Origin of the sequence: Micromonospora sp. PLK6-60 (genome assembly GCF_019890675.1) — a bacterium.
Lineage (GTDB): Bacteria > Actinomycetota > Actinomycetes > Mycobacteriales > Micromonosporaceae > Micromonospora.
This window is the reverse complement of sequence record NZ_JAIOAA010000006.1, coordinates 227,455-283,508: the sequence shown is the minus strand read 5'-3', so window position 1 is coordinate 283,508 and position 56,054 is coordinate 227,455. Positions and strand designations below refer to the sequence as shown.

52 protein-coding genes and 1 riboswitch (2 of these 53 only partly in view) are annotated in these 56,054 nt (G+C 73.9%); of the genes, 28 read left to right on the top strand and 24 right to left on the bottom strand.

Annotated elements, in window-relative coordinates:
• Positions 1-1,675, bottom strand: partial view of a nitrate- and nitrite sensing domain-containing protein gene (locus tag K7640_RS30600; RefSeq protein ID WP_222955363.1) — the 5' portion only. The gene continues 1,199 nt to the left of window position 1, outside the view; only the first 1,675 of its 2,874 coding nucleotides appear in the window; its start codon is at positions 1,673-1,675; the stop codon falls past the left edge of the window.
• Positions 1,662-2,828, bottom strand: a complete 1,167-nt coding sequence (locus K7640_RS14700; protein ID WP_222955362.1) for a hypothetical protein — start codon at positions 2,826-2,828, stop codon at positions 1,662-1,664. Before K7640_RS14700 ends, K7640_RS30600 begins: the two co-directional genes overlap by 14 nt.
• A gap of 372 nt (positions 2,829-3,200) precedes the next feature.
• Between K7640_RS14700 and K7640_RS14695 the strand changes: the two genes are divergently transcribed.
• From K7640_RS14695 to K7640_RS14685, 3 genes are all read left to right on the top strand, one after another.
• The gene (locus K7640_RS14695; RefSeq protein ID WP_222955361.1) at positions 3,201-6,068 is read left to right on the top strand and encodes an alpha/beta fold hydrolase; all 2,868 of its coding nucleotides are present in this window, start codon (positions 3,201-3,203) and stop codon (positions 6,066-6,068) included.
• A complete protein-coding gene (locus K7640_RS14690; protein ID WP_222955360.1) occupies positions 6,068-6,985 on the top strand; it encodes an ABC transporter permease in 918 nt (305 codons plus the stop codon). Before K7640_RS14695 ends, K7640_RS14690 begins: the two co-directional genes overlap by 1 nt.
• A 180-nt stretch (positions 6,986-7,165) precedes the next feature.
• The gene (locus tag K7640_RS14685; protein ID WP_222955359.1) at positions 7,166-7,615 is read left to right on the top strand and encodes a DoxX family protein; all 450 of its coding nucleotides are present in this window, start codon (positions 7,166-7,168) and stop codon (positions 7,613-7,615) included.
• Between the two features lie 90 nt (positions 7,616-7,705).
• Here K7640_RS14685 and K7640_RS14680 read toward each other — a convergent pair whose 3' ends face one another.
• On the bottom strand, positions 7,706-8,011 hold the full coding sequence (locus K7640_RS14680) for a helix-turn-helix transcriptional regulator (protein ID WP_222955358.1): 306 nt from the start codon (positions 8,009-8,011) through the stop codon (positions 7,706-7,708).
• A gap of 90 nt (positions 8,012-8,101) precedes the next feature.
• Here K7640_RS14680 and K7640_RS14675 point away from each other — a divergent pair, with 90 nt between their 5' ends.
• The 4 genes from K7640_RS14675 to paaN all read left to right on the top strand — a co-directional run bounded on the left by K7640_RS14675 (position 8,102) and on the right by paaN (position 13,614).
• Positions 8,102-9,082 carry a DMT family transporter gene (locus K7640_RS14675; RefSeq protein ID WP_222955357.1) on the top strand — a complete coding sequence of 327 codons (981 nt, stop codon included), beginning with the start codon at positions 8,102-8,104 and terminating at the stop codon, positions 9,080-9,082.
• A gap of 102 nt (positions 9,083-9,184) precedes the next feature.
• A riboswitch (SAM riboswitch) is annotated at positions 9,185-9,317 on the top strand.
• Positions 9,318-9,328: 11 nt separating this feature from the next.
• Positions 9,329-10,618, top strand: a complete 1,290-nt coding sequence (gene thrC / locus K7640_RS14670; RefSeq protein WP_222955356.1) for a threonine synthase — start codon at positions 9,329-9,331, stop codon at positions 10,616-10,618.
• A gap of 250 nt (positions 10,619-10,868) precedes the next feature.
• The gene (locus K7640_RS14665; protein WP_222955355.1) at positions 10,869-11,888 is read left to right on the top strand and encodes a GNAT family N-acetyltransferase; all 1,020 of its coding nucleotides are present in this window, start codon (positions 10,869-10,871) and stop codon (positions 11,886-11,888) included.
• A 52-nt stretch (positions 11,889-11,940) separates the two neighbouring features.
• Positions 11,941-13,614 (top strand): phenylacetic acid degradation protein PaaN, encoded by a 1,674-nt coding sequence (gene paaN, locus K7640_RS14660; RefSeq protein WP_222955354.1) that lies wholly within the window; start codon positions 11,941-11,943, stop codon positions 13,612-13,614.
• A 172-nt stretch (positions 13,615-13,786) separates the two neighbouring features.
• On the opposite strand, the gene K7640_RS14655 is transcribed toward paaN, so the two are convergent.
• The gene (locus tag K7640_RS14655) at positions 13,787-14,305 is read right to left on the bottom strand and encodes a GNAT family N-acetyltransferase (protein ID WP_255608997.1); all 519 of its coding nucleotides are present in this window, start codon (positions 14,303-14,305) and stop codon (positions 13,787-13,789) included.
• Positions 14,306-14,529: 224 nt separating this feature from the next.
• On the opposite strand from K7640_RS14655, the gene K7640_RS14650 reads away from it, so the two are divergent.
• The 3 genes from K7640_RS14650 to groL all read left to right on the top strand — a co-directional run bounded on the left by K7640_RS14650 (position 14,530) and on the right by groL (position 18,172).
• A complete protein-coding gene (locus K7640_RS14650) occupies positions 14,530-14,733 on the top strand; it encodes a cold-shock protein (RefSeq protein WP_067305333.1) in 204 nt (67 codons plus the stop codon).
• Positions 14,734-14,919: 186 nt separating this feature from the next.
• The gene (locus K7640_RS14645) at positions 14,920-16,275 is read left to right on the top strand and encodes a hypothetical protein (protein ID WP_222955353.1); all 1,356 of its coding nucleotides are present in this window, start codon (positions 14,920-14,922) and stop codon (positions 16,273-16,275) included.
• A gap of 274 nt (positions 16,276-16,549) precedes the next feature.
• Positions 16,550-18,172: a chaperonin GroEL gene (groL, locus tag K7640_RS14640; RefSeq protein ID WP_222955352.1), complete on the top strand. Its 1,623-nt coding sequence runs from the start codon at positions 16,550-16,552 to the stop codon at positions 18,170-18,172.
• A gap of 67 nt (positions 18,173-18,239) precedes the next feature.
• Here the strand turns inward: groL and K7640_RS14635 are convergent, their stop codons facing one another.
• Positions 18,240-19,163: a GNAT family N-acetyltransferase gene (locus K7640_RS14635; protein ID WP_222955351.1), complete on the bottom strand. Its 924-nt coding sequence runs from the start codon at positions 19,161-19,163 to the stop codon at positions 18,240-18,242.
• Between the two features lie 48 nt (positions 19,164-19,211).
• Entirely contained in the window at positions 19,212-21,626 is a 2,415-nt protein-coding gene (locus K7640_RS14630; protein WP_222955350.1) for a S8 family serine peptidase, read from the bottom strand.
• Between the two features lie 65 nt (positions 21,627-21,691).
• Between K7640_RS14630 and K7640_RS14625 the strand changes: the two genes are divergently transcribed.
• The gene (locus K7640_RS14625) at positions 21,692-23,524 is read left to right on the top strand and encodes a glycerol-3-phosphate dehydrogenase/oxidase (RefSeq protein ID WP_222955349.1); all 1,833 of its coding nucleotides are present in this window, start codon (positions 21,692-21,694) and stop codon (positions 23,522-23,524) included.
• Positions 23,525-23,583: 59 nt separating this feature from the next.
• Positions 23,584-24,108: a hypothetical protein gene (locus K7640_RS14620; RefSeq protein WP_308042558.1), complete on the top strand. Its 525-nt coding sequence runs from the start codon at positions 23,584-23,586 to the stop codon at positions 24,106-24,108.
• Positions 24,109-24,218: 110 nt separating this feature from the next.
• Here K7640_RS14620 and K7640_RS14615 read toward each other — a convergent pair whose 3' ends face one another.
• A complete protein-coding gene (locus tag K7640_RS14615; protein ID WP_222955348.1) occupies positions 24,219-25,619 on the bottom strand; it encodes an FAD-binding oxidoreductase in 1,401 nt (466 codons plus the stop codon).
• A gap of 52 nt (positions 25,620-25,671) precedes the next feature.
• On the opposite strand from K7640_RS14615, the gene K7640_RS14610 reads away from it, so the two are divergent.
• On the top strand, positions 25,672-25,944 hold the full coding sequence (locus tag K7640_RS14610; RefSeq protein ID WP_222955347.1) for a DUF4031 domain-containing protein: 273 nt from the start codon (positions 25,672-25,674) through the stop codon (positions 25,942-25,944).
• Positions 25,945-26,058: 114 nt separating this feature from the next.
• On the opposite strand, the gene K7640_RS14605 is transcribed toward K7640_RS14610, so the two are convergent.
• A complete protein-coding gene (locus K7640_RS14605; RefSeq protein WP_222955346.1) occupies positions 26,059-26,733 on the bottom strand; it encodes a metal-dependent phosphohydrolase in 675 nt (224 codons plus the stop codon).
• Positions 26,734-26,834: 101 nt separating this feature from the next.
• Here K7640_RS14605 and K7640_RS14600 point away from each other — a divergent pair, with 101 nt between their 5' ends.
• Positions 26,835-28,097, top strand: coding sequence for an aromatic acid exporter family protein (locus K7640_RS14600; RefSeq protein WP_222955345.1), 1,263 nt, complete (start codon positions 26,835-26,837; stop codon positions 28,095-28,097).
• Positions 28,098-28,114: 17 nt separating this feature from the next.
• On the top strand, positions 28,115-29,608 hold the full coding sequence (locus K7640_RS14595) for a PrsW family intramembrane metalloprotease (protein ID WP_222955344.1): 1,494 nt from the start codon (positions 28,115-28,117) through the stop codon (positions 29,606-29,608).
• A gap of 16 nt (positions 29,609-29,624) precedes the next feature.
• On the opposite strand, the gene K7640_RS14590 is transcribed toward K7640_RS14595, so the two are convergent.
• Both K7640_RS14590 and K7640_RS14585 read right to left on the bottom strand, forming a co-directional pair.
• On the bottom strand, positions 29,625-29,792 hold the full coding sequence (locus K7640_RS14590) for a hypothetical protein (RefSeq protein WP_222955343.1): 168 nt from the start codon (positions 29,790-29,792) through the stop codon (positions 29,625-29,627).
• Between the two features lie 155 nt (positions 29,793-29,947).
• Positions 29,948-30,286 (bottom strand): co-chaperone GroES, encoded by a 339-nt coding sequence (locus K7640_RS14585; protein ID WP_222955342.1) that lies wholly within the window; start codon positions 30,284-30,286, stop codon positions 29,948-29,950.
• 52 nt (positions 30,287-30,338) lie between these two features.
• Between K7640_RS14585 and K7640_RS14580 the strand changes: the two genes are divergently transcribed.
• Positions 30,339-31,742, top strand: coding sequence for an AI-2E family transporter (locus K7640_RS14580; RefSeq protein ID WP_222955341.1), 1,404 nt, complete (start codon positions 30,339-30,341; stop codon positions 31,740-31,742).
• Positions 31,743-31,874: 132 nt separating this feature from the next.
• Here K7640_RS14580 and K7640_RS14575 read toward each other — a convergent pair whose 3' ends face one another.
• Entirely contained in the window at positions 31,875-34,019 is a 2,145-nt protein-coding gene (locus tag K7640_RS14575) for an ATP-dependent DNA helicase (RefSeq protein WP_222955340.1), read from the bottom strand.
• A 138-nt stretch (positions 34,020-34,157) separates the two neighbouring features.
• Here K7640_RS14575 and K7640_RS14570 point away from each other — a divergent pair, with 138 nt between their 5' ends.
• Positions 34,158-34,661 (top strand): DUF402 domain-containing protein, encoded by a 504-nt coding sequence (locus K7640_RS14570; RefSeq protein ID WP_222955339.1) that lies wholly within the window; start codon positions 34,158-34,160, stop codon positions 34,659-34,661.
• 13 nt (positions 34,662-34,674) lie between these two features.
• On the opposite strand, the gene sigJ is transcribed toward K7640_RS14570, so the two are convergent.
• Positions 34,675-35,637: an RNA polymerase sigma factor SigJ gene (gene sigJ / locus K7640_RS14565; RefSeq protein WP_222955495.1), complete on the bottom strand. Its 963-nt coding sequence runs from the start codon at positions 35,635-35,637 to the stop codon at positions 34,675-34,677.
• Between the two features lie 147 nt (positions 35,638-35,784).
• Between sigJ and K7640_RS14560 the strand changes: the two genes are divergently transcribed.
• The 3 genes from K7640_RS14560 to K7640_RS14550 all read left to right on the top strand — a co-directional run bounded on the left by K7640_RS14560 (position 35,785) and on the right by K7640_RS14550 (position 38,536).
• Positions 35,785-36,780: a PPK2 family polyphosphate kinase gene (locus tag K7640_RS14560; protein ID WP_255608992.1), complete on the top strand. Its 996-nt coding sequence runs from the start codon at positions 35,785-35,787 to the stop codon at positions 36,778-36,780.
• A 120-nt stretch (positions 36,781-36,900) separates the two neighbouring features.
• Positions 36,901-37,527, top strand: coding sequence for a DUF47 domain-containing protein (locus tag K7640_RS14555; protein ID WP_222955338.1), 627 nt, complete (start codon positions 36,901-36,903; stop codon positions 37,525-37,527).
• Positions 37,528-37,531: 4 nt separating this feature from the next.
• Positions 37,532-38,536 (top strand): inorganic phosphate transporter, encoded by a 1,005-nt coding sequence (locus K7640_RS14550; protein WP_222955337.1) that lies wholly within the window; start codon positions 37,532-37,534, stop codon positions 38,534-38,536.
• Positions 38,537-38,591: 55 nt separating this feature from the next.
• On the opposite strand, the gene K7640_RS14545 is transcribed toward K7640_RS14550, so the two are convergent.
• Positions 38,592-39,560 carry a Gfo/Idh/MocA family protein gene (locus tag K7640_RS14545; protein ID WP_222955336.1) on the bottom strand — a complete coding sequence of 323 codons (969 nt, stop codon included), beginning with the start codon at positions 39,558-39,560 and terminating at the stop codon, positions 38,592-38,594.
• A gap of 92 nt (positions 39,561-39,652) precedes the next feature.
• Here K7640_RS14545 and K7640_RS14540 point away from each other — a divergent pair, with 92 nt between their 5' ends.
• A complete protein-coding gene (locus tag K7640_RS14540; RefSeq protein WP_222955335.1) occupies positions 39,653-40,486 on the top strand; it encodes an NUDIX domain-containing protein in 834 nt (277 codons plus the stop codon).
• A gap of 72 nt (positions 40,487-40,558) precedes the next feature.
• Here the strand turns inward: K7640_RS14540 and pstB are convergent, their stop codons facing one another.
• The 7 genes from pstB to K7640_RS14505 form a co-directional block, all read right to left on the bottom strand.
• Positions 40,559-41,335: a phosphate ABC transporter ATP-binding protein PstB gene (gene pstB, locus K7640_RS14535; protein WP_222955334.1), complete on the bottom strand. Its 777-nt coding sequence runs from the start codon at positions 41,333-41,335 to the stop codon at positions 40,559-40,561.
• 17 nt (positions 41,336-41,352) lie between these two features.
• Positions 41,353-42,441 carry a phosphate ABC transporter permease PstA gene (gene pstA / locus K7640_RS14530; RefSeq protein ID WP_222955333.1) on the bottom strand — a complete coding sequence of 363 codons (1,089 nt, stop codon included), beginning with the start codon at positions 42,439-42,441 and terminating at the stop codon, positions 41,353-41,355.
• Positions 42,438-43,529, bottom strand: a complete 1,092-nt coding sequence (gene pstC / locus K7640_RS14525; RefSeq protein WP_222955332.1) for a phosphate ABC transporter permease subunit PstC — start codon at positions 43,527-43,529, stop codon at positions 42,438-42,440. The genes pstA and pstC overlap by 4 nt, the downstream gene beginning before the upstream one ends.
• 39 nt (positions 43,530-43,568) lie before the next feature.
• On the bottom strand, positions 43,569-44,672 hold the full coding sequence (gene pstS, locus K7640_RS14520; protein ID WP_222955331.1) for a phosphate ABC transporter substrate-binding protein PstS: 1,104 nt from the start codon (positions 44,670-44,672) through the stop codon (positions 43,569-43,571).
• A 281-nt stretch (positions 44,673-44,953) separates the two neighbouring features.
• Entirely contained in the window at positions 44,954-45,877 is a 924-nt protein-coding gene (mshD, locus tag K7640_RS14515; protein ID WP_222955330.1) for a mycothiol synthase, read from the bottom strand.
• A gap of 93 nt (positions 45,878-45,970) precedes the next feature.
• On the bottom strand, positions 45,971-46,843 hold the full coding sequence (locus K7640_RS14510) for a polysaccharide deacetylase family protein (RefSeq protein ID WP_222955493.1): 873 nt from the start codon (positions 46,841-46,843) through the stop codon (positions 45,971-45,973).
• A gap of 174 nt (positions 46,844-47,017) precedes the next feature.
• Positions 47,018-47,731 carry a response regulator transcription factor gene (locus tag K7640_RS14505; RefSeq protein ID WP_222955329.1) on the bottom strand — a complete coding sequence of 238 codons (714 nt, stop codon included), beginning with the start codon at positions 47,729-47,731 and terminating at the stop codon, positions 47,018-47,020.
• A 252-nt stretch (positions 47,732-47,983) separates the two neighbouring features.
• Between K7640_RS14505 and K7640_RS14500 the strand changes: the two genes are divergently transcribed.
• The 5 genes from K7640_RS14500 to K7640_RS14485 all read left to right on the top strand — a co-directional run bounded on the left by K7640_RS14500 (position 47,984) and on the right by K7640_RS14485 (position 51,500).
• A complete protein-coding gene (locus tag K7640_RS14500) occupies positions 47,984-49,042 on the top strand; it encodes a hypothetical protein (protein WP_222955328.1) in 1,059 nt (352 codons plus the stop codon).
• A gap of 133 nt (positions 49,043-49,175) precedes the next feature.
• A complete protein-coding gene (locus tag K7640_RS14495) occupies positions 49,176-49,964 on the top strand; it encodes a DUF2993 domain-containing protein (protein WP_222955327.1) in 789 nt (262 codons plus the stop codon).
• Between the two features lie 82 nt (positions 49,965-50,046).
• Positions 50,047-50,124 carry an Ms5788A family Cys-rich leader peptide gene (locus tag K7640_RS30980; RefSeq protein WP_331214547.1) on the top strand — a complete coding sequence of 26 codons (78 nt, stop codon included), beginning with the start codon at positions 50,047-50,049 and terminating at the stop codon, positions 50,122-50,124.
• Positions 50,125-50,325: 201 nt separating this feature from the next.
• Positions 50,326-51,174 (top strand): sulfurtransferase, encoded by an 849-nt coding sequence (locus K7640_RS14490; protein ID WP_222955326.1) that lies wholly within the window; start codon positions 50,326-50,328, stop codon positions 51,172-51,174.
• A gap of 2 nt (positions 51,175-51,176) precedes the next feature.
• Positions 51,177-51,500 (top strand): DUF1416 domain-containing protein, encoded by a 324-nt coding sequence (locus K7640_RS14485; RefSeq protein ID WP_222955325.1) that lies wholly within the window; start codon positions 51,177-51,179, stop codon positions 51,498-51,500.
• A gap of 45 nt (positions 51,501-51,545) precedes the next feature.
• Here the strand turns inward: K7640_RS14485 and K7640_RS14480 are convergent, their stop codons facing one another.
• A complete protein-coding gene (locus K7640_RS14480) occupies positions 51,546-51,803 on the bottom strand; it encodes a hypothetical protein (protein WP_222955324.1) in 258 nt (85 codons plus the stop codon).
• Positions 51,800-52,168 (bottom strand): DivIVA domain-containing protein, encoded by a 369-nt coding sequence (locus K7640_RS30820; RefSeq protein WP_222955492.1) that lies wholly within the window; start codon positions 52,166-52,168, stop codon positions 51,800-51,802. The genes K7640_RS14480 and K7640_RS30820 overlap by 4 nt, the downstream gene beginning before the upstream one ends.
• Before the next feature lie 419 nt (positions 52,169-52,587).
• On the opposite strand from K7640_RS30820, the gene K7640_RS14470 reads away from it, so the two are divergent.
• On the top strand, positions 52,588-52,827 hold the full coding sequence (locus K7640_RS14470) for a winged helix-turn-helix domain-containing protein (protein WP_222955323.1): 240 nt from the start codon (positions 52,588-52,590) through the stop codon (positions 52,825-52,827).
• A 67-nt stretch (positions 52,828-52,894) separates the two neighbouring features.
• A complete protein-coding gene (locus K7640_RS14465; RefSeq protein ID WP_222955322.1) occupies positions 52,895-53,755 on the top strand; it encodes a hypothetical protein in 861 nt (286 codons plus the stop codon).
• Between the two features lie 149 nt (positions 53,756-53,904).
• Here the strand turns inward: K7640_RS14465 and K7640_RS14460 are convergent, their stop codons facing one another.
• Both K7640_RS14460 and K7640_RS14455 read right to left on the bottom strand, forming a co-directional pair.
• Complete coding sequence (locus tag K7640_RS14460) at positions 53,905-55,959, bottom strand: glycogen debranching N-terminal domain-containing protein (protein WP_222955321.1); 2,055 nt, start codon at positions 55,957-55,959, stop codon at positions 53,905-53,907.
• A protein-coding gene (locus tag K7640_RS14455) for an SCP2 sterol-binding domain-containing protein (RefSeq protein ID WP_222955320.1) crosses the window boundary here: on the bottom strand, positions 55,956-56,054 show its final stretch. 282 nt of this gene lie beyond the right edge of the window; the window shows 99 of its 381 coding nt (coding positions 283-381); its start codon lies off the right edge, out of view; it ends in the stop codon at positions 55,956-55,958. Before K7640_RS14455 ends, K7640_RS14460 begins: the two co-directional genes overlap by 4 nt.

Sequence of the window (56,054 nt, the reverse complement as noted above, 5' to 3'; positions counted from 1 at the left end):
GGGCGTTCTCCTCGGCCAGCCGGTCCTCGGTCATGCCGAGGCCGCGGTCCACCACGTAGAGCCGGGCCCCGGCGTCGGTCAGCTCCCCGGCGACCAGCACCCGGGCGTGCGGCGGGGAGAAGACCGTGGCGTTCTCCATCAGCTCGGCCAGGACCAGCACCAGGTCACCGGCGACCGCCGGCGCCGCCGACACGCTCGGTGGCACCTGCACGTCCACCCGGGTGTAGTCCTCGATCTCGCCCAGCGCCAGCCGGACCACGTCGGCGAGCGCCACCGGGGCGACCGGCCCGTCCGACCCGGCCGACCCGGAGAGCACCACCAGGCTGCCGGCGTTGCGGCGCAGCCGGCTGGAGACGTGGTCCAGCCGGTAGAGCTGCTCCAGCCGCCGTGGGTCGGTCTCCTGCCGCTCCAGCTGGTCGATCAGCGCGATCTGCCGGCCCACCAGGTTCTGCGTACGCCGGCCCACGTGCCCGAACATCTGCGCCACGTTCCGCCGGCCGGCGACCTGCCGCTCCACCAGCCGGGCGGCGGTGTGCTGCACCCGCTCGAAGGCCCGGGCCAGGTCACCGATCTCGTCCCGGGCCCGGACGTCCACCGGGTCGAGGCGCACCGGCGGCACCGCCTCGGTCTCGTCGTCGGCCACCCGGGTCAGCTCCGCCTCGGCGACCCGGGCGACCCGCTCGGCGGAGCGGGTGAGCCGGCTCAGCGGCCGGGACACGGTACGGGCCACCGTCATGCTGAGCAGCACCACGAGCAGCAGGATCACCGCCGCCGCCACGGCGACCGCCCAGGCGGTGATCAGCGCGTCCCGCTCCTCGGTACGGGTCTCCGCGATGACGTCGGCGACGACCTTCTTCTCCACGAACTGGCCCAGCGTGATCATCGAGCGGACCGAGGGGAAGAGGGCGTCCAGCGGCACCGGGGCGATCGCCGCGACCGGATCCCGGATGCTGTCGACCAGGAAGGTCGGGCTGGTCCGGGCGGCCACCGCCGCGTCGTCCAGCAGCGCCAGCTTGAGCTGCTCCGGCGTGATCAGCTTGCGGAACCGGTCGTTGTCCACGTCGAGCGCCGCCATGCAGGCGATGTACGAGCCGGACACCCGCGGGTCACCGGTCGCCTTGACCAGCACGATCTGGGTGGCGCACGAGCTCAACTTCTCGTCGGTGCGCAGCAGCGCGTCCAGCGCGAGCACCTGCCGCCCGGCCGAGGTGTCGGTGTCCACCTGGAACGGCAGCCGCAGCGCGTCGATCAGGGCGGTGTCGACCGCGGCGAAGATGGTCAGGATCTGTTCCGGCGTGGCCCGGCCGGCGAGCACCGCGGTGCGGACGTCGGCCAGTTTGCGTACCCCGTCGAGGGCCTCGCCGACCGGCGCCGGCATCGACTCGGCGCGCAGGTCGGCGACCCGGTCGTTGACGGTCGCGGACTTCTGCACCAGTTCCGTGCGGGTGACCCGCCCGAGCAGCAACCCGATCGAGAGCAGGCGTTCCTGCTGGAGATCCTGGACCAGGCTGCCGATCCGGCTCGCCACGCGGACCGTCTCGGCGGTGTCCGCGGCCCGCTGGGCGGCGGCCACCCGGTCGATGACCACCGGCACGGCCAGCCCGACCATGCTGAGCAGCGGGATGATCACCAGCAGGGCGAGCTTGCCCCGGATCCGCAATCTAGCGAGCAGCATCGAACGGCCTCCACCGCTCGGCATCGGCGCGCCCGCCCACCGCGACGGGTGGGCGGTCGACGTCCCGGGCGACGACCGGCGGGTCCGGGCGCAGCGTCGTGGGCGGCCCGGCCCGGTCCGGTGTCCGGGGCACCTCGGCGGCCCGGGGCCGGCCCCGGCGCAGCGCCACGGCCAGCCCGACGAGCAGCGCGATCGCCACCCCGGCCGCGAACCGGGCCAGCGTCCGGTCCCGGTCGAGCGCGTCCAGCCGCTCCTTCAGCAGCGCGTCGAGCTGGTCGAGGATGACCGTGCGGAGCTGCTTGGCGGCGGCCTGGGCGGCGAGCCCGGCGCGGGTGAGGTCGTCGCTGCTCGGCGCGGCCCGGCCGGCGCCCGGGGCGGAGAACGCGGTGAACGCCTCGAGCGAGCGCTGGTAGGTGTCCAGCGGGGTGAGCACGTTGGCGCCCAGGTCGGTGCTCTCCGAGCTGTCCACCGCCGCGCGCAGGTCGGCGACCAGGTCGTTGGCCGGGCCGAACGCGGCCACCCGCAGCTCGGCCAGCTCGAGGCCGGTCTTCGCCTGCTCGGCGGCGGGGCGCCGGGGCGCCAGCCGGACCAGGTCGGCGAGTCGGCCGGCCAGCACCGTCGCGGTGGGCAGGTCCCCGCCGATGCCGTCCTGGAGGAAGAACGAGTCGACCCGGGGGTCGCGGATCAGGCCGGAGGATTCCCGTACCTTCCGGTAGAGCGCCAGCAGCAGGTCGTTGGCCTCCCCGTACGCCTGGTAGGCCGCCTCGGGGTCGCCGAGCCCGCGGTCCGGCAGCCCCTCGATCTTGGCCCGCAGCCCGGCCCAGCGCTCGTGGCTGCGCAGCTCGTCGCCGACGGCGTTGTCCACCTCCGCCACCTGTTCGATCGCGGCGTTGAGCGCCGCGCGGGAGACCGGCGCCCGGGCGACCGCGGTGGACTGGGCCTCCACCAGGGCGTCGGTGACCGGCCCGAGGGCGCGCAGGTAGCGGACGCCGAGCCGTTCCCGGGCGGCCAGGTCGCGGTCGTCGGTGGTGTTCCCGTCGTTCTGCGCGAAGAGCAGGCCGAGCGGGGCGACCAGCGCCAGCGCCAGCAACAGGGGCAGGGCGCGGCCCGGTACGGAGGGCCGCCGACGGACCCGCGGCGCGGGGACTGTCATGGTCTGTCTCCTCCGGCGACACCGGGACGATCGGTACACCGGCGGTCGCCGTACGCAGTCCCGTGCACCGGACCGCAAATTAGTCGAACCGGACGCGGCGGGGATCCCGCTAGTCGAGTCGGCTTCACGTCAGTTGAGCGGGCGTCACCAGCTGTGAAAGTGACTGACACGTAGCGTCCGATCGCACCACCGAGACGTGACATCGACGGTGGTTTGCGGCTGTAGATGTGAATTCACGTGATCCGAATACATCCCGCTGGGATTCTCTGGACGTTCCGCAGTCGGGGGATGGCCCGCGCCGAACGGCGCAACCGGACGAACGTACGGCGGATCTCAGGGAACGCTCAGGTTCCGGGCCGTACCGTTTCCGGAATGAGGTCACCGTTGTCGGGCGCCCGGGTCCGACGTGTGCTGTCCACCCGGCGGCGGATCGTGGCCGCCGCGGTGGTCGTCGTGCTGCTGGCCGCGGCGCTGGTCTGGCTGGCCCGGCCGGGCGGGGACGGGTTCCGCACCGAGTTCGCGCCGCTCACCGTCCGGTCCGGACCGGCCGGGGACGAGCCGGTCGACCTGGACACCACGCTCTATCTGCCCGGTGACGCCTCGGCGGCCAACCGGGTGCCGGCGGTGCTGCTGGCGCACGGCTTCGGCGGCACCAAGGACTCGGTCCGCGCCGACGCCGAGGACCTGGTCGCCCGGGGCTACGCGGTGCTGACCTGGACCGCCCGGGGCTTCGGCCGCAGCGGCGGCCAGATCCACCTGGACAACCCGGACTACGAGATCCGGGACGCGCAGCGGCTGCTCGACTGGCTGGCCGACCGCCCGGAGATCCGCACCGACTCGGCCGGTGACCCCCGGGTCGGCGTGGTCGGCGGCTCGTACGGCGGCGGGCTGGCACTGCTGCTCGCCGCGCAGGACCAGCGGGTGGACGCCATCGTCCCGATGATCACCTGGAACGACCTGTCCCGCGCCTTCCTGCCGGAGAGCACCGGCCGGCCGGCCACCGACGGCGTGTTCAAGAAGGGCTGGGCCGGCATCTTCTTCGGCGGTGGCGGCAACGCCGGTTCCGGGCCGGCCGGCATCGGCGGCACCTCGGCCGCCCTGCCGGAGGGCGCGCCCGCCTCCGCCGGCCCGCCCAGCCCCGGGCCGGGTGCTGGTCCGGGGTCCGGCCCCGGCCGCGGGCCGACGGGCGCCGCCGACCCGTCCTGCGGGCGGTTCGCCGCCGACGTCTGCGCCGCCTACCTGCGCATCGCCACCACCGGGCGGGCCGACCAGGCGGCGGTGGACCTGCTGCGCCGGTCCAGCCCGGCCGGCGTGCTGGACCGGATCAAGGCCCCGACCCTGCTGGTGCAGGGCGAGGCGGACACCCTCTTCCCGCTGGCCGAGGCGGACGCCAACGCCCGGGGCATCGCCGCCACCGGCACCCCGGTCCGGATCGCCTGGTTCACCGGGGGCCACGACGGCGGCGCCGGCCCGCAGACCGACTCCGACCGGGTGAAGTTCCTGACCGCGCAGTGGCTGGACCACTACGTCAAGGGCGCGGGGGCGGCGCCCGGCAACGACTTCACCTTCTCCCGGATCGCCGGCTTCGACGCCCTCGACCGGGGGCTGGTGGCCACCGGCTACCGCACCACCGACTATCCCGGGCTGGCCGGCACCGCCCGGCGGGAGGTGGCGGTGACCGGGCCGGCCCAGCCGGTCGCCAACCCGCCGAACGGCAACCCGGCGGCGATCTCCTCGGTGCCGTTCGCCGGCGCGCTCGGCTCGCTGCTCGACGGGGTGGCCGGCGACATCCCCGGCCAGCACGCCCGGTTCGAGTCCGCGCCGCTGGACGAGGCGGTGGACGTGGTGGGCGCGCCCACCGTGCGGATCCGGGCCGCCTCCCCGACCGGCGAGGCGGTGCTCTTCGTCAAGCTCTACGACGTCGACCCGAACGGTGCCGCGGCGCTGCCCGACGGGCTGGTCGCCCCGGTCCGGCTGACCGGGCTGCCGAAGTCCGTGGACGCCGCCACCCCGGTCGAGGTGACCATGCCGGGGATCGTCCGGCGGATCGAGGCCGGGCACCGGCTGCGGGTGGTGGTGGCCACCTCCGACCAGGCGTACACCACGCCCGCCGAGCCCACCGTCTACACGGTGGCGGCCGGCGACGGCCCGCTGACCCTGCCCACGGTCGCCGGGGAGCCCATTCCGACCACCGCCGCCGTCTGGCGCTGGGTGCTGGCCGGGCTGCTCGCCGCGATCGTGGTCGGGCTCGTCGTGGTCGTGCTGCTCGCCCGCCGCCGGCACCGCCGCCAGGACCGCTCCGTGCACCCGGAGTACGCGGGCGTCCCGCTCGTCGTCCGGGACCTCCGCAAGGAGTACGCGGACGGCTTCGTCGCCGTCTCCCACGTGGACTTCGAGGTGCACCCCGGTCAGGTGATGGGCCTGCTCGGGCCGAACGGCGCCGGCAAGACCACCACGCTGCGGGTGCTGATGGGGCTGACCCAGCCGACCGCCGGGGAGATCTACGTCTTCGGCCACCGGCTGGTCCCCGGCTCGCCGGTGCTGTCCCGGATCGGCGCGCTGGTCGAGGGCCCCGGCTTCCTGCCGCATCTGTCCGGGCTGGAGAACCTCAAGGCGTACTGGCGGGCGACCGGGCGGCCGGCGGCCGACGCGCACTTCGAGCAGGCGCTGGAGATCGCCGGGCTGGGCGACTCGGTGCACCGCAAGACCCGCAAGTACAGCCACGGCATGCGCCAGCGGCTGGCCATCGCGCAGGCCATGCTCGGCCTGCCCGAGCTGCTGGTGCTGGACGAGCCGACCGACGGGCTGGACCCGCCGCAGATCGCCGAGATGCGCCGGGTGCTCCAGCGCTACGCCACCGGCGGCCGGGCGGTGCTGGTCTCCAGCCACCTGCTGGCCGAGGTGGAGCAGACCTGCACCCACGCGGTGGTGGTCAACAAGGGCCGGATCGTGGCCTCCGGGCCGGTCGAGGAGATCGTCGGCGAGTCGCCGAGCGTGCTGTTCGAGGTGAGCGACCCGGAGGCGGCCCGGACCGTGCTGGACCGGCTGGACGGCGTACGGGTGCTGCCGGACGGTGACGGGCAGTTGGTGGTGGACACCAACGGCACCGCGCGCAGCGAGGTGGTGGCCGAGCTGGTCCGCGCCGGCATCGGGGTGGACCGGGTGGTGCCGCGGCGGCGGCTGGAGGACGCGTTCCTCGCCCTGGTGGGCGAGAACTCTCGGGGAAGCGGGGACCGGTGATGGCGGGTTCGTCGGTGGGAGCGTCCGAGGGCGCGGGTTCGTCCGGCGCGGGCGCGCCGGGCACGGGTGGCGCGGCGCGCGGCTACCGGCCGTCGGCGACGCTGCCGTTCGCGGCGGAGTTCCGGCGGCAGGCGTCGCGTCGGCGTACCCAGCTCGCGCTGGGGTTCATGGTGCTGCTGCCGATCATCATCCTGATCGCCTTCCAGTTCGAGTCGGGCGACGACGACGGCAACGGCCGGGGCGAGTTCGCCAGCCTCGCCGACCTGGCCACCTCGGGCGGGTTGAACTTCACCCTCTTCTCGATCCTGGTCTCGGCGTCGTTCCTGCTGGTCGTGGTGGTCGCGTTGTTCTGCGGCGACACGGTGGCCAGCGAGGCGAGCTGGGGCAGCCTGCGCTACCTGCTGGCGGTGCCGGTGCCCCGGGCCCGGCTGCTCACCGTGAAGCTGGTGGTCGCGCTGGCGTACTCGCTGCTGGCGCTGCTGCTGCTCGCCGGCACCGCCCTGCTGGCCGGCACCCTCCGGTACGGCTGGTCGCCCCTGCGCAGTCAGGTCGCCGCCGAGCTGGCGCCGGGGGAGGGGGTGCTGCGGCTGCTCGCGGTGCTCGGCTACCTGGCGGTCGTCCTGCTGGTGGTGGCCGGGTTGGCGTTCCTGCTCTCGGTGACCACGGACGCCGCGCTGGGCGCGGTCGGCGGCGCGGTGCTGCTCTGGATCCTGTCCAGCATCCTCGACCAGATCACCGCGCTCGGCGCGCTGCGCGACTTCCTGCCCACCCACTACAGCAGCGCCTGGCTGGGGCTGCTGTCCACGCCGGTGCAGACCGACGACGTGGTGCGCGGGGCGATCTCGGCGATCAGCTACGCGACGCTGTTCTGGGCGCTCGCCTACTGGCGGTTCACCCGCAAGGACGTCACCAGCTGAGGTGAAAGCAAGGGCCCCCGCTTAACGCATTCGGTAGAGGAGGGGGCTCCGCTTAACACCGGCGCCCACATCATGGGAGCGTTCCCATGGGATTGTCCCGCACGCAAGGATTCGATTAACTTCAATCTCCCGGCCCGCCATCCTGGAGCTCGTCCGATACCCGTCCCAGGAGGGCTTTCCATGATCCCGGCGCAGTTGAACGGCCCCGTACTCTCCCTGTTCCGCATCGTCACCGGCGTGCTCTTCGTGTGCCACGGCGCGGCGTCGATCTTCGGCGTCCTCGGCGGCAACCCGGCCACCGGCGGGGCGATCCCGCTCGGCGCCTGGCCCGGCTGGTGGGCCGCGTTGATCCAGCTGGTCTGCGGCGCGCTGGTGCTGGTCGGGCTGGTCACCCGGCCCGCCGCGCTGCTCGCCTCCGGCTCGATGGCATACGCGTACTTCGTGGTGCACCAGCCGCACGATCTGCTGCCGCTGCGCAACGGCGGTGAGCTGGCCGCGCTCTTCTGCTGGTCGTTCCTGCTGGTCGCGGTGCTCGGCCCGGGCAGCTGGGCGCTCGACGCCCTGCTGTCCCGCCGCCGCGCCGCGCTGGTGGACGCCACCCCCGACTCCGGCGCGTCCGTTCCCGCCTGAGTCCCGCCGCCGAGTGCCCGCCTCGGGTGCGTTTGTGGTCGCCGGGACGGCCGCAACCGCACCCGAGGGGCGGGCCGGCGGCCGCGCGGGTCAGGGCCGGGTCGGGGCGGCGAGGACCGCGTCGAGCAGGCCCGGGTAGGCCCGCTCCAGCTCGTCGCGGCGCAGCCGGACGTACCGGCTGGTGCCGGCGACCCGGGTCCGGGTCAGGCCCGCCTCGCGCAGCACCTTGAAGTGGTGGCTCCGGGTGGCCTTGGCGACGCCCAGCTCGAAGGTGCCGCAGATCCGCTCGTCGCCCCCGGCCAGCGCGCGCACGATCTCCAGCCGTACGTCGTCGGCGAGCGCCGACAGGACGGCGGTCACCGGCACCTCGCGCAGTTCGGGTTCGTGCAGCTCCATGTGACCATGGTAACCGATGTTCGACTTTCGTCGAACAAGCTCCTAGGGTCGATCCCGTTAGTTCGATCGTACTCGAACATAGGAGCTGTGATGCGCTCTCGGTCCGCCGTCGGCTTCCCGCTGCTCGCCGTGCTCGGCTGGGGCGCGATGTTCCCGATCCTGGCCAGCGCGCTGGGCCGGGTCGACGCGCTCAACCTCACCGTCGCCCGGTACCTGCCGGCCACCGCCGCCTTCGTCGTCCTGCTGCTGCTCCGGGAGGGCCGCGCCGGGCTGCGTACCGACGGGCGGACCGGCGAGGTGGTGGTGCTGGGCATCGTCGGGTTCGCCGGCTTCAACGTGCTGGCCAACCTGGCCCTCGGGTACGCCGCGCCGCAGCAGGTGGCGCTCTTCGTCGCCACCAGCCCGCTGGTCACCCAGCTGGTCCGCTGGGCCCGCGACGGGGTACGGCCCCGGCCGGCGCTGCTGGCGTACACCCTGGTCGCCCTCGTCGGGGTCGGCCTGGTGATCACCCGCGGCCGGCTGGACGGCGTCGGCCAGTTCGGCACCGGCGGGCTGATGATGCTCGTCGGGGTGATCGGGTGGGCGGTCTACACGCACGGCGGCAGCCGGTTCGGCGGCTGGAGCCCGCTGCGCTACACCACGCTGACCGCGGTCGCCGGCACCCTCGCCATGGTGGCGGTCAGCGTGGTCGCCGACCTGGCCGGCTGGCAGCACGCGCCGGCCGCCGCCGACCTCGTCGCGGTCGCGCCGCAACTGGCGTACGCGGTGCTGCCCGGCACGCTGGTCGCGGTGCTGGCCTGGAACGTCGGTGCCCGCCGGCTCGGTGCGGCGAACGCCGCGTTGTTCATGAACCTGGTCCCGGTGACCACCTTCGCGATCGAGATCGCCCGCGGCTACCGGCCCGGCGCGGTGGAGCTGGTCGGCGCCGTGTTGACCATCGCCGCCCTGGTCGCCGCGAACCTGGCCACCCGGACGGCGGCCCCGGCACCCGCCCGGGCCGGCGCGCCCGGCCCGAAGGCCGTCACCGACCCGGTCGCGGTCACCGAGCCGGTGGCCGTGGTCGCCCGCTGACCTGCCCGCCCGCCGCCGGTGGCGGCGGCCGGTGGCTCACAGGCTGGGATCACGGCTGGGCGAGCGGCAGCACGCCGCCTAGACTCGGCGGCACAACTGAATACCTCATCCAGAGGGGCTGAGGGATACGGCCCGACGACGCCCCGGCAACCACCCGCACGCTCGACGACGAGCGACCGCGGGCAGGTGCCAATTCCGTCCCCGCCGCAGGGTGCGACGCGGGGAAAGATGAGAGGACTCCTCGACATGACGTCGACGCTTCCCGCCGTCTCCGGCATCGACACCACCGCCAGCCCGGCCCGCGCCCTGGTCTGCCGCGCCTGTTCGGCGCGGTACCCGCTGGCCGCCCAGCACGCCTGCTACGAGTGTTTCGGCCCGCTGGAGGTCGACTACGACGCGACCGCGCTGGCCGCCGTCACCCGGGAGCGGATCGAGGCCGGCCCGCAGAACATCTGGCGGTACGCGCCGCTGCTGCCCGCCGGCCAGGACCCGGCCACCCGGGTCACCCTGGACCCGGGACTCACCCCGCTGGTGGCCGCCCCGCACCTCGCCGCCGAGCTGGGCCTCACCGCGCCGCTCTGGGTGAAGGACGACAGCGCCAACCCCACCCACTCGTTCAAGGACCGGGTGGTGTCGGTGGCGCTGACCGCCGCGCGGGCGCTCGGCTTCACCCGCTTCGCCTGCGCCTCCACCGGCAACCTGGCCAACTCGGTGGCCGCGCACGCCGCCCGGGCCGGGGTGCCGTCGGTGGTGTTCATCCCCGGCGACCTGGAGCAGGGCAAGGTGGTCACCACCGCCGTCTACGGCGGCGAGCTGGTCGCCGTCGACGGCTCGTACGACGACGTGAACCGGCTCTGCGGCGAGCTGGTGGAGACCGACGAGTTCGAGGACACGGCGTTCGTCAACGTCAACGTCCGGCCGTACTACGCGGAGGGTTCCAAGACGCTCGGCTACGAGGTCGCCGAGCAGCTCGGCTGGCGGATCCCCGCCCAGGTGGTGATCCCGATGGCCTCCGGCGAGCTGCTCACCAAGATCGACAAGGCGTTCACCGAGCTGGTCGAGATCGGCCTGGTGGCGGCCCCGGCCGAGGGCTGGAAGGTCTTCGGCGCCCAGTCCGCCGGCTGCAACCCGATCGCCACCGCGCTGCACGACGGCCGGGACGCCATCACCCCGGTCAAGCCCACCGGCATCGCCAAGTCGCTGAACATCGGCGACCCGGCGGCCGGCCTCTACGCCCTGGAGGCGGTCCGCCGCACCGGCGGCTGGATGGAGTACGCCGACGACGACGAGATCCGCGCCGGGATCCGGCTGCTGGCCCGGACCACCGGCGTGTTCGCCGAGACCGCCGGCGGGGTCACCGTCGCGGTGCTGCGCAAGCTCGTCGAGTCCGGCAAGCTCGACCCGACCGCGGAGACCGTGGTGTTCAACACCGGCGAGGGCCTGAAGACCATCGACGCGGTCGCCGCCCAGGTCGGCCCCACCCACCGGATCAAGCCCTCGCTGCGCGCCGCCCGCGACAGCGGCCTGCTGTCCTGACCGCCGGACCGGAGCGTACCGATCGGTAAGTGGTCATTCGCCCTCCGTGGCGAAAAACCGCCGCCGAGGACTTGACGGCAGGATTCGGACGGCGGAAGATGCTCCGTGCGGGAGGGCGTTTCGCCGGAGACTTTTCAAGTTCTTACGACCCAGCGCCGGAGGCGTTGTGCGATCGTCCCTCCCGACCAGCCTCCGATCGGGCCAGCGAATATCGCTGGCCCGATCGCTTTTCCCGGGGCAGGCTCGCGGCATGGCCCTGACTGTCACGCCGTTCGACGCCACCGACCCGGCCGCGATCGACGCGGCGTACCGGATCGGCGTGGCCGCCCAGGCCGCCGACCTGCCGGACTTCCCGCCGCTCTGCCGGCGCCGCTTCGACGCCGCGCTGACCCACCCGATGCCGGGCAACGCGCCGCGCTGGGCGCTGGCCCGCCGCGACGGCGCCCCGGCCGGCTATCTGGCCCTGGACCTGCCGCAGTTGGAGAACACCGGCAACGCCACCGCCGACCTGGTCGTCCACCCCGACCACCGGCGGCGCGGGGTCGGCCGGGCGCTGCACGAACACGGCCTGCGGGTGCTCCGCGAGCAGGGCCGCAAGCGGTTGGTCGCGGTCACCCCCGGCGCGCTGCCCGGCGGCGTCGAGCGCTCGCCGGCCGGCGGCGCCTTCGCCGCCGCGATGGGCGCCCGGCCCGCGCTGGCCGAGGTACGCCGCCGGCTGGACGTCACCCGGCTCGACCAGCGCACCCTTGACGCGCTGGCCGCCGACGCCCGCGCGCACGCCGCCGGCTACCGGCTGGTGGCCTGGCAGGGCGACACCCCCGAGGAGTACGCCGCCGACGTCGCCTACCTCGACGGCCGGTTGCTGGCCGACGCGCCGGCGGGCGACCTGGTGTTGGAGGCGGAGCAGGTCGACGTGGACCGGCTGCGGGGCACCGAGCGGGCGCTGGCCGCCCGGGGCCGGCGGCGCTACCACCAGGCGGCGGTGCACGAGGCGACCGGCCGGTTGGTCGCCTGGACCCTGATCGACTCGGGCCCGAACGCCGACTGGCACGGGTATCAGCAGATCACCATCGTCGATCCGGCGCACCGGGGACACCGGCTCGGCCTGCTCGTCAAGATCGAGAACCTGCGGCAGGTGCGCGACCACGAACCGGCGCTGCGCGTCGTCGACACCTGGAACGCGGCGCAGAACACCCACATGGTGGCGATCAACGAGCGGCTCGGCTTCCAGCCGGTGGACGCCTGGACGGACTGGCAGTTGACCATCTGATCTGTGACACGGCCCTACTGATCCTGGGCCAACCTGTTGCATGATTGCGGGCATGACGGAGACCCCGCACCCCCTGTACGACAGGCACGCCGACACCCTCAGCCGGGCGCTGACCGCCATCTCGGAGCGCGGGTACTGGTCCGCCTACCCGGAGTCGCCCAGCCCCCGGGTGTACGGCGAGACCGCCGCCGCCGACGGCAAGGCCGCCTTCGAGGCGTACCTGGCCGCCGACTTCCCGCTGGACCAGCCGACCGACGGTGAGCGGGTCGCCACCGAGGCGAGCCCGTTCGGCGTCGCGCTGGACGTCCGCTACCCGCACGCCACCGCCGACCAGCTGGTGGGGGCCGCCACCGCCGCGCTGCCGGCCTGGCGGGACGCCGGCCCGCAGGCCCGGGCCGGGGTGTGCCTGGAGATCCTGGACCGGCTGCACAAGAACATCTTCGAGCTGGCCAACGCGGTGCAGTTCACCAGCGGCCAGGCCTTCGTGATGGCCTTCCAGGCCGGCGGCGCGCACGCGCTGGACCGGGCGCTGGAGGCGGTCGCCTACGCGTACGCGGAGATGACCCGGCACCCGGGGACGGCCGGCTGGGAGAAGGCCGCCGGCAAGGGCGACCCACTGCGGATGACCAAGACGTTCCACGTGGTGCCGCGCGGGGTGGCCCTGGTCATCGGCTGCAACACCTTCCCGACCTGGAACTCGTACCCGGGGCTGTTCGCCTCGCTGGTCACCGGCAACCCGGTGGTGGTCAAGCCGCACCCCCGCGCGGTGCTGCCGCTGGCGATCACCGTGAAGTACGCCCGCCAGGTGCTCGCCGAGGCCGGCTTCGACCCGAACCTGGTGCAGCTCGCCCCCGAGGCCGACGGCGAGAAGCTCGCCTCCACCCTGGCGCTGCACCCGGCCGTCAAGATCGTCGACTTCACCGGTTCCACCGAGTACGGCGACTGGCTGGAGGCCAACGCCCGGCAGGCCGCCGTCTACACGGAGAAGGCCGGCCTGAACACGGTGGTGGTCGACTCCACCGACGACTTCGCCGGGATGTGCCGCAACCTGGGCTTCACGCTCACCCTCTACAGCGGCCAGATGTGCACCACGTCGCAGAACCTGCTGATTCCCCGGGACGGCATCCCCACCGACCAGGGGCACAAGAGCTTCGACGAGGTGGCCGCCGGGATCGCCGCGGCCGTCGGCAAGCTCACCGCCGACCCGGCCCGGGGCGTCGAGCTGACCGGCGCGATCGTCAACGACGGCGTGCTGGAGCGCCTCGACGAGGTGACCAAGGTCGGCGAGCCGGTGCTGGAGTCGCGGACCGTCGAGCACCCGGCGTTCCCCGGCGCGGTGGTCCGTACGCCGGCCATCGTGAAGCTGGACGCGGGTGACACCGCGACCTACTCGCGGGAGTGGTTCGGGCCGATCTCGTTCGCCATCGCCACCGACTCCACCGAGCACAGCCTCCGGGTGCTGCGCGACACGGTGGGCGAGAAGGGCGCGCTGACCGCCGGCGTCTACTCGACCGACGAGGCGGTGCTGGACGCGGCCGAGGCGGCGGCGATCGACGCCGGCGTGCACCTGTCCTGCAACCTGACCGGCGGGGTGTTCGTCAACCAGTCGGCGGCGTTCTCGGACTTCCACGGCTCGGGCGCCAACGCCGCCGCCAACTCGGCGCTCACCGACGGCGCGTACGTGGCCAACCGGTTCCGGATCGTCCAGAGCCGCCGCCCCGCCTGACGTGTAAGGAGGGGGCCCTTCTTAACGCATTCTGTATAGGCGGGGCCCCCTATTAACACCCGCGCCCGCTGGCACCGCAGCGCCAGGCAGCCGCAGCGCCAGGCAGCCGCAGCGGCAGGTCGCCGGAGCGGCAGGCGGCGTCGGGTTGCCGGCGGGGCAGTGCGCCGGGGCGTCAGGCGGCCCGGCGCATCTGGAGCTCGCGGAGGGCGGGCACCGTGGGGTGGGGGACCCGGACGCCGGTGTCGGTGAAACCGAGCCGCCGGTAGGCGCGGACCGCGCGGTCGTTGCCGACCACCACCTCCAGCATCAGTTCCGGCCGTCCGCTGGCCCGGGACCAGTCGGCGACCGCCTCGACGAGGTCGCCGAGCAGGCCGCTGCCGCGGCGCGCGGGCGTGACGTAGACGGCGTACACCACGGTCAGCCCGGGCTCCGCCGGGGCGGCGATGCCGCCGGCGTGCCCGACCAGCCGGCCGCCCGGGTCGGCGACGAACTGCGCCGTCCGGTCCCCGGTCGACACCGCGGCGATCCGCGCCCGGTACGCCTCGTGCGGCCGCGCGGCGGCCTCCGCCAGGGTCTCCAGGAAGGCCAGCGGGGCGTCGGCCAGCATCTCCAGCCGAAGCGCGCGCATCCGGGCGGCGTCCTCCGGCCGCACCCGGCGGACGGCGACCGGCTCGGCGGGAACGCGCATCATGCCGCATGCATACCGCAGCGAACCGCAGGCCGGTGGGACGGGGGCAGAGACGGTCCTTTCCGCCCGTTTTGTGGTCGTGCGCCGCCGTCACGCCTCGTGTAGCGTGCGATTTCGGTCACCGGTTCAGCGACCGTCGATGATCGCGGAAACGGTGGTCCCCGGGTGCCGGCCCCGACCGGTGTCCCGAGGGTTGTGGAACGCCGCGCAGAGTGAGGAAGTGCACCGTGGCACAGGGCACCGTGAAGTGGTTCAACTCCGAAAAGGGCTACGGCTTCATCGCCGTCGACGGCGGGCAGGACGTCTTCGTCCACTTCTCCGCGATCGAGATGGACGGTTACAAGGCACTCGACGACGGCCAGCGGGTCGAGTTCGAGATCGCCCAGGGGCAGAAGGGTCCGCAGGCCGAGCGGGTCCGCGTCATCGCCTGAGCCGCCGCCCGACGCCGCCGGGGCCGGCTCCGCGACAGTTTGCCGGGCCCTCGCGGCGCGAAGGCGTCCTCGCCGGGCCCCGAGGTGGCGGCTCGCCAGGCGGCTCCCCCGAAAGGGGGCTGCGGAGCCGACCCCGCACCAGGGAAGATCATGAGCCGTTCCAGCCCTTGTCGCTGAGGAGGCCTCATGTCCGACCAGCCCCCACCGGGAGCCGCCCCCGGCGAACCGGACGGGTCCGGTCAGCCCGGTTCCGGAGGTCCCGGTCGCCCCGGCCCGGCGGAACCGGCGGCACCCCTGCCGTCCGACCCGACCGCAGCGCCGGGCGGCTCGGTGTTCCCGCCGACCGGAGTGCTGCCGGGTAACCCGGCCACGCCCAGCGGCTACCCGCCCGGTTACCCGCCCTACGGCGGCTACCCGCCGGGCCAGCCCTACGGCCACCCGCCGGACCAGCCGCACGGGGCCTACCCGCCGGACCAGGCGCACGGGGCCTACCCGCCCGGCCAACCGCACGGGGCCTACCCGCCGGGCCAGCCGCACGGGGCCTACCCGCCCGGGCAGCCGTACGGCGGCCACCCGGCGGGCCAGCCCTACGGCAACCCCCCGCCGGGCCAGCCGTACGGGAACCCCCCGCCGGGGTACGGCGGCTATCCGGGCGGGCCCGTGCCGCCCTACGGCGGGTGGCCGGCCGGTGCCGGCTGGAATCCGCAGGACCCGCTGGTCAATCCGCCGGGTGGCGGCCTGGAGGGTTGGTGGAACCGCGGGCTCGCGGTGCTGGGCCGCAGCTGGCGGATCCTGGTGCCGCTGCTGCTGATCACCCAGGCGGTGCCGGCGCTGGTGATCTCGGTGCTCTCCCTGCTGCTCACGCCGGACGGCGAGCAACTGGTCACCACTCCCGACGGCAACACTCCGCTGCCCCCGGGGTTCCTCGCCGAGGTGGGTACCTTCGCGGCGGTGATCGGCCTGGGTGCCCTGCTCTTCGGCCTCGTCCAGGCCGCCGGCTGGGCGGGCGGTGCGTGGGCGGTCACCCGGCAGGCGCTGGGCGAGCAGGTGACGCTGGGTGCGGCGCTGCGCTACGGCTTCCGCCGGGCGCTCGGCCTCTGGGGCTGGAACCTGCTGGTCGGCCTGCTGATAGGAGTGGGGGTCTGCTTCTGTTTCCTGCCGGGCATCTATCTGGCCTTCGCGTTGAGCCTCGCCGCCCCGGTCTACGTCTACGAGCGGGAGAACCCGATCGGCCGGTCGTTCCGGATGTTCCATGACCGGCTGGGCATGATGCTCGGCCGGATCTGCCTGGTGGGTGTGGTGGTCATCGTCGGCAGCCTGCTCGTCTCGGTGCTGGAGGGCGTCGGCACCGAAGCCCTGGGCGCCGACCCGTGGGGTTCGCCCGGCACCGCCGGGGTGCTGGTCGTGCTGCTGGTGATCAGTGCCGCGCTGAACGTCCCGGTCCAGATGATCCAGCAGGTCGGCATCGTGGTGACGTACGCGGAGCAGCGGGGGCAGGAAGGGCCGGTGGACACCGCGCGGTTGGCCGGTGAACTTGGCTGACCGGCAGCCATCGTGCTTGCACTCGGCTAGGGAGAGTGCTAAACAAGTCATTGGCACTCGCGTACGGTGAGTGCCAATGGTCGGGACGGTGGGGCCACGGTTCCAGCGGCGTAGGAGACGCCGGTGGGGCACATGGCCGGTCGTCGCGGGCTATCCGGCCCGGCCGAAGGACGTCGTCGTCGCCAGGTGGCGACGTCCCAAGGTGCGTACACCAGGCGGCCCATCCGGCGCACACATCCGGGTGGCCCGTGAGTGTCCAGGAGGACAACGCCGTATGGCCAAGATGATCGCGTTCGACGAAGAGGCGCGCCGCGGCCTCGAGCGGGGCATGAACCAGCTCGCCGACGCCGTGAAGGTGACCCTCGGCCCCAAGGGCCGCAACGTCGTGCTCGAGAAGAAGTGGGGTGCCCCCACCATCACCAACGATGGTGTGAGCATCGCCAAGGAGATCGAGCTCGAGGACCCGTACGAGAAGATCGGCGCCGAGCTGGTCAAGGAGGTCGCCAAGAAGACCGACGACGTGGCCGGTGACGGCACGACGACGGCGACCGTCCTCGCCCAGGCCCTGGTCCGCGAGGGCCTGCGCAACGTGGCCGCCGGTGCCAACCCGATGGCCCTGAAGCGGGGCATCGAGGCTGCCGTCTCCAGCGTCTCGGAGGAGCTGCTCAAGCTCGCCAAGGACGTGGAGACCAAGGAGCAGATCGCCTCCACCGCCTCCATCTCCGCCGGTGACAACACCGTCGGCGAGATCATCGCCGAGGCGATGGACAAGGTCGGCAAGGAAGGCGTCATCACCGTCGAGGAGAGCAACACCTTCGGCCTGGAGCTCGAGCTCACCGAGGGTATGCGCTTCGACAAGGGCTACATCTCCGCCTACTTCATGACCGACCCGGAGCGTATGGAGGCCGTCTTCGACGACCCGTACCTCCTGATCGTCAACAGCAAGATCTCCTCGGTGAAGGACCTGCTCCCGATCCTGGAGAAGGTCATGCAGTCGGGCAAGCCGCTGCTGATCATCGCCGAGGACATCGAGGGCGAGGCCCTGGCGACCCTGGTCGTCAACAAGGTCCGGGGCACCTTCAAGTCGGTCGCCGTCAAGGCGCCGGGCTTCGGTGACCGCCGCAAGGCCATGCTCGCCGACATCGCCATCCTCACCGGTGGCCAGGTCATCAGCGAGGAGGTCGGCCTCAAGCTGGACGCCGTCGGCCTCGAGATGCTGGGCCGCGCCCGCAAGGTCGTGGTGACCAAGGACGAGACCACCATCGTCGACGGTGCCGGCGACGCCGACCAGATCCAGGGCCGGGTCAACCAGATCCGCGCCGAGATCGACAAGAGCGACTCCGACTACGACCGCGAGAAGCTGCAGGAGCGCCTGGCCAAGCTGGCCGGCGGTGTTGCGGTGATCAAGGTCGGCGCGGCCACCGAGGTCGAGCTCAAGGAGCGCAAGCACCGCATCGAGGACGCCGTCCGCAACGCGAAGGCCGCCGTCGAGGAGGGCATCGTCCCGGGTGGTGGCGTCGCGCTGGTGCAGGCCGGCAAGACCGCCTTCGACAAGCTGGACCTGACCGGTGACGAGGCGACCGGCGCCCAGATCGTCAAGATCGCGCTGGACGCCCCGCTGCGGCAGATCGCCGTCAACGCCGGCCTCGAGGGTGGCGTCGTCGTCGAGCGGGTCCGCAACATCGACCCGGGTCACGGCCTCAACGCCGCGACCGGCGAGTACGTCGACCTGCTGGCCGCGGGCATCATCGACCCGGCCAAGGTGACCCGTTCCGCGCTGCAGAACGCGTCGTCGATCGCCGCGCTGTTCCTCACCACCGAGGCCGTCGTGGCGGACAAGCCGGAGAAGACCCCGGCCGCCCCGGCTGGTCCGGGTGGCGGGGACATGGACTTCTGAGTCCAGCCCCAGCAAGACGCCGAAAGGGCGGGCCGCGTCAGCGGTCCGCCCTTTCGCGTACCCGGCGTTACCGCCTGATCGGCTTGCGGTACAGCCAGAAGACCCGCTCGATCCGGGCGCCCGCGGCACCGGAGTAGAACGGCACCGGCCCCACCCAGCCGATCTGCGCCGACCGCAGCCCGGCGGCGCGCTGGTCGCGCAGGCACCGGCGCAGCAACACCCCACCGATACCCATGCCCTCCGCCGCCGGCGCGGTGCCCATCGGTCCGAACCAGCCGGGCCGGGACGACCCGTACGCGGCGAAGCCCAACAGGGCGCCGTCTTGTTCGGCGAGGTGCGCACCCGCGTCCGGCCGCCCCACCGACCCGGTCAGCTCGCCGTCCCACGCGCCGCCGAAGACCGACCGCGCGAACGCCGCCAGCGCCGGCACGTCGGCCGGCTCGGCCCGGCGTACCGTGACGCCCCGCTCGGCCAGCCGGCGTTCCGCGGCGTCCGTCGGGCGCACCGCGGGCGAGCCGTCCGCCAGGTCCGCGGTCATGTTCCAGGCCGTACGGTCCTGGGTGTAGCCGAGCGCCAGCGCGGCGCAGATCGCCGGGGTGTAGCGCACGTCGATGCCCGGCCAGGCGTAGTGCGGCGGGTTCCCGGCGAGCAGCAGCTCGGTCGCGCCGAGCGCGGCGAGCCGCCGCTCCGCCCCGGCCAGCAGCGCCCGCCCGACGCCCCGGCGGCGCTCCTGCGGCGCCACCGCGACCAGGTCGACGTGGCCGAGCCGGGGATCCCGCTGCGACACCGAGCCGACCAGCACCCCGATCAGGTCCGGTCCGCGGACCGCGCCGAGCAGCACGACCGGCCGGTGCGCCGCCGCCCGAACGGTGAGCGTGTCCAGGATGCTCGGGGTCTCTGCGGCGTCCTCGGCCAGGTCGAGTGCGCGCCGGCAGAGGTCGACGGCCGCCGGCAGCAGCTCCGACCCCAGGTCAATGATCTCCACGTTCATGGGGGCTGACCGTAGTCTCCGCGCCACGTCACCGACGAGGGGAGCGGCTCACCCGGCGCGGGCCGCGCGCACGGCCGCGTACGCGTCGACCAGCCCGGCGCCGGCCACGTCCGCCACCCCGCCGCACCCTGGGGAGGCCGGCGAAGCGACCGGGGTGGCGGTCTCCCGCAGGATGGCCCGGGTCCGGGCCAGGTCACCCACCAGCGCCGGGTTGGCCGACCACATCAGCGCCACCACCCCGGCGACCTGCGGCGTGGCCATCGAGGTGCCGTCCAGGGCGGCGTACCCCCCGCCCGGCATCGCGGAGACCACCTCGGCCCCCGGCGCGACCAGGTCCGGCTTGGCCTCGCCGGCCGGCGTCGGGCCGCGGCTGGAGAAGTCGGTGACCTGGCGCTGCCGGTCGACCGCCCCCACGGTCAGCACGTCGGCGTACGGCGCGGGCGGGTCGGCGACCGTGCCGCAGCCCGGTCCGGAGTTGCCGGCGGCGGCGACGACCATGATCCCGGCCGCGTCCAGCGCCGCGGTGGCCGGCCGGAGCGCACCGGAGTCGCAGCCCTCGACCGGCGGGCAGCCCCAGGAGTTGGTGAGGACGTCCGGCGCCCGCTGCGGCCGGCCGTCGGTGAGCGGGTCGCCGCCGGCCGGGAAGGGCGCCAGCATGAACTGGAGGCAGTCCAGATAGTAGGCCGGGTTGCCCAGGTTGCGGTCCAGGTTGACGCAGCCGACCCAGCTCGCGCCCGGGGCCACCCCGATGCCGTCGCGGCCGACCGCGCTGCCCGCCGTGTGCGTGCCGTGCCCGCCCCGGTCGGTGGGCCGCCGGGAGTGCGTCCACGGGTCGTACCAGGAGTCGTCGCCGCCCCGGAAGCCGGCGGCCAGCGCCGGATGCCCGCCGTCCACCCCGGAGTCGGAGCTGCCCACCACCACCCCGGCCCCGGTGACACCCAGCTCGGACCAGACCCGGTCCGCCCCGAGCAGGCGGATGTTCCACTCCGGCCCGGTGGGCGCCGGCCGGTCGCCGTGGCTGGTCGGTGCCGGCGCGGGCAGCGGGCGGACCCGCTGGCTGATCAGCACCCGGGACACCTCCGGCCGCCGGCCGAGCCAGGCCCGTACCGCCGGCCCGCCGTCCACCTCGATCGCGTTGACCAGGTAGTACGGCGTCGGGTTGAGCCGCAGCCGGGTGAGCTGGCGGCGCAGGTCCGCCTGGGACCGGTCGGCGGTGGTGACCAGCCGGCGATAGACCTCGGCGGCCCGGACGTCGCGGCCGGCCCGGCCGGCGGCACCGGCGGGGATGCCGGTCAGGTCCGCCTGCTCGCGCAGCACCACCAGCAGCCGCTCGCCGTACAGTCCGGGTTGGCCGGGGCCGACGTCGACAAGCACCGCCGTGGCGGCGAGCACCGCGACGGTCACCGCCGCCACCCGGCGGCTCGGCGTGCGCGCCCGCCGGCGGGCCAGCAGCACGCCGTAGCCGGCGGCGAGCAGCAGCGCCACGGCGAGCCCGACCCCGGCCGCCACCGCGGTCCAGTAGGGCACGTCCCGGCCGGTGAGCAGCGGCAGCGAGATCTCCTCCGGGTCGGTGAACGCCAACGGGCCCAGCACGGCCAGCCCGACCAGCCAGCGGGTCGGCCCGGCCCCGGCCGGGTCACCCGCCCGGCGGGCCGCCGCGTGCAGCGCGGCGGCCAGGAAACCCGCCGGTGGCACGGTGAGCAGCGCAGGCAGTTGCGTCCCGGAGTGCCCGGTGCCGGCCGCGACCAGCAGCAGGGCCACCCCGGCGACCAGCCCGCCGAGCAGCACCAGCCGGGCCGGCCGGGGCGGCTCCCCGACGCTGAACGCGGCCCAGAAGTCGGCGTCGAGCAGCGCCCCGGCGAGCGCCCCGACGGCGGCCGCGGCCAGCCCGGCGAGCACCGTCTCCAGCAGGCCGCCCAGCGCGCCGACCCAGAGCCAGGGCAGCAGCAGGGCCAGGCCGGCCGCCGCGGCGAGCAGGGTCACCGCGCCCGGCCGCCGCCCGCCCGGACCGCTCTCGACGGGGGTACGCCGGCGCGCGAGCCGGGTCAGCGCCAGCGCGGCCAGGGCGGCGGTGCCGGCCAGCCCGGCCAGGTACGCCTCGTGGTGCACCGGGGGCAGCGCCCGCCACAGGCCGAGCGCGCAGAGCACCACCGCGCCGCCCAGCCAGACCCGTCCGGTGGCCCGGACCGCCGCCGACCGGGGCAGCAGCGCGAGCAGCAGGGCCGGCACGCCGACCAGCACCGCGGTGACCAGTCCGAGCAGCGGCCAGAGCCAGACCAGCCGGGTGCCGGCGTTCAGCTCGAACTGGTCCACCCCCCAGCCGGCGAGCTGCGGAAGCGCCACCACCGGGACGGTCCAGAGCCCGGCCAGCACGGCGGCGACCACCGGCCACGGGCTGGACCGGGCCGGCGGCGGGGCCCAGGGGCCGGGCGGACCGTACGGCGGCGGGGGACCGACCTGCATGCCCACAGACAGTACGGCGTGGCGGGCGCGTGCCGGGGCGAGCCCGGGACGGTTACCGTGGACGGGTGCGTGACCCCAACGTCTCCCGAGCCGTCGCCGGTCAGTTGTCCCCGCAGCGCCGCGCTGCCGACCTGCGCAAACTCCGCGCCGAGCGGTTCGACGTGCTGGTCATCGGCGGCGGGGTGACGGGTGCCGGCGCCGCCCTCGACGCGGCGTCGCGGGGGCTGAAGGTGGCCCTGGTGGAGGCGCGCGACTACGCCGCCGGCACCTCCAGCCGCTCCAGCAAGTTGATCCACGGCGGCCTGCGCTACCTGGAGCAGTTGGAGCTGCACCTGGTCCACGAGGCGCTGACCGAGCGCGGGCTGCTGGCCACCCGGCTGGCGCCGCACCTGGTCCGGCCGGTCCCGTTCCTGGTCCCGCTCCCCGCCGGGGAGCGGCTGCGCGACCTGCCAGCGCGGATCTTCCGCCGGTCCTACTACGGCGCCGGGGTGGCCGCCTACGACGCGTTCGCCGGGCTGTTCGGCGGCGGCCGGGGCATGCCGCTGCACCGGCACCTGAGCCGCGAGGGGGCGCGCCGGGCCTTCCCCAGCCTGCGCGGCGACCGGCTGGCCGGGGCGATCCGCTACTACGACGGCCAGGTCGACGACGCCCGGCTGGTGGTCACCCTGGCCCGGACGGCGGCCAGCCTGGGCGCGACGGTGGTGAACAGCACCCGGGCGGTCGGCCTGATCCGGCAGGCCCGCGAGGTGACCGGCGTCCGGGTCCGCGACCTGGAGGCGCCCGCCGGATCGCCGGACGCCGAGTTCGAGGTACGCGCCCGCACGGTCGTCGCCGCCACCGGGGTGTGGAGCGACGACATGTCCCGGATGCTCAACGACGTCGGGCTGCGCCCCGGGATCCGGGTGCGGGCGTCGAAGGGGGTGCACCTGGTGGTGCCCCGCTCGGCGATCACCGGCGGGACGGGGCTGATCCTGCGCACGGCCACCAGCGTGCTGTTCGTGATCCCGTGGGGCGGGCACTGGATCATCGGCACCACCGACACCGACTGGCGGTTGGACCGGTCCCACCCGGCGGCCAGCGCACGCGACATCCAATACCTGCTCGACCAGGTCAACACGGTGCTCGACCGGCCGCTCACCATCGACGACATCGAGGGCGTCTACGCCGGGCTGCGCCCGCTGCTGGCCGGCGAGGCCGACTCCACCTCCAAGCTCTCCCGCGAGCACGCGGTCTTCGAGCCGATGCTCGGGCTGCTGCTGGTGGCCGGCGGCAAGTACACGACGTACCGGGTGATGGCCTCCGACGTGGTGGACCGGGCGGCCCGCCGGCTGGGCGGGGCCCGCCCGTCGCGCACGGCGGACCTGCCGCTGCTCGGCGCCGACGGGTACGCGGCGATGTGGCGGGACCGGGCCGACCTGGCCCGCCGGCACGGGGTGCAGGTCGGGGTGGTCGAGCACCTGCTGGAGCGGTACGGCTCGCTCACCCCGGAGCTGCTCGCCCTGATCGACGCCGACCCGCTGCTCGCGTCGCCGCTGGCCGGCGCGCCGGAATACCTCGCCGCCGAGGTGACGTACGCGACCCGGGCCGAGGGCGCGCTGCACCTGGAGGACGTGCTCACCCGGCGTACCCGGATCTCCTTCGAGACCAGCCACCGCGGCCTGGAGTCGGCGGAGCACGCCGCGGAGCTGATGGGCGCGGTGCTCGGCTGGGACGCGGCGACCCGGGCCCGCGAGGTGGACCACTACCGGGCGCGGGTGGAGGCGGAGCGGCAGTCACAGTCCATGCCGGACGATGCCACGGCGGACGCGGCCCGGCTCGGCGCCCCCGACGTACGCGGTTTCGCCGCCGATCGGGGCGGCGACGGCGACATCGCCGAGCTGCCCTCGTCGTCCCGCTGACCGATCCGCGACCGGTCGGCCGGTGTCCGCGATTCCCATCGTGCGGTAGTTTCCGCCGCGTGGCTTTCCCCCTCTGGTCGCGCCTGAGTGTCCTCTCCGTCGCCGCCGTGCTGGTCGCCACACTCGGCGCCTGCGCGATCGGCCCGGTCCGCCGGGCCGGGGCGGGCGGCACACCCGCCGGCGACGGGACCGCGTCGGACCAGCCCGTGGCACCGACCGGCGCCAACCGGGTCAGCCTGGTCCAGAAGCTCGGCTCGGACGGGCCGCTGCGCACCCTGAACGTCGAGCCGGACGGCCGGTGGGAGTGTGTCGACTGCGCCGGCGACGGGGTGACCTCCACCGGTGCCCTCGACCCCGGCCGGCTGCGGCGGCTGCACACGCTGCTCGCCGACCCCCGGCTGGCCGGGGAGACCGACGAGGTCCGGCAGTACCGGGCCAGCTGCATCGACGCGCTGACCTCCAGCCTGCTCACCACGGCCGGCCTGATCACCTCGCAGGACTGCCCGGGCGAGGAACGGCCGCCGGTGGCCGAGGAGATCCTGGTGCTGCTCACCCAGGCGACCCCGGCCGAACCGACCTCCTGAGCACGGGCCGCCGGGTCACCGGCCAGCGGCCGTGCGTTAACCGGGGGCCCTTCCTCACCTCCCGCCGGCGACGGGCGGCCGGGCGCGGACCCCCCGCCGCGCTGCGGCGCTCAGAGCACCTTGCCCGGGTTGAACAGGCCGTCCGGATCCAGCGCCGCCTTGATCGCCTGGTGCACCCGGACCCCGACCGGCCCGATCTCCCGGGCCAGCCAGTCCCGCTTCAGCAGCCCCACCCCGTGCTCGCCGGTGCAGGTGCCGCCCAGCGCCAGGCCGAGCCGCATGATCTCGTCGAACGCTCGCCGGCCGCGTTCGACGCTGGCCGGGTCGGCCCGGTCGATCACGATGTTCGGGTGCAGGTTGCCGTCCCCGGCGTGGCCCACCACGCCGATCGGCACGTCGCACTCGGCCGCGATCCGGGCCACCCCGTCCAGCAGCGCGGCCAGCGACCCGCGCGGCACGGCCACGTCGTCGATGACCAGCCCGCCGTTGCCGCCGGGAAAGGCGTCCGCGGCGAACTTCTCCATCGCCGGGTGGGCCGACCGCCGGGCCTGCAACAGCGCCGCCGCCTCGACCGCGTCGGTGGCCGCGTACACCTCGCTCGCCCCGGCCGCGGTGCAGACCTCGGCGATCCGGGCCAGGTCGTCGGCGGCCCGCGCGCCGGTGTCGGCGGCGGCCAGCAGCAGCGCCTGCGCGTCGGTACGCAGGCCCATCGGCCGGTACGCCTCGATGGCGACCAGATGGGTGCGGTCCAGCAGTTCGAGCAGGCTCGGGGTGAGCCCCTGTGCGGCGATGTCCGCCACCGCCGCGCCGGCCGCCGCGGTGGTGTCGAAGACCGCCACCATGGTGAGTGACTCCTCGGGCGCCGGGCGCAGCGCCACGGTGATCTCGGTGATCACCCCGAGGGTGCCCTCGGCGCCGACGAAGAGCCGGGTCAGGTCGTACCCGGCGACCCCCTTGGCGGTACGCCGGCCGGTGCGCAGCACCTCACCGGAGGCGAGCACCACCTCCAGCCCGAGCACGTACTCGCTGGTGACGCCGTATTTCACGCAGCACATGCCGCCGGCGTTGGTGGCGACGTTGCCGCCGATGGTGGACGACTCCCAGGAACCCGGGTCCGGCGGATAGTAGAGGCCGCGCTCGGCGACCGCCCGGGCGAGCCGCGCGTTGACCACGCCGGGCTGGACCACGGCGATCCGGCTCACCGGGTCGATCTCCAGAATCTTGTCCATCGCCACGGTGCTCAGCACGACCGACCCGTCGACCGCGTTGGCGGCGCCGGCCAGCCCGGTGCGGGCACCCTGCGGCACCACCGGCACGCCGTGCCGGGCCGCCGCGCGGACCACCGCCACCACCTCCTCGGTGTCGCGCGGCCGGGTCACCACCAGCGGCGTACCGGCCGCGCAGAGGTCGGCCTCGTCGCGCCGGTGGGTCCGCAACAGGTCCGGGTCGGTGAGCACGGCGGCGCCGCCGAGGGCGGCCCGCAGGTCGGCGAGGAGGGGGGAGTCGGCCATGTGCGAACGCTAGCGCGGTGCCCGTCCCGCCCGAGCGGCTACATTGGCCGCCATGCTGTATCTGGACGAGCCGCGGGTGCCCTGGCGGGGCCGCCTCTGGTCACACCTGGTCAGCGACGTCTCGTACGCCGAGCTGCACGCCTTCGCCGAGGCGCTGGGCGCGCCCCGACGCGGCTTCGACCGGGACCACTACGACATCCCGGCCGAGCGGTTCCCGGTGGCGGTCTGGCTCGGCGCCCGGGTCGTCCCGAGCCGCGAGATCGTCCGACTGCTCCGCGCGGCCGACCTGCGCCGCCCCAAGCACCTGGCCCGCCGCGCCGCCTGACCCGCGCCCGACCCCCGCGCCCGCTCCTCGCCCGACCCCCGCTCCCGCGCCTGTCCGTCCCGCAAGATCGTGCTCGATCCGGGAAACAGGGGCATCCGAGCCCGGACGAGGCCACTACTTCCCGGGTTGAGCGTGATCATGGTCGTCGGGCGCGGTCAGGTCGGCGAGTTCGCGGGTGAGGTTGGCGCGGGCCCGGGCCTCCCAGCGCGCCGCGAGCGGCGGCAGGCGGTACAGCGCGGGCAGGGCGAGCAGGGCGGTGAGCACCCGGGCCCGCCCGGCCCGGAAGTCCGGCTCGGGCACGTGCGCGTACTCCCGGCGGACGGCGACCGCGTAGCCGTCGTACTCCGGTTCGGGGCGGGCCAGGACGGCCAGGTCGGCGTCGCAGAGCAGGGCGCCGTCGCGGTCGCCCGGGTCGACCCGGTGCCCGGCGGTGAGCAGCACCAGCCGGGCCACCTCGGCCACCCCGGCGGCCGGCACCCCCAGCCCGGCCAGCAGCCGGCCGACCAGCTCGGCGCTGGCCCGCTCGTTGGCGTCCCCGGCGGCGCGCGGGTCGTAGACCGCGTCGTGGCCCCACCCGGCGAGCCGGACCAGGTGCGGGCGGGCGGCCAGGTCGGCGTACCGGTCGACGGTGGCCAGCACCGCCCGCAGGTGCGGAATCGTGTGGTAGTGCCGGTGCGGTTCCCGCCAGCGGGCCAGCAACCCCGCGCCGGCCCGGGCCAGGGCCGTCCGATCCGCCGTCGCCCCGGCGTCGCGCGCCGCGGCGCACCACCCGTCGATCAGTGCCTCCACCCGGGCGAGTCTGCCGCACCCGGCCCGCCACACCCGCCCACCCGGCCGTCCCACCTGCCCGCTGCGAGGATTGCCCCGCTCCGGCGCGGGTAGTACCCGCCATGGCCGTTGCCCGGGACCGCCGCCCCTCGTTCCTGCGCCGGGCCGGGCTGGGCGACGGCGGGACGGACATCGACTCGGCGCGGATCGCGGCGGCGGTCAACGAGCTGCGCCACCGGGGCAAGGCCACCCTGCACGACCGGCTGCACCGGGTCCGGATGGCCCTGGGCCTGGCGGTCCAGGCCGGGCTGGCCGCCGCGCTCGCCTGGGTCGTCTCGCACGAGTTCCTGCACAACCCGCAGCCGGTGTTCGCGCCGATCTCGGCGGTCGGCACGCTGGCCGCCTCGGTGGGCCAGCGGCTGCGCCGCACGGTGGAGCTGATCGTCGGGGTGGCGGTCGGGGTCTTCGTCGGCGACGTGCTGATCTATTTCCTGGGCACCGGCGGCTGGCAGCTCGGCCTGGTGGTGACCGCGGCCATCGTGCTGACCATCTTCTTCGGCGCCAGCGTGGCCATCGTGATCCAGGCCGCCGCGACCGCGGTGCTGATCGTCACGCTCAGCCCGTCCACCCACAACCTCGAGTTGCCCCGCTTCGTCGACGCGTTCGTCGGCGGCGGCATCGCCCTGCTGGTCACCGCGATCCTGCTGCCGCTCAACCCGCTCCGGGTGATCAACCGGGCCGCCCGCCCGGCCCTCGACCTGCTCGCCGACCAGCTCGAGGTCACCGCGACCGCGCTGCGTGACCGGGACCGGGACAGCGCCCAGCGGGCCCTGGAACGGCTCCGCGAGAACAAGGAGGAGCTGGCCACCTTCACCGAGGCGATCGAGGGCGCCAAGGAGACCAGCACGCTGTCGCCGGCGCGCTGGCACCGGCGCAGCGAGCTGACCCACTACGCCGAGGCGGCCGACCCGATCGACCGGGCGATGCGTAACACCGGCACCCTGATCCGGCGCTCGGTCACCATGATCGAGGACGAGGAGCCGATCCCGGAGCCGATGCCGGACGCGCTGGCGCACCTCGCCGAGTCGGTCCGGCTGCTGCGCCACGAGTTCGCCGCCGGCCAGGAGCCGGAGCAGGCCCGCGAGCGGTCGCTGCGCGCGGTCAGCGAGGCCGGCCGGGCGTACGCCCAGGGGGTGGGTTTCTCCGGCAGCGTGGTGATCGCCCAGGTCCGGACCACGGCGAGCGACCTGATGGTGGCCTCCGGCATCGAGCAGGAGGAGGCGAACCGGCTGGTCCGGCAGGCCTTCGGCGAACCGGAGCCGGCCAGCGGTGCGGCCGAGCGGCACGGTACGTCGCGGCCGCCCACCGCGCCCCCGGTGGGCTGACCGCGGCGGTCGCGCGGATGCGGCCGGCCGGCGCGGCCCCGGATGGCTACGCTGACCGCATGGCCGACACCCCGCCGGGCGGTTCGCCGCCGCCGTCGCCCGCGCCCGCCGTCCCGCCGCCGCCCGGTGCCGCCGCACCGCGGATGCCGCTGCGCCGGCTGGGCGGGCGTCGCATCCTCGGGCTGGCCGGGGTGATCCTGCTGATCGCCGCCTGCGCGGTCTTCATGCTGATCCAGCTCGGGTCCAGCCTCGGAACGCAGGCGCTGCTGGTCGGCCTGGTCGCCGCCATCCTGCCGGTGCCGGTGCTGGTCGCCTGCTTCCTCTGGCTCGACCGGTACGAGCCGGAGCCGCTCAAATACCTGATCTTCTGTTTCGCCTGGGGCGCGTTCGTCTCCACCGCCGCGTCGCTGACGGTGAACGAGACCGCCGCCCGGCTGTTCAAGGACTGGGGCCTGCCGCAGGCGCTGACCGCCGTGCTGGTCGCCCCGTTCATCGAGGAGCTGACCAAGGCGCTCGGCCCCATCCTGCTGCTGATCTTCCGTCGGCGGGAGTGGTCGGGGATCACCGACGGGCTGGTCTACTGCGGGCTCTCCGCGATCGGCTTCGCCATGGTGGAGAACATCCTCTACCTGGGCGGCTACGGCTACGCCTCCGGCGTCGAGCAGTACGGGCCGGCCACCGGCGTCCGGCAGGTGATCGCCATCTTCATCGTCCGGATCCTGCTCTTCGGCTTCGCCCACCCGCTGTTCACCTCGATGACCGGGGTCGGGCTGGGCATCGCCGCCCGCACCGCCGACCGCCGGGTACGCATCCTCGCCCCGGCCGCCGGCCTGCTGCTGGCGATGATGCTGCACGGCGCCTGGAACCTGCTGCCGTCGCTGGTGGCGGCCACCGGGGAGGGGCTGATCGCGCTCTACGGCTACCTCGGTGTGATGGTGCCGATCTTCTTCGGCATGGTCGGGCTGGCGGTCTGGCTGCGCGCCTGGGAGGGGCGGCTCACCGAGCGGACCCTGCCCGACTACGTCCGGGCCGGCTGGCTCACCCCGCCCGAGGTGGCCGCCCTCGGCAGCCTCGGGCGACGGCACGCCGCGCGTACCTGGGCCCGGCGGGTGGCCGGCGACGCCGGGCTGAAGGCGATGCGGGGCTACCAGTTCACCGCCACCCGGCTGGCGCTGCTGCGCGACGGCATGCGCCGCGGCCTGGACGCCCGCCCCGCCGACCGGGAACGGACGGTGCGGGAGGAGCGGGAGCTGCTGGACGCGATCAGCGCGTACCGGTCGTTCTTCGTCGGGCGGGACCCGCAGGCGCCGGTCGGCGTCTGGGACGGGCAGCGCTACCACCTGCGCTTCCCGGACGGTTCGCAGCGCACCGTCGAGGCGCCGGACGAGCCGGTGGTGCCGATCCCGGTGGTGCTCGCCCCGCCCCCGCCGCCCGCCCAGCCGGCCGGCTACGGCCCGCCCGGCTGGTACGGCCCGGGTCCGGCCGCGCCCTGGCCCCCGGGGCGGCACTGAACCCGGCACACCCGGGTCAGCTCATCAGGCCGGTGAGGAAGTCGCCCAGGCCCTGGGCGATCGCCATCAGCGCCGCGCCGATCCCGCGGAACAGCTGGGCCGCGCCGTCCGGCCGGAACGCCATGAAGTAGATCAGGAAGGCGACGAAACCCCAGAGCAGCACCTTCTTCACCAGAACCGGCATCGTCCCTCCCCAGGGCCCCGCGGACGTGCCTGGCTTCCCGCCTCCCCGCGACGCAAACGACACCGGGAACGGCGGGCACGCCGGGGCGCAGGGCTGGCAGGGGCGTCGCTACGGCGCCAGCGGGTCGGGTCGCGCCACCGGCGGCGACCCCGGGATCACAGGTACAGGCCGGTCGCGTCCGGCTCGACCCGCTCGGCGGCCACCGCGTGCACGTCCCGCTCGCGCAGCAGCACGTAGCCCCGGCCGTGCAGCTCGACCTCGGAGCGGTCGTCCGGGTCGAAGAGCACCCGGTCGCCGGAGACGATCGAGCGGACGTTCGGGCCGACGCCCACCGCGGTGGCCCAGGCCAGCCGCTTGCCCACCGCGGCGGTCGCCGGGATGACGATCCCGGCCGTGGAGCGGCGCTCGCCCTCCCCGCCCTCCGTCTTCACCAGCACCCGGTCGTGCAGCAGGCGGATCGGCAGGCCGACGTCGAGGTTCTGGTCGCTGGTCACGCCGCAGACGGTACCGCGTCGCCCGGCACGGGTGCGCCGGTGGTTACGGAGGATGACGGTTGGGCAATGTGTGGCGGATCTACCCTACGGTGACGCTGTCGGACGTACCCTGTGCGGACCGCGCCGTGCGGGCCGCCGTCGTTGCCAGGAGGTGCGCTTGAGCCGCTTCGAGCGGATACGCGGACGGCTGCGCCGTGCGTACGAGAACGGCCGGGATTCGGTGCGTGAGGCCCGGACCCACCCGGCGGACGTGCCGGAGGAGGCGCGGGTGGCCTCGCCGTCCTCGCCCGGACCGGCGGCGGCGCCGTCCGCGGTGGTGGTCGGCGCCGAGCCGCCGGCCGCCCTGCACAACTCCACCTCCAGCCGGGACGACGCGGACGTCCCGCACGGGCTGCGGATCGCCGCCGCCTGGTCGTGGCGGCTGATCGTCATCGGGGTGGTCACCTGGGCGCTGCTCAAGATCGTCGGCACGATCAGCGTCGTGATCATCCCGCTGGCCGTCGCGCTGCTGCTCTCCGCGCTGCTCGCGCCGGCGGTGGGTTGGCTGCTGCGGGCGCGCTTCCCGCGCTCGGCGGCGACCGCGGTGGTGCTGGTCGGCGGGCTGGCCGCGGTGGTCGCCACGATGACCCTGGTGGTCAACGAGTTCATCCGGGGCGTGCCGGAGCTGAGCGCGAAGTCGTCGCAGGGCGTCCGGCAGATCCAGGACTGGCTGAAGACCGGCCCGCTGCACCTGTCGGACAGCCAGCTCACCCGGTACATCGACGAGGCGCAGAACTGGATCAACGGCAACAGCGCCAAGTTCACCAGCGGCGCGCTCAGCACCGCGGCCACCCTGGCCGAGGTGCTCACCGGCACCATCCTGGTGCTCTTCGCCACCTTCTTCTTCCTGCGCGACGGCAACCGGATCTGGCGGTTCCTGGTCGGGCTGCTGCCGCTGGCGGCCCGGTGGAAGGTCGACGACGCCGGCCGGGCCTCCTGGGCCACGCTCGGCGCCTACGTGCGGGCCACCGTGCTGGTCGCCTTCATCGACGCCGTCGGCATCGGCATCTTCCTGGTCATCTTCGACATCCCGTTCGCCTTCCCGCTGGCCGCGCTGGTCTTCCTCGGCGCGTTCATCCCGATCGTCGGCGCCACGCTCTCCGGCGTGGTGGCGGTGCTCGTCGCCCTGGTGGACAGTGGTCCGTACATCGCCCTGGTGATCCTCGGCGTGGTGATCGGTGTGCAGCAGGTGGAGGGGCACGTGCTCCAGCCGCTGATCATGGGCCGGGCGGTGGCCATCCACCCGCTCGCCGTGATCATCGGCATCGCGGCCGGCGTGGTGCTGGCCGGGATCACCGGCGCGGTGGTCGCGGTGCCGCTGATCGCCGTGCTCAACACGGCGGTCCGCCGGCTGGCCGCCCGCACGGTGCCGGAAACCCCACCGGACGCCGTGGTGGTCGCCTCCCAGGCGCCCTGACCCGTCCCCGCCCCGCGCCTCCGGCCGTGCTGGCCCGAACTGCCGGATGTCGGGCCTTCCCGGGCCCGTGACGGCGCGACGTGCCGTATGTCGGTGCAACGCGGGCCGGCGGCGCCCTGGGGCGGGGCCGGGTCAGGATTTGCCGAGGCGTTCCAGGGCGCCGCGGGCCACCTCGGGGCGGGTGGTGTACCAGAACGGGGGCAGCGACCGGCGCAGGAACGGGCCGTACCCGCGGGCCGTCTCCAGCCGGGAGTCCAGCACCGCCACCACGCCCCGGTCCCCGGTGGCCCGGATCAGCCGGCCCACCCCCTGCGCCAGCCGGACCGCGGCGATCGGCACGCTCACCGCCGCGAAGCCCGAGCCGCCGGTGGCGTCCACGGCCGCCGCCCGGGCTGCGGCGAGCGGCTCGTCCGGGCGGGGGAAGGGCAGCCGGTCGATCACCACGAGCTGGCAGGCGTCGCCGGGCACGTCCACGCCCTGCCAGAGCGACATCACCCCGAACAGGCAGCTGGCGCGCTCCTCGCGGAACCTGCGGACCAGCAGCGGCAGTGCCTCCTCGCCCTGGAGCAGCACCGGCAGGTCGGTCCGCGCCCGCAGCAGCTCCGCCGCCTGCTGCGCGGCCCGCCGGGAGGAGAAGAGCCCGAGGGTACGCCCACCGAGCGCGCCGACCAGCCCGAGCAACTCCTCGCCGGCCGCCGTGGGCAGGCCCGACACGCTGGGGCGGGGCAGGTGCGCGGCGACGTAGAGGATGCCCTGCCGGGCGTAGTCGAACGGCGAGCCGACGTCCAGCGAGGACCAGCCCGGCCCCTCGGTGGCCGGGACGGTGCCGGTGGCGGCCCGGCTGCCCGGCGCGGCGGCCACCGGCGCGGGTGCCGCCGCGTCGCCGCGCGCCGTGCTGGCGGCCAGCGCGGCGGCGGCCGGCGACGGCGGGGCCGGTGCGGGCGCGTCCAGCCCGAGCGCCCGCGCCACCGTGTCGAACCGGCCGCCCAGGGCCAGGGTGGCCGAGGTGGCGACGACGGTGCGCTCGTCGTACAGGTGGGTGGCGAGGGTGCCGGCGACCGAGAGCGGCGCGACCACCAGCGCCCGGCGGCTGCCGTTCTCCGGCTTCTCGACCCAGGCCACGTCGTGCTCGGCCTCCTCCAGCAGCCGCTGCGCGGTGGTGGAGAGCTCGTCCAGCACGGCCTTGGCCTGCTGCTTGCGGACCGGGTCCGGGTCGTCCGACTTCACCTCGCCGATCGCGTCCAGCGCGGCCCGGGTGGCGGCGTCGAGCAGCGTGCACGCCTCTCGCAGTGGGCCCGGCAGCCCGGTGGTGAGCCGCCCGGCCGGCGCCTCACCCAGGCCCACGGCGAGCGCGTCGCCGGCCTCGGTCAGCCGCTCGGCGACGTCCGGCTTGAGCAGCGGCCGGGCCCGGCGGGCCGCCCGGTCGATCAGCTCGGGCACCAGCTCGGCCTGCGCCGCCGAGGAGACCCGGTCGGCCAACTCGTGCGCCTCGTCCACGATCAGCAGCTTGTGCGGCGGCACGATGTGCCGCCCGGCGAGCATGTCCACCGCCAGCAGGCTGTGGTTGGTCACCACGATGTCGGCCTCCCGGGCCCGGGCCCGGGAGGCTTCCGCGAAGCACTCCTGGCCGAACGGGCAGCGGGTCGCCCCGACGCACTCGCGGGCCGGCATGGAGACCATCCGCCAGGACTGGTCGTCGACGCCCGGGTCCAGCTCGTCGCGGTCGCCGGTGTCGGTCTTCTCCGCCCAGTCGCGCAGCCGCTGGATCTGCTTGCCGAGCCGGCCGGCCTCGCCGAGCCACTTCGTGCCGCCGCCGGCGCGGGGTGCGTCGAAGAGGGTGTCCTCCGGCTCCTCCTCGGTGGAGTTGTCCAGCCGGGCCAGGCAGAGATAGTGGTGCCGGCCCTTGAGCACCGCGAAGGTGGGCCGCCGGCCGAGCAGCGGCTCCACCGCGTCGGCCAGCCGGGGCAGGTCGTGGTCGACCAGTTGGGACTGCAGGGCCAGGGTGGCGGTGGAGACCACCACCGGGCCGTCCACGGTCAACGCCGGCGCCAGGTAGGCCAGGGACTTGCCGGTGCCGGTGCCGGCCTGCACCAGCAGGTGCTCGCGGCTGGCGACGCTGCGCTCGATCGCCTCGGTCATCTGCTGCTGGCCGGGGCGGGTGGCGCCGCCGGGCACCGCGCCCACCGCGGCGGTGAGCAGCTCGACCGCGCCGGGCCGGGCGCTCCGGCGCCTTCCACGGGGCGAGACGGGGCCGGTGGCGGTGCGGGGCGCGGTCACCGTGCGACGGTACCCGTCGAGGGCGACACCGCCGGCCGCCCCCGCCGCGTGGCGTCGTCACCGTACGGAACCGCAACCCCGCTGTCCGGTTATTTCCGTCGCAGCTTCGGTTGGGCGATATCGGTTAGGGTGCGACTCATGCCGAGCGACGTGGTCCGCGTGATCTACCGCAAGTACGACGGCAGCGCCCACCGCGACTACCCGGCCCGCCGGCTCACCGAGGACGATCTCGGTGTCTGGCTCGGCGTGCCGGCCGGCACCGAGTCCGTCTACCACGGCCGCCCGTCGGTCGAGCAGATCCCGTTCGTGCTGCTGGTGCCGCACCACGGCTGGTGGACGGGGATGTTCAACCCGCCGCCGCGGACCAGCGAGGTCTACTGCGACATCGCCACCCCGGCCCGCTGGGAGGGCGACACCGTGCACCTGGTCGACCTCGACCTGGACGTGGTGCGCCGGCGCGGCACCGGCCTGGTCGAGCTGCGCGACGAGGACGAGTTCGCCGAGCACCGGGAGCGCTTCGGCTACCCGGACGACCTGGTCGCCGAGGCGCGGGCGGCGGCCCGGTGGCTGCTCACCGCGCTGGGCGACGGCACCGAGCCGTTCGCCACCTCATACCGGAAATGGTTGGCCCTGGTGGTCTGACCCGGCGCCGGGGTCACCAGCTCGGCGGCCAGCCGGCGGCCTCCTCGGCGAGGGCCGGCACGGCGGTGAGCTTGTCCGGGTTGAGCTGGTTGAAGATGCCGGTGATCCGGCCGTCGGCCACCGCGAAGGCGGTGACCAGCCGGATCAGCCGGCCAGCCGGGTCGACGGTCTCGATGTGCAGGCCGAGCGACCCGTCCACCAGCACCACCCCTGCCTTCACCTGCCCGCCGTAGCGCCCGGCCCGGCCGAAGAGGCCGAGGGTGAACCGGCCGACCGCGTCGGCCCCGGTGACCGGGCGGCGGGCCGCCGAGAAGTGGCCGCCGCTGTCGCCGATCAGCACCACGTCCGGGGCCAGCACCCGGACCAACGCGGCCAGGTCTCCGGACTCGGTGGCGGCGACGAACGCCGCCATCACCCGCTGCTGCTCGGCGAGGTCGGCGGTGTGCCGGGGCGCGTCCGGGGCGGTGACCGCCCGGCGGGCCCGGGAGGCGAGCTGCCGGGCCGCCTCCGGGGTGGTCTCCAGCGCCTCGGCGATCCGGGCGAACGGCACGGCGAACACGTCGTGCAGCACGAACGCCACCCGCTGCTCCGGGGTGAGCCGCTCCAGCACCACCAGCAGCGCGGTGCCCACCTGGTCACGGCGGACCGCGCGCTCCGCCGGGTCCGGCGCGAAGCCGTCGGCGGTCGGGCCGAGCGGGGCCACCAGCGGCTCGGGCAGCCACTGCCCCGGGTACGTCTCCCGGCGCACCCGGGCCGAGCGCAGCACGTCCAGGCAGATCCGGGCGCAGGTGGTGGTGAGCCAGGCGCCGAGGTGCCGGATCTCGGCGCGGGCGGCCGGATCGCCGAGGGCCGACGAGTAGCGCAGCCAGGTCTCCTGGACGGCGTCCTCGGCCTCGCTCCGGCTGCCCAGCATCCGGTACGCCACCGAGGTCAGCCGCCCTCGTTCGGCCTCGAACTCCGTCGCCGCCATGTGCACCGCCATTCCGCCTCCCGCGCAGATTGTGCCCACCCACCGGACGCAGCGCAGCCCCCGAACGTGACAGGACGGCGTGTCCTGGCGCGGCCGGGGCTTCCGGTGTCCGCTCGGGAGGCGGGTGTCGACGCCGTGGGTGAAGATCGGGGGATGGGCGCTGATGACGTGACGGAGATCGTTCCGCCCGAGGGCGGGACCATGCGCGATCTGCTGCGGGCCGGATCGGACGGCGACCGGGTCGACCTCGGGGCGATCGATCCCCGGTCCATGCCGGGCCTGCCCGCGGCGGCGGGCGCCGGTGGCGGGCGCAAGGCGTGGGCCCGGCGGCAGGTCGAGGTGATCGGCGCCGAGCTGGGCCGGCAGCAGGAGATGCTGTTCGCCGCCGCGAAGGCCGCCCAGCCGGGCGCGGCGACCTCCGCGCCGACCACCGGCGGGCCGGAGCTGGGCGGGGATCGGCCCGGCCGGGTGCTGCTGGTGCTCCAGGCGATGGACTGCGGCGGCAAGGACGGCACGATCAAGCGGGTGGCCGGCGCGATGAACCCGCTCGGCCTGCACATCCGTTCCTTCGGCCCGCCCACCGCCGAGGAGTTGCGGCACGACTTCCTGTGGCGGATCCGGCGGGCCCTGCCGCCGCCCGGGTACGTCGGGATCTTCAACCGGTCGCACTACGAGGACGTGCTGGTCGCCCGGGTGGACGGGCTGGTGCCGGAGGCCACCTGGCGGGCCCGGTACGACGAGATCAACGAGTTCGAGCGGGAGCTGACCGCCGGCGGGGTGACGGTGGTCAAGGTGATGCTGCACATCTCCCGGGCCGAGCAGGGGGAGCGGCTGCTGGACCGGCTGACCGAGCCGCGCAAATACTGGAAGTACAACCCGGGCGACATCGACGCCCGGTCGCGCTGGGACGACTACCAGGCGGCGTACGCCGAGGCGCTGGCGCGGTGCGGCCCGGCCGGCGCGCCCTGGTTCGTGGTGCCGGCGGACCGCAAGTGGTACCGGGACTGGGCCGTGGCCCACCTGCTGCGGGAGACGTTCGACACGCTGGATCTCGGGTATCCGCCCGCGGACTTCGACGTGGCGGCGGAACGGGCGCGTTTGCGTGGTCTGCGGACGGGCCAAGGTGAACGGCGGGTGAACGAGGCATGAATCGCGCCTGACCAGGGGTGGGCCGGTCAAGGACCGGTCCCGGCGTTTCCTAGCATTCCCACGGCAGGCACTTCGGTGGCCGCGTGCCACCCCTACCACCAAGACGACGAGGTCCGTGCTGTGAAGTTTTCCTTCCGCCCTACCGAGGGCGCCTTCTACGAGCTCTTCACCAGGGCCGCACAGAACCTGGTACGGGGCACCGAGCTGCTCAACGAGCTGGCACTGCCCGGCGCGGACGTGCAGTCGGTGAGCGAGCGGCTGACCGAGGTCGAGCACGACAGCGACCAGATCACCCACGATCTCTACAAAAAGATCAACTCTACCTTCATCACCCCGTTCGACCGGGAGGACATCTACCGGCTGGGCTCGCTGCTCGACGACGTGATGGACCACCTGGAGGCGGTCGGCAACCTGCTCTACCTGTACGGGCTGACCAAGCTGCCCTCGCTGCCCCGAGAGATGCACGAGCTGGTCAACGTGCTCGACCAGCAGGCCAAGCTGACCGCCGACGCGATGCCCCGACTGCGGTCGATGAAGGACCTCGAGGACTACTGGATCGAGTGCAACCGGCTCGAGAACGACGGCGACCGGGTGTACCGGATGCTGCTGGTCCGGCTCTTCTCCGGCGAGTACGACGCGCTCACCGTGCTGAAGATGAAGGAGGTGGCCGACGAGCTGGAGGCCGCCTGCGACGCCTTCGAGCACGTGGCCAACACCGTCGAGACCATCGCGGTCAAGGAGTCCTGATCCTGTGAGTCCCGAACTCATCGCCGTGCTGGCGGTGATCGCGGTGGCCCTGGCGTTCGACTACACCAACGGGTTCCACGATGCCGCCAACGCGATCGCGACAAGCGTCTCCACCCGGGCGCTGACCCCCAGGATCGCGCTGCTGCTGGCCGCGGTCGGCAACTTCGTCGGCGCCCACTTCGGCGCCGGCGTGGCCAAGACCGTCGGCGACGGCCTGGTCACCCTTCCCACCGGGGTCGGCAGCCTCGGGGTGGTCTTCGCCGGGGTGCTCGGCGCCATCGCCTGGAACCTGATCACCTGGTACTTCGGCCTGCCGTCGTCGTCCTCGCACGCGCTCTTCGGCGGCCTGGTCGGGGCGACCCTGCTCTCCACCGGCGGCATCGTCCAATGGGTCACCATCGGCGAGAAGGTCATCCTGCCGATGATCCTGTCGCCGATCGTCGGCCTGACCCTCGGCTACCTGGTGATGCTGGCCATCCTCTGGGCGTTCCGCAACGGCCAGCCCGGCAAGCTCAACCGCGGCTTCCGCTGGGCACAGACCGCCTCGGCGGCGGCCATGTCGGTCGGCCACGGCATGCAGGACGCCGCCAAGACGATGGGCATCGTGGTCCTGGCGCTCTACACCGGCGGCTTCCAGAACGACAAGACGCACATCCCCGGCTGGGTGTTCTGGACCTCGGCGACCATGCTGGCCCTGGGCACGTACGCCGGTGGCTGGCGGATCATCCGGACCCTGGGCCGCAAGATCATCGACCTCGGTCCGCCGGAGGGTTTCGCCGCCGAGACGGTGGCCAGCGCGGTGCTCTACTTCAACGCGCTGGTGCTGAAGGCCCCGATCTCCACCACCCACACGATCACCTCGGCGATCATGGGCGTGGGCGCGACCAAGCGGCTCTCCGCCGTGCGTTGGAACGTCGCCGGCAACATCGTGATCGCCTGGATCATCACGTTCCCGGCGGCCGCGCTGATCGCCTGCCTGACCTACCTGCTGGTGCGCCCCCTGTTCTGAGGTGAAAGGAGGGGCCCCTTATTAACAGACGTCTGTTAATAAGGGGCCCCTCCTTTCATGCGTAGTCGACGCCGATGAGGGCGCGCACGTCGTCCAGCAGGCCCATCACCTCAAGGGTGGTGGCGTGCGGCACCAGCGGGCTCTCCAGCAGCCCCTCGGCCAGGCAGCGCTGCACCTCGATCGCCTCGTACTGGTAGCCGCCCCCCTCCAGGGCCACGTCGACGACCTCGGGGGCGGCGTCCGCCCGGTGCACCGTGATCGAGCCGGGCCGGAAGAACGGCTCGGCCAGCTCGATCCGCCCGCCGGTGCCGGTGATCGCGGCGACCAGCGGGGTGGCCCCGATCATCCCGCAGCTCAGCGTGGCGACCGCGCCCGAGTCGTAGCCGAGGACCATGCCGGTGTTCTCGTCCACCCCCTCCGGGCTGATCTTCGCCCAGGCTCGCAGGTGCTGCGGCACGCCGAGCAGCAGGTGGGCCAGGCTGACCGGATAGACCCCCAGGTCGAGCAGGGCGCCACCGCCCAGGGCCCGGGCCCGCATCCGGTGCTCCGGCGGGAATGGCCCGGCCACCCCGAAGTCGGCCCGTACGCTCGTCACCGCGCCGATCGCGCCCTGCCCGATCAGCTCGACCACCCGGCGGATGGCGGGGTTGGTCCGCATCCACATGGCCTCCATCAGGAACAGGCCCCGCTGGCGGGCCGTCTCGACCAGCTCCCGGCTGCCGGCCAGGTCGAGGGTGATCGGCTTCTCCACCAGCACCGCCTTGCCACCGGCGAGGCAGGCCATGGTCGCCTCGTGGTGCGCGGAGTGCGGGGTCGCCACGTAGACGACGTCCACGTCCGGGTCCGCCGCCAGTTCCGCCCAGGAGGCGTACGCCCGGGGCACGCCGTGCCGGGCGGCGAACAGCTCGGCGCTCTCCCGGGTCCGCGAACCGACCGCGAGCAGCTCGGCCCCCGGCACCAGCCGCAGGTCCTCGGCGAAACGGGCGGCGATGTGTCCGGTGGCCAGAATTCCCCAACGCGTCATGCCGGCACGCTAGCCGAGCGGGCGTGGGGCCCGGAAAACTGATCCACGGGTCGGGAACGGGGCCTGGCCAGGACGTGGCCTAGGCTCGCGGAATGACGATCGACAGCGACGGTTTCCCGGCCCCGCCCGGCCTGATCGAGAACGCCCGCCGGTTCTACGCCGAGGGCGGCACCCCCGCCGTCCCCCGGGTGGCGGCGACCGTCATGCTGCTCCGCCCCGCCGGCGACGACTTCGAGGCGTACGTCATCCGCCGGGTCGCCGGGATGGCCTTCGGCGGGATGTACGCCTTCCCCGGCGGTGGGGTGGACCGCTCCGACTCGCAGGCGCACCTGGACTGGGCGGGCCCGCCCCCGGCGGCCTGGGGCGAGCGGCTGTCGCTGCCGCCGGACGCCGCGCAGGCGGTGGTCTGCGCCGCCGCCCGGGAGGTCTTCGAGGAGGCCGGCGTGCTGCTGGCCGGGCCGGACGCGGGCACCGTGGTGGGTGACGTCAGCGACGACGAGTGGGAGCGGGCCCGCAAGGAGCTGGTGGCCCACCGGCTGGGCTTCGCCGACCTGCTCGCCGGGCGGCGGCTGACGCTCCGGTCGGACCTGCTGCTGCCGTGGAGCCGGTGGATCACGCCGGAGTTCGAGCCGCGCCGCTTCGACACGTACTTTTTCGTGGCCCTGCTGCCGGCGGGACAGCGGACCCGGGACGTCTCCGGCGAGGCCGACCACACCATGTGGGTCCGGCCGGCGGACGCCCTGGCCCGGGCGGCGGCCGGCGAGCTGACCATGCTGCCGCCGACCGTGGTCAACCTGGCGGAGGTGGCCGCCGCCGGGGACCTGGCCGGGGTGACTCGCGCCGCGGCCAGCCGCGGCCTCGCCCGCCCGGTCACCCCCCGGGTCGAGTTCCCCGACGGTGCCGCGCCGCGCTTCGTGGTGCGCTGAGCCCCGCCGCGCGGTGTTAAAAGGGGGCCCTTCCTATGCAGAATGCGTTAAGAAGGGCACCCTCCTTACCCCTCAGCCGAAGCGCCCGGTGATGTAGTCCTCGGTCTTCTTCTGCGCCGGGTTGCTGAAGATCTTCTGGGTGTTGTCGTACTCGATGAGCCGGCCCGGGTCACCGGTCTTCTCGATCGAGAAGAACGCGGTCCGGTCCGACACCCGGGCGGCCTGCTGCATGTTGTGCGTGACGATGATGATGGTGAACTTGTCCTTGAGCTGGAACATCAGGTCCTCGATGGCCAGCGTCGAGATCGGGTCCAGCGCCGAGCAGGGCTCGTCCATCAGCACCACCTGCGGCTCGACCGCGATGGTGCGGGCGATGCAGAGCCGCTGCTGCTGGCCGCCGGAGAGGCCGGCGCCCGGCTTGGCCAGCCGGTCCTTCACCTCGTCCCAGAGGTTCGCCGAGCGCAGCGCCTTCTCGGCCGTCTCCGCCAGGACCGACTTGCGCTTCACCCCGTTGAGCCGCAGCCCGGCCACCACGTTGTCGAAGATGCTCATGGTGGGGAACGGGTTGGGGCGCTGGAAGACCATGCCGATGGTGCGGCGGACGGCGGTGACGTCGACGTCGCGGTCGTAGATGTTCTGGCCGTCGATGGTCAGGCTGCCCTCGACCCGGGCGCCCGGGAGCACCTCGTGCATCCGGTTGATCGACCGCAGGAAGGTGGACTTGCCGCAGCCGGAGGGCCCGATCAGGGCGGTCACCGTCTTCGGTTCGACGGTCAGGTTGATGTCCTCGATCGCCTTGAAGCCGCCGTAGTAGGCGGTGACGTTCGTGGCGTCGACGCGCTTGGCCATGGTGGTACCTCCGGGGTTCATCGGCTGAGCCGGTTGCGACGGGCCAGCAGCTTCGCGGCGATCGTCAGGATCAGCACGAGCGCGACCAGGGTGAGTGCCGCCGTCCAGGCCCGCGCCGGCGCGTACTTCGACGCGTCACCGGCCTGCTGGTAGACGTAGAGGGCCAGCGACGACTGGTTGTTCTCGAACGGGTTGAAGTTGATCGCGGCGCCACCGCCGGCGACCAGCAGCACCGGGGCGGTCTCGCCGGCGGCGCGGGCCACCGCGAGCATCACGCCGGTGACGATGCCGGGCAGCGCCGTGGGCAGCACCACCCGCAGGATGGTCTTCCACTTCGCCACGCCCAGGGCGTACGCGCCCTCGCGCAGCGGCGCGGGCACCAGGCGCAGCATCTCCTCGGTGGAGCGGACGACGGTCGGCAGCATCAGCACCGCCAGCGCCAGCGCGGCGGCGAAGCCGGAGAAGCCGGGCCGGCCGTCGTTGAACACCGGCGACACGATCAGCACCCAGAAGGCCAGGATGAACAGGCCGGAGACGATCGACGGGATGCCGGTCATCACGTCGACGAAGAACCGGATGGTGAAGGCGAACCGGCCCCGGCCGTACTCGACGATGTAGATGGCGCAGAGGATGCCGAGCGGGACGGTGATCAGGGTGGCGATCCCGACCTGCTGCAAGGTGCCGACGATCGCGTGGTAGGCGCCGCCCTGCGGGTCCCGGGCCCCGATGTTGTTCATCGAGGTGCCGAAGAAGTTGCCGTCGAGGCGCTCGACGCCCTTGCTGACCAGGGTCCAGACCACCGAGGCGAGCGGCAGCACGGCGAGCACGAAGGCGGAGTGGATCAGGGCGCTCCAGGCGCGGTCGCGGGCCGACCGGCGCCCCTCCACCCGGGTCGCCGCGGCGAAGAGCCCGGCCAGGTAGAGCAGCGCGCCGACGACGACCACGAGCACCGGGCCGCCGACGCCGGTGCCGAGCACCAGCGCGGCGGCGACGAGCAGGGCGGCCACGGCGATGGCCGGGGACGCGTACGCGGGCAGCCGCTTCGCCTTCAGGGTGGACGGCTGGGCCGGCGGCCGGGATCGGTGCGAGGTGAGGGTGGTGGTCATGCGGCGCTCTCCGTGAACTCGCGGCGGCGGTAGATGATCGCCCGGGCCGTGATGTTGACGATCAGCGTGATGGCGAAGAGCACCAGGCCGGAGGCGATCAGCGCGCCCCGGCCGTTCGCGTTCGCCTCGCCGAACGCGTTGGCGATGTTCGCGGCGATGGTGTTGCCGCCGTTCTGGATCAGGTTGAACGAGATGCCGAAGGTGATGCCGAGGGTCATCGCCAGCGCGATGGTCTCGCCGAGGGCCCGGCCGAGGCCGAGCATCACCGCGGCGATGATGCCGGGCTTGCCGTAGGGCAGGACCGCGGTGCGCAGCATCTCCCAGCGGGTGGCGCCGAGCGCGAGCGCGGCCTCCTCGTTCATGGTGGGGGTCTGCAGGAACACCTCGCGGGAGAGCGAGGTGATGATCGGCAGCACCATGATCGCCAGCACCAGCGAACCCAGCATGATCGAGCGGCCGAAGGGTCCGTCGCCGCCGAACAGCGGGATCCAGCCGAAGTATTCGTTGAGCCAGGCCGAGAAGTCCCGCACCGGGTTGACGAAGACGTCCCGCCCCCACAGGCCGAACACCACGCTGGGCACCGCGGCCAGCAGGTCGATCAGGAAGCCCAGGGTGGTGCCGACCCGGCGCGGTGCGTAGTGCGACAGGTAGAGCGCGATGCCGAGCGCCACCGGCACCGCGACGAGCAGCGCCAGCGCGGCGGTGAGCACGGTGCCGAAGGCGAGCGTGCCGATGCCGAACTTCGGCTGCGAGTCGTTGGGGGACCAGCCCTCGTAGGTCCAGAAGTTCTCGGTGTTCGCCCGCAGCGCCGGGACGGCCTTGGCGATCAGGAAGACCGCGATCGCCGCGATGATGACCAGCACGGCGGTGCCGGCGGCCAGGGCGAGGGCGCGGAACGCCCGTTCCGCGCCGAACGCCTTGGCCCGGGGCAGCGCACCGCCGCCGCCCATTCCGTTCTCGTCGGGGGTACGGGTGCGAAGTGGCGCCTCGGCCACACGCGCCGAGGCACCGGCGGGCCGCTCGTGACCTTCGGTCACGGGGTTCCCGCCGGTGCCGGCGTGTGCCGAGCGCTGAGGGGTTTCACCCATCTGCTCGCTCGCTTAGTTGAGAAGGTGGTGTCGCTTCGGTCAGGAGAGGTTCTTGACCGCGGCCTCGACCTTGGTACGGACCGAGTCCGGCAGCGGGGCGTAGCCCAGCTCGGTCAGCTCCGACTGGCCCTGGCTGCTGGCCGCGTAGCCCAGCAGGCCCTTGACCAGCGGCAGCTTGTCGGCGGCGAGGCCCTTGTCGCAGACGATCTCGTAGGTCACCAGGACGATCGGGTACGCCCCGGCCTCCTTGGTGTTGTAGTCGATCTTCATCTTCAGGTCGTCGCCCTGGCCCTCGACCTCGGCGCCGGCGATGGTCTTGCCGGCCGACTCGGCGGTCAGCTCGGCGAACTCACCGTTGCCGTTGCCGATCTTGGCCTTGCTCAGGCCGGCGTTCTCGGCGTACGACCACTCCATGTAGCCGATGCTGCCGTCGGCGCCCTTGACCGCGCTGGCCACGCCGTCCGAGCCCTTGGCGCCGGTGCCGCCCGGGGCCTTCCACGCCTTGGCGTTGCCGAAGGTCCAGTCCGCCTCGGAGGTCTTGGACAGGAACTTGGTGAAGTTGTCGGTGGTGCCCGACTCGTCGGAGCGGTGCACCGTCTGGATGGTGCTCGACGGCAGCTTGGCGTCCGGGTTGTCGGCCTTGATCGCCGCGTCGTCCCACTTGGTCACCTTGCCGGCGAAGATCTTCGCCAGGGTGGCCGGCTTGAGCTGGAGGTTGTCCACGCCGCTGAGGTTGTAGGCCACCGCGACCGGGCCGATCACCATCGGCAGGTGGATCGCCTTGCCGCCGTTGCACTTGGCGTCGGCCTGCGGCTGCTCCTCCTCCTTGAGGGCGGAGTCGGAGCCGGCGAAGTCGGCGGTGCCGGCGATGAACGCCTGGATGCCGGCGCCCGAGCCGGAGGGCTCGTAGTTGACCGTGGTACCGGAGCACTGCTGCTGGTACGCCTTGATCCACTCGGCCATGGCGTTCTTCTGGGCGGAGGAGCCCTGCGCGTTCAGGGTGCCGGAGGCGCAGTCGGCGGCGGCGGCGGAGCCGGAAGCCGAGGGGCCGGCCGGCTCGTTGTTGTCCGAGCCGCAAGCACTGAGACCGAGCACCGCCGCGAGAGCGAGGCAGGCGATGGCGCCGTGCCGCTGGAGCTTCACCTGAGGGGTTTCCCTTCACGTCTTTGATCAGGTCACCCGGACCGTGGCCGGGTACCGGTGCGCTGACCGGCTGACACGAAAGGTAGGAGGGCCAGGTGGACGGTTCGCCGGTCGGAAGTGAACGAGGGATGAACAAGCCCGCCCACCGCGGTTGCGGTTACCTGATGGCCGGCTGACTTTCCGGTTAACCCCGGTCGAGCTATCCGCTTTATCGGATATGTCGGGCGGCTAGTTACCGCGCCGAGGTCGGCGCGTGACCGTGCCGTGACCGACCTGGCCGGTCAGCCCAGGTGGTAGTTGACGTGCGCGGACCAGCGGGCGAACCCGAGCCGCTCGTACAGCGCCACGGCCGCGCTGTTGGACTCGTCCACGTAGAGCATCACCCGGTCCAGCGACCGCCGGTCGCGCAGGTACGCCAGCCCGGCCGTGGTCAGCGCCCGGCCCAGCCCGCCGCCGTGCGCCGCCGGGTCCACCCCGAGCACGTACACCTCGCCGATCCGGGCCGAGCCGGGCCGCTCGTGCACCTTCGTCCAGTGGAAGCCGAGCAGCCGGCCGCTCGACTCCTCCACCGCGAGCAGGAAACCGGCCGGGTCGAACCACGGCTCGGCCAGCCGCAGCCGCAGATCGTCGGCGGTCCACCGGCCCTGCTCGGGGTGCTCCGCGAAGGCCCGCGCGTTCAGCGCCAGCCAGGCCGCGTCGTCGTCCCCCGGCCGGTAGGCGCGCAGCGTCAACCCGTCGGGCAGCCGTGGCTCGGCCAGCGGGGCGGTCAGCGGGCGGCGCAGCTGCCAGAGCACCCGGGCCCGGGCGAACCCGAGGTCGACCGCGAGCGCCGCGGCGGACGGGTGGTCGCCGTGCGCCCAGGCGCGCAGCGGCCCGGCGGCCACCGCCAGCACCCCACGCGCCAGCGCCCGGCCGGTGCCCCGCCGCCGGTACGCCGGGTGCACCACCAGCTCGACCCCGATGCCGCCGGGGTCGGTGGTGTCCAGGTGGGCGTAGCCGGTGAGCGTGCCGTCGGTGGCGCGGGCGGTCAGGTGCACCGCCGCGGCCCCCGGGTCGCGCAGCCGCAGCAGCACGTGCTCGTCGAGCGGGTCGGCGCCGTCGGCGTCACCGGCCACCCGGGCCAGCGCCAGGATCTCGGCCGTCTCGTCGGGGCGCAGCCGCTCGGCCCGGGTCACCTCGTCGATCGTCGCCTCGGCGTTGCTCACCCCGTCACCGTAGCCGCCGGGGAGGGCCGGCGCTGGCGAGGCCGGGCACCGTAGCCGCCGGGCTGCGGAGGGCCGGCGCCGGCGAGGCCGGGCTCAGGTGGCACCGGTGGGCAGCGCCTCCAGCCGGAACCGGTAGCGCAGCTCGGGCAGCAGCGTGTGCAACGCCTCGACGGTGCCGCGCCGGTCGCCGCCCGCGTCGTGCAGCAGCACGATGGCGCCCGGCCCGGTGCCGCCCAGCACCGAGTTCACGATCTTGGCGCTGCCCGGCGCCTGCCAGTCGGCCGGGTCGACCGTCCAGTGCAGCGGGGTCAGGCCGAGCTCCTCGGCGGCCGACACGATCCGGTAGTTCCAGTTGCCGCCCGGCTGGCGAAAGTAGCCGATGTGCGCGTCCGGCACCGCCGCCCGGATCGCCTCGTTGGTGTGCAGCAGGTCGGCCCGGATCTGATCGGGGGAGCGGGTGCCGAGCTGGGTGTCGTGGCTCCAGGTGTGGTTGCAGAGGGTGTGCCCGTCGGCGACGATCTCCTGGATCAGGTCCGGGTGGTCCTGCGCGTTCTGACCGACGACGCAGAAGGTCGCCTTCACCTGGTAGGTGCGGAGCAGGTCCAGCACCTGCGGCGTCCACTGCGGGTCCGGGCCGTCGTCGAAGGTGAGCGCGACCTCGGTGGAGCCGGTGCTGATCCGGCTGCCGAACGGGCCGTACCCGTCCGGGGTCGGGCCCTCCGCCGGGCCCGGCGGCGTCGTCGGCGCGTCCTGGGTGGCCGGCGGTGTGCGCCCGCCGGGCGCGCCCGGCCCGACGCCGCCCTCGGCGGGCTGCTCGGCGTAGTGCGGGCCGGTCGCGCTCGCGCCCACAGCGGTGTCCCGTGGCGGTTCCGGCACCATGCTGCGGCCGAGCGCGTACGCCGAGCCGAGCAGCGCCACCACGACCAGGCCGGCCACCGCCACGCCACGGCGGGTCGCCCCCGGCATCAGCCGGCCCGCCTCGACGGGGCCCGGCACACTCCCGCTCTCGCCCCCGTGGTCACCGCGCGCACCGCCGCCCCTTCCGCCGCCGGACTCGGCAGTCAGAATAGAACCGGCTTCACGAACGAAACGGGCTTATCGGAAAGAGTCCACCGCGCGGTGGCCCGGGGGCGGGATCGGTCAGACCGGGATCGGCGCCGGCTCCGCGTCCGGCAGCGACCGCGACGGCGGTACGACGAACTTGTAGCCGACCTGCCGCACCGTGCCGATCATCGACTCGTATTCCGAGCCGAGCTTGGCCCGCAGCCGCCGCACGTGCACGTCGACGGTCCGGGTGCCACCGAAGTAGTCGTATCCCCAGACCTCGCGCAGCAGCTGGTCGCGGGTGAACACCCGGCCCGGGTGCTGGGCCAGGAACTTCAGCAGCTCGAACTCCTTGTAGGTGAGGTCGAGCGGGCGGCCCTTCAGCTTCGCGGCGTACGTGTCCGGGTCGATCATCAGCTCACCGGCCCGGACCGACCCGCCGGCGCCGGCCGTCGCGTTGCTCAGCCGGCCGACCGCCAACCGCAGCCGGGCCTCCACCTCGGCGGGCCCGGCGCCGGCGAGGATGACGTCGTCGACGCCCCAGTCGGCGTTGAGCGCGATCAGGCCCGCCTCGGTCACCACGGCGACCAGCGGCACCCCCAGCCCGGTGGCGTGCAGCATGCGGCAGGTGGCCCGGGCCTCGCTCAGCTCGGAGCGGGCGTCCACCAGGACCGCGTCCGGGCTCGGGCCGGAAACCAGCGTCCGGACGTCCCGGGGTGCGGTACGCACCGAGTGCGGCAGCAGGTCGAGTGCCGGCAGCACCGCGGATGGCTCGCCTGCGCGTGCGGTCACCAACAGCAGGAGCTCCACACGATCACCTCCGTCCCGGCGGCCCTCGGGCCGCGCGCGACCAGCGGCGGCCGGCGGGCCGCCCGCTGAGAACTTCGTGGGTCCCGGCGTCGATGACGGGGCGGGTGTAACGGGTTGAGCCTAACGGATGCCACGGAGGTCACTTTGGCGGTCCTTACCCTTTGCCCGAGATGCCCCTCCTGGCGGGCCGACTTTTAACGTTGCCGAAACCGTGACCTCCGCGGCGGCCCGTCGGTCTGGCACGATCGGGTCGTGTATCCCTCCTCCGCCTCGCCCGAGACCGGCCGTGACCCGTGGGCCGACGGCCCCCGACCGGCGCCGGCCGGTCCGTCCCGCGGCTACCCGCCGGAGCCGGGCGCCGGCCCGGCCGACGAGGAGACCGGTTCGCAACGCAAGCGCGGCCCCCGCCGGGCCCGCCGCGGTGGTGAGCCGGCCCGCCGCGCCGACGACGAGCCGGCCGAGCCGGCCGAGGAGGAGATCGTCCCGCCGGTGCCGGTGAACCGGCCGCTGGCGCTGACCGTGGCCGGCTTCGCCGCGCTGCTCGGCGTCGGCCTGGTGCTCGGCGCGCAGACGGCCGGCCCCGGCCACCGGTTGCCCTTCGCGGGCATCATCCTCGGCGTCCAGCTGCTCTACGTGCTCGCCTGGACGATGGCCATGCGCCCGCCCGCGCTGCTGGTGGTCGCGCTGGTCAGCACGGCCGCCGCGGTGGCCGCGGACGCCGCCGCCGTACGCTCCGACATCGCCGCGCTGGCCCCACTGGGTTACGTGGCCGCCGGTGGCTTCCTGCTCGGGGTGCTGGGCCAACTGGTCCGCCGGGTGGACCGGGCCCGGGTGACCGAGTCGCTCGGCGCCACCCTGCTGATCGTGGTCGGGGTGGTCTCCTTCGCCACCCTGATCGTGCTGAGCCGGATCCCGGCCGGCACCCAGGCGATCACCGTCTGCCTCACCGCCGCCGGCGTCGCGCTGACCGTCGCCCGACTGACCGACGCCGTGGCGCCCTGGCCCCGGCTCGCCCCGCAGGTGCCCCGGGGGGCGGCCGGCGTGGTCGCCGGCGCGATGATCGGCACGCTGGTCAGCGCGGTGCTCGGCAGCTACCTGGTCGGCTTCACGCCGACCAGCGGGGCGTTGATCGGCGTGGTCACCGCGGCCACCGCGGTCCTCGCCGACCTGGCCGTCGGCTACGCCGAGGCGGGCCGCCTGATGGCCGGCGAGCCGCCGACGATGTGGGTCGCCCGGCACCTGCAGGGGCCGCTCGGTGGCTTCGCCCTCGCCGCCCCGGCGGCGTACGCGATGTGCACGCTGTTCCTCTGACGCGGTTGAATCTCTTTCCCATCGGGTATCACCGGTGCGCCCCGCTCCCGAGGGTCCGGCCCGCGCCGGCGGTGGGGCGGGGGATCGGGCTGGGGAGCGCCGCGACGACGGCGCGGAGGACACTGGAGGCGGCGTGACTGAGGCCTACCCGGCGGAGGAGAAGCGGCCCCGGCGCCGGGGCGGCAAGGTGCTCGGCACGCTCGTCGTGCTGCTGCTGGTCGTCGGGGGGCTGCTGGTCGTCGCGGACCGGGTGGCCGCCGGGGCGGCCGAGCGGATGATCGCCCGGCAGGTCAGCGACGAGCTGGCGAAGCAGGACGCCCGCTCGGCGAAGCCGCAGGTCGAGGTGGCCGGCTTCCCCTTCCTCACCCAGGTGGCCGCGGGCAAGTACGAGCACATCTCGATCGTGCTGCGCGACGTGCAGGGCTCGGTGCAGGGCGACGCGGTCAGCCTGCCGCAGCTCGACGTGGACGCGCGGGACGTCCGGGCCTCGCTGGACACCCTCCGCTCCGGCCGGGGCGACGTGGTCGCGGACAGCGTCCGGGGCACCGGCACGATCAGCTACGACAGCCTCGCCGCGCTCCTCGACCGGCCCGGCCTGAAGCTCGGCGAGCAGGGCGGCCGGCTGGCGGTGACCGCGCCGCTGGACATCCTCGGCGCGAAGCTGACCGTCAACGGCACCGCCGACATCACCGTCAGCGAGCAGGGCAAGGTGGCCCTGAAGTTCAACGACCTGAACGCCGAGGGGCTGCCGGCGCTGCCGCTGGCCCAGACGATGCTCAGCAACTACGCGAAGGGCATCTCGGTCGACATCCCGCTGCCGGAGCTGCCCTTCCAGCTCGCCGTCCGCGAGGTCAAGCCGACGCCGGAGGGGCTGGCCGTGACCGCCGACGCCAAGGACGTCCCGATCAACTCGGTCAGCTGACCCGCTCCCGCGCGCGGCCGTTCGTCCCGGATGCTGGTCGGTGCGGTGGCACTGGGCGGGACCGCTGGTAGGCTCCGTGCTCATGGGGACCCTCCTCACCAAGCGGCGCGCGGTCGACCTGTGCCGTGTGGCCACCTGCCTGTGTCGCAGCGTCATCTGACGGCGACGCAGTTTCCGGTCGCCCCGGCGGCCGACCGGCATCGAGGGTCCACGTTCCATCTCGTGCTCTCCCCGTGAAGCGTCCGGCAGCGGCGCCGTCGCATGAATCCGTCCATCCTCCATGGGTCCTGCGCACGATGAGATATCCATGCCTCGGAATCGGTGCGTAGGCTCGCAACCATCCTCACCAGGGAGTGATCTGATGAGTCGCGACACCGCACTCGTCTCGGCCGAGTGGGCCGAGAAGAACATCGACGCGCCGGGCGTGGTCTTCGTCGAGGTCGACGAGGACACCTCCGCCTACGACACCGGCCACCTCGCCGGCGCGGTCAAGCTGGACTGGAAGACCGACCTCCAGGACCCGGTCCGCCGGGACTTCGTGAACAAGTCCCAGTTCGAGGCGCTGCTCTCCGAGCGGGGCATCGGCAACGACGACACCGTCATCCTCTACGGCGGCAACAACAACTGGTTCGCCGCGTACGCGTACTGGTACTTCAAGCTCTACGGCCACCGCGACGTCAAGCTGCTCGACGGCGGCCGCAAGAAGTGGGAGCTGGACGCCCGGCCGCTGGTCACCGACCAGGTGCAGCGCCCGCGCACGGAGTACGTCGCGCAGGAGCCGGACAGCTCGATCCGGGCCTTCCGCGACGAGGTGGTCGCCGCCATCGGCACCAAGAACCTGGTCGACGTGCGCAGCCCCGACGAGTACGCGGGCCGGCTGCTCGCCCCCGCCCACCTGCCGCAGGAGCAGGCGCAGCGGGCCGGCCACGTGCCGACCGCGATCAGCGTGCCGTGGTCCAAGGCGGCCAACGAGGACGGCACCTTCAAGTCCGACGACGAGCTGCGCCGCATCTACGCCGACGCCGGGCTGGACGACGGCAAGGAGACCATCGCCTACTGCCGGATCGGTGAGCGCTCCTCGCACACCTGGTTCGTGCTCCAGGAGCTGCTCGGCCACCGCGACGTGAAGAACTACGACGGCTCCTGGACCGAGTACGGCTCGCTGGTCGGCGTGCCGGTGGCGCTCGGCGACGAGCCCGGGGAGGCGTGACGATGACCGCGCCCACCGCCGCCGGCTGCGCCGCGCCGGACCAGGCCGCCCCGCTGCCGGCCAGCCTGGACCTGGAGAAGGAAACCGTCATCACCGGCCTGGTCCGGGCCGAGTCCGGCGAGTCCGTGCCGGGCGCGTACGTCCGGCTGCTGGACTCCACCGGCGAGTTCACCGCCGAGGTGGTGACCTCGCCGGCCGGCCAGTTCCGGTTCTTCGCCGCGCCGGGCAGCTGGACCCTGCGGGCGCTCTCCCGGCACGGCAACGGCGACACCGCCGTGACCGCCGACCGGGGGATCAACGAGGTCACCGTAACCGTCAACGCGTAAGGAAGGGCCCCCTGTTAACGCATTTTGCATAGCAGGGGGCCCCTGTTAACGCCTGAGGTTGTGGGTGCAGCCTTCCGCATGGCCAGGCCGCAGCAGGCAGCGCCGCTGGTGCGGCAGCCGCCGGTCGCAGAACACCGGGCGCTGCCCGGTGAGATCCCCCGCCACGGAGACCGTGGTCTCGCCGACCCGCAGTTGCGGCAGGAACCCCAACGAGCGGGCCAGCGCCCGGGCCAGGACGTGCGCGGCGGCCAGGTCGGCCGCCACCACCGTCAGGTGTACGACGAACCGCTCGGCCCCGCTCACCGGCGCACCACCCGAGGCCCGAACCGGGACTGCCAGTCGCGGAGCGCACCCTTGATCCGCACGTTCTCCTCCCGGGTACGCCCCAACTCGGCGTGCAGCGCGGTCAGCTCGTCGGCGATCCGGCGCAGGAAGCCGTCCACCTCGGCCGGGTCCAGCCCGCGCCTGGCCGAGCTGAACCGCTGCTGCCGCACCTGATTGGCGCAGAGCGGCCGGTACGCCGTCGGCCGGTGGTGGTGGCCCGCGTTGAACCGGGCGTGGTGGCCCGCGTTGAGTCGGGCGGCGGCTGACGGTCTCCCGGTCGACGCCGGTCCGCCGGAGCGGCCGGTCGGGCGCTTCTCGGGACGGCCGGTCGCGGCCCGGTCGATGGCCCGGCTGGTGGTGCGGTTGGTGGCCGCGTTGGTGGCCCGGCTGCTGGTGCGGTTGGTGGCCCGGTTGGTGGCTCGGTGGGCGGGTACTGGCCGCCGGCCAGGTGGTCGCTCGACCGCTCCGGGTGGGCTGGTTGCCGTCGACCGGTTCCGGCCGAACAGCCGGAGGAACCTGCGCACGATGAGGACCACCTCTCCGAAGGGCAGTGCTGCCGGGGAAGGTGGCCGGGGCGGGCGGTTCCCTTCCAGCGTCGACACCCGCCCCGACCGGGGGAAAGAGCCCTGCTCGTTGCCACGCGAGGAGCGCTCGTTGGCCAACTTATTTGAAGAACTGGAAAGAGTCAACGGATGGTTGCGGAGCGTGGTTGCACGTGCCGACAAGTGCGTGATCGAATCGGAGGTGCCACGCGAGGAGTGCCATGCCTGCGACCCCGGACTACATCCGGATTTCCGACGAGATCGTTGCCGACGTCAGGTCGGGGAAATACCAGCCGGGGGACAAGCTGCCCTCGATCAGCGAACAGTGCAGCCGGTTCAAGGTCAGCCCGTCGACGATCAACCTCGTCAACGTGCGGCTGGAGGCGCTTGGCGTGATCAGCCGCCATCAGGGAAAAGGCATCTTCGTCACCGATCCGGCGACCTGGCTGCGCAAGCCCTGACGCACACCGGCATCTCGTGCCGTGAGGCGAGGCGGGCCGTGCGGAGGCTGCGTGACACGATGGGCGGGTGAGTGGTGCTGCCCCGCCGGGATACGCCCCGCCGACCGGTCCCCGCGAGCGCACGCCGTCCCGCCGGGCGTCGCGTTGGCTGCTCGTGGCGACCACCGCCTGGGCGGTGCTGCTGGGCGTACTCGTCTGGGTCTCGGTGCGCGACGACCCGCCGACGGTCCGCGAGCAGCGCAGCCTGGCCCAGGCCGGTCCGGTGGTGGACCGGGCGGTGGGTGAGCTGCTGGCCGCGGTCGGCGACGCGGGCGCGGTGGTGCTGGCGCCCGACCAGCTCACCCGGGGCTGCCGGATCACCCCGATGGAGGACGGCGCCGAGTTGACCCGCGGCGTCTCGGTGCTGTTCGCCGGGGACGACGTACGCGGGCTGCTGGACCGGGTCGCGGCCGGGCTGCCGGCCGGCTGGCGGGCCGGGGTCCGGGCCAGCGACCGGGGCGCTCGACTGCGCGCCGACGCGGGTGAGTTCGTCACCGTCGAGGGCCGCCCGGTCGCCCCGGGCCGGGTGCTGCTCACCGCCGGCACGGGCTGCCGCCCGATCGGCGGCGGCTACCGGCCACCGTCCGCCGGCACCGGCCCGGAGGGGGAGGCGCTGGACGGTGCGCTACGTGCGCTGGGCCTGCCTTCCGGGTCGCCCCGCGAGGTGACCGCCGCCCCCTGCCCCGCCGGCGAGGGCACCAACACCCGGACCGTCCGCACCGCCGGGCCCGCGCCGGCCACCCTGGCCGCGCTCGCGCCGGCCGCCGCCGGGTCCGTGGTCCTCGACACCCCCGAGGTGTACGCCTGGCGGCGCGGTCCGGTCAGCGTCGTCGTCGAGCGGGTCGGTGAGGAGGTACGGGTCGCCGCCTCGGACGGCTGCCCGGCCTGAGCGCCGGCCGCCGCGCGGGTCCGCCCGTCGCGGGTGTCTCACGGGTCTACCGTCGGTCGAGCCGACCCCGTCGGTCTCCGGCGGTCGAGCCGGCCCCGTCGGTCTCCGGCGGTCGAGCCGGCTGACGGCGGTCGTCCGGCCCCGCCGGCTCAGTGGCCCCGGCTCCCGTTGTGCGGGCCGCGGCTGCGGCCGAGGGCGTCCACCTGGCCCCACCGACCGCGGATGTCGAGCAGCTCGACCCGGCCCATGCCCGGCGGCACCGCCGGGTCGATGATCAGGTGCTCACCCTCCGGTTCCAGACCCAGCATCACGCGTAGCAGCAGCAGAGGCGTGCCGGCCGACCAGGCCTGCGGGCTGCACGCGGTCGGGTACTGCACGGGATAGTCGGTGAGGTCGCGGTCGTAGCCGGCGAACGCCTCGGGGAGGCGCCCGTGGAAGAACTGCGACGCGCTCAGCATCGCCTCGCAGATCCGGCCCGCCTCCTCGCGGAAGCCGTACCGCCACAGGCCCCACGCGATGATCGAGTTGTCGAACGGCCAGACCGTGCCGACGTGGTAACCGATCGGGTTGTACCGGCCCTCGTCGGAGGCCAGGGTGCGCACCCCCCAGCCGGAGAAGAGCCGGGGCCCGAGCAGGTGCTCGACGACCGGGCGGGCCCGCGACTCGTCGACGATCCCGCTCCACAGCAGGTGGCCCATGTTCGACGCGAGGGCGTCCACCGGCCGGCCGTCCGGGTCCAGGGCCAGCGCGTAGTACTCCCGGTCCGGCAACCAGAAGTCGCGGTTGAACCGCTCCTTCAGCTCGGCCGCCTCCCGTTCCAGCCGGTCGGCGTACGCCGGGTCGTTCCAGAAGGTACGGGCCAGCCGGGCGCCGCGCAGCTTCGCGTCGTACGCGTATCCCTGGGTCTCGCAGGTGGCGCGGGGGAACCCGGGGAGCCGGCCGTCGGCGTACGAGATGGAGTCCCAGGAGTCCTTCCAGCACTGGTTCTGCAGCCCGGTCTCCGGGTTGCGGGTCTGATACCAGACGTAGCCGGTGCCGAGCAGGTCCCCGTAGGTGTCGAGCCAGGCCAGCGCGGCCCGGGCCGGGGCCTCCAGCTGGCGGACCAGCCGCGCGTCGCCGGTCCAGCGCTCGTACTCGTCGAGCAGGATCACGAACAGCGGGGTCGAGTCGGCGGAGCCGTAGTAGGGGGAGTGCGGCTGCTCCTCGAAGCCGGCGGTCTCGCCGTACCGCAGTTCGTGCAGGATCTTGCCGGGTTCCTCGTCGCGGAAGTCGTCCAGCCGGGAGCCCTGGAGGCCGGCCAGCATCAGGATGGTGGGCGGGACCAGGTCCGGCAGGAAGGGCAGCGCCTGAAGCGAGGTGAGCAGGCTGTCCCGGCCGAAGAGGGTCATGAACCAGGGCAGCCCGGCGGCGAGCAGCCGCACCCCCAGGGTGATCGACTCGTAGCGCAGCGCGGCGAGGTCCTTGAGGCTGCGCTGGTACGCCCCGGCCAGCGGCTGGCAGTCGCAGCCCAGGGTGGGCGCCCGCCTGATCAGGTCCTCTTCCTCGGTCCGGATGGCGTCGACCGACCGGTGACCACCGAGCGGCAGGGTGGCCCGGGCGTCCTCGCCCCGGGCGCCGTAGATCACCGTGGCGACGTGCAGGTTGGTGACCCACTCGCTGTGCGGGCCGATGCGGATCGAGAACGTCATGCCCGCCTCGTCGACCTGGCACGGCATGCTGCTGGTGATCACCGATTCCCGGTGGAACCGGTCCCGCCGGTATACCAGTCGCAGCTCGTTCTCGCCCGCCGCGGGGGTCACCCGGCCCTTCTTCTGCCGTCCGTGCTTGATCTCGAAGAGGTCGGCGAAGTCCGACCCGATGTCGAGCCGGACGGTGAACTCCACCTCCCGCCCCTCGTGGTTGAGCACCCGCAGCTCCTCGTCGAGGCTGCCCCCGATGGACCGGGTGCGGATCACCGACACCTTGGCGTCGAGGTAGTGGGTGGGCTCCCCGGGCACCATGAAGAACCGGGTCCGGTACGACTCCGCGTCGTCGATGGACAGGGCGTGCAGGAGCTGCCCGTTGAGGGTGAGCACCCAGGTGGAGAGGAACCTGGTGTCGAAGGAGAACAGCCCGGTGGGGAAGTCGTACGACGGCTCGATGTTGCCCCGCCGGTCGCAGACCAGGAACGTGTTCCCGTCGAGGATGCTGACCCGTTCCCTCACCGGGACCGTCCGGCCTGCTCCCGGGCCACCTCGCGGGGGTCGCGGGTGCCCGGCGGGTCGGGGAAGAAGTGCCGGAAGATCAGGAAGAGGGTGAG

What these genes read in the sequence shown, in the direction of transcription:
- K7640_RS14615 (WP_222955348.1), bottom strand. Translation starts at nt 25,619, where the DNA reads ATGGCCGACTCCCCCCTCCTCGCCGACCTGCGGGCCGCCCTCGGCGGC.
- pstB (WP_222955334.1), bottom strand. Translation starts at nt 41,335, where the DNA reads ATGGCCAAGCGCGTCGACGCCACGAACGTCACCGCCTACTACGGCGGC.
- K7640_RS14665 (WP_222955355.1), top strand. Translation starts at nt 10,869, where the DNA reads ATGGCCCTGACTGTCACGCCGTTCGACGCCACCGACCCGGCCGCGATC.
- K7640_RS14540 (WP_222955335.1), top strand. Translation starts at nt 39,653, where the DNA reads ATGACGATCGACAGCGACGGTTTCCCGGCCCCGCCCGGCCTGATCGAG.
- K7640_RS14630 (WP_222955350.1), bottom strand. Translation starts at nt 21,626, where the DNA reads ATGCAGGTCGGTCCCCCGCCGCCGTACGGTCCGCCCGGCCCCTGGGCC.
- K7640_RS14675 (WP_222955357.1), top strand. Translation starts at nt 8,102, where the DNA reads ATGCGCTCTCGGTCCGCCGTCGGCTTCCCGCTGCTCGCCGTGCTCGGC.
- K7640_RS14680 (WP_222955358.1), bottom strand. Translation starts at nt 8,011, where the DNA reads ATGGAGCTGCACGAACCCGAACTGCGCGAGGTGCCGGTGACCGCCGTC.
- pstC (WP_222955332.1), bottom strand. Translation starts at nt 43,529, where the DNA reads ATGGGTGAAACCCCTCAGCGCTCGGCACACGCCGGCACCGGCGGGAAC.
- groL (WP_222955352.1), top strand. Translation starts at nt 16,550, where the DNA reads ATGGCCAAGATGATCGCGTTCGACGAAGAGGCGCGCCGCGGCCTCGAG.
- K7640_RS14580 (WP_222955341.1), top strand. Translation starts at nt 30,339, where the DNA reads ATGACGGTTGGGCAATGTGTGGCGGATCTACCCTACGGTGACGCTGTC.
- K7640_RS14610 (WP_222955347.1), top strand. Translation starts at nt 25,672, where the DNA reads ATGCTGTATCTGGACGAGCCGCGGGTGCCCTGGCGGGGCCGCCTCTGG.
- K7640_RS14485 (WP_222955325.1), top strand. Translation starts at nt 51,177, where the DNA reads ATGACCGCGCCCACCGCCGCCGGCTGCGCCGCGCCGGACCAGGCCGCC.
- K7640_RS14545 (WP_222955336.1), bottom strand. Translation starts at nt 39,560, where the DNA reads ATGACGCGTTGGGGAATTCTGGCCACCGGACACATCGCCGCCCGTTTC.
- K7640_RS14595 (WP_222955344.1), top strand. Translation starts at nt 28,115, where the DNA reads ATGCGGCCGGCCGGCGCGGCCCCGGATGGCTACGCTGACCGCATGGCC.
- K7640_RS14560 (WP_255608992.1), top strand. Translation starts at nt 35,785, where the DNA reads ATGGGCGCTGATGACGTGACGGAGATCGTTCCGCCCGAGGGCGGGACC.
- K7640_RS14490 (WP_222955326.1), top strand. Translation starts at nt 50,326, where the DNA reads ATGAGTCGCGACACCGCACTCGTCTCGGCCGAGTGGGCCGAGAAGAAC.
- K7640_RS14690 (WP_222955360.1), top strand. Translation starts at nt 6,068, where the DNA reads ATGGCGGGTTCGTCGGTGGGAGCGTCCGAGGGCGCGGGTTCGTCCGGC.
- pstA (WP_222955333.1), bottom strand. Translation starts at nt 42,441, where the DNA reads ATGACCACCACCCTCACCTCGCACCGATCCCGGCCGCCGGCCCAGCCG.
- K7640_RS14600 (WP_222955345.1), top strand. Translation starts at nt 26,835, where the DNA reads ATGGCCGTTGCCCGGGACCGCCGCCCCTCGTTCCTGCGCCGGGCCGGG.
- K7640_RS14635 (WP_222955351.1), bottom strand. Translation starts at nt 19,163, where the DNA reads ATGAACGTGGAGATCATTGACCTGGGGTCGGAGCTGCTGCCGGCGGCC.
- K7640_RS14655 (WP_255608997.1), bottom strand. Translation starts at nt 14,305, where the DNA reads ATGATGCGCGTTCCCGCCGAGCCGGTCGCCGTCCGCCGGGTGCGGCCG.
- K7640_RS14510 (WP_222955493.1), bottom strand. Translation starts at nt 46,843, where the DNA reads ATGCCGGGGGCGACCCGCCGTGGCGTGGCGGTGGCCGGCCTGGTCGTG.
- K7640_RS14695 (WP_222955361.1), top strand. Translation starts at nt 3,201, where the DNA reads ATGAGGTCACCGTTGTCGGGCGCCCGGGTCCGACGTGTGCTGTCCACC.
- paaN (WP_222955354.1), top strand. Translation starts at nt 11,941, where the DNA reads ATGACGGAGACCCCGCACCCCCTGTACGACAGGCACGCCGACACCCTC.
- K7640_RS14645 (WP_222955353.1), top strand. Translation starts at nt 14,920, where the DNA reads ATGTCCGACCAGCCCCCACCGGGAGCCGCCCCCGGCGAACCGGACGGG.
- K7640_RS14590 (WP_222955343.1), bottom strand. Translation starts at nt 29,792, where the DNA reads ATGCCGGTTCTGGTGAAGAAGGTGCTGCTCTGGGGTTTCGTCGCCTTC.
- K7640_RS30980 (WP_331214547.1), top strand. Translation starts at nt 50,047, where the DNA reads ATGGGGACCCTCCTCACCAAGCGGCGCGCGGTCGACCTGTGCCGTGTG.
- K7640_RS14470 (WP_222955323.1), top strand. Translation starts at nt 52,588, where the DNA reads ATGCCTGCGACCCCGGACTACATCCGGATTTCCGACGAGATCGTTGCC.
- thrC (WP_222955356.1), top strand. Translation starts at nt 9,329, where the DNA reads ATGACGTCGACGCTTCCCGCCGTCTCCGGCATCGACACCACCGCCAGC.
- K7640_RS14685 (WP_222955359.1), top strand. Translation starts at nt 7,166, where the DNA reads ATGATCCCGGCGCAGTTGAACGGCCCCGTACTCTCCCTGTTCCGCATC.
- K7640_RS14700 (WP_222955362.1), bottom strand. Translation starts at nt 2,828, where the DNA reads ATGACAGTCCCCGCGCCGCGGGTCCGTCGGCGGCCCTCCGTACCGGGC.
- K7640_RS14570 (WP_222955339.1), top strand. Translation starts at nt 34,158, where the DNA reads ATGCCGAGCGACGTGGTCCGCGTGATCTACCGCAAGTACGACGGCAGC.